This window comes from Oceanobacillus luteolus (assembly GCF_023715655.1).
Taxonomy (GTDB): Bacteria; Bacillota; Bacilli; order Bacillales; family Amphibacillaceae; genus Oceanobacillus; species Oceanobacillus luteolus.
In genome coordinates, this window is sequence record NZ_JAMBON010000008.1 from 1 (window position 1) to 57671 (window position 57671).

At 38.8% G+C, this 57671-nt stretch carries 64 protein-coding genes, 2 tRNA genes, 1 other RNA gene and 1 pseudogene; 16 read left to right on the forward strand and 52 right to left on the reverse strand.

Annotated elements, in window-relative coordinates:
• Nucleotides 1-314: 314 nt before the first annotated feature.
• From spoVT to yabG, 13 genes are all read right to left on the reverse strand, one after another.
• Nucleotides 315-851, reverse strand: coding sequence for a stage V sporulation protein T (spoVT, locus tag M3210_RS07150; RefSeq protein ID WP_251512785.1), 537 nt, complete (start codon nucleotides 849-851; stop codon nucleotides 315-317).
• A 102-nt stretch (nucleotides 852-953) separates the two neighbouring features.
• The gene (mfd, locus tag M3210_RS07155) at nucleotides 954-4478 is read right to left on the reverse strand and encodes a transcription-repair coupling factor (RefSeq protein WP_251512788.1); all 3525 of its coding nucleotides are present in this window, start codon (nucleotides 4476-4478) and stop codon (nucleotides 954-956) included.
• 69 nt (nucleotides 4479-4547) lie between these two features.
• Entirely contained in the window at nucleotides 4548-4778 is a 231-nt protein-coding gene (gene fin / locus M3210_RS07160) for an anti-sigma-F factor Fin (protein WP_251512790.1), read from the reverse strand.
• A gap of 70 nt (nucleotides 4779-4848) precedes the next feature.
• Nucleotides 4849-5412 carry an aminoacyl-tRNA hydrolase gene (pth, locus tag M3210_RS07165; RefSeq protein WP_251512792.1) on the reverse strand — a complete coding sequence of 188 codons (564 nt, stop codon included), beginning with the start codon at nucleotides 5410-5412 and terminating at the stop codon, nucleotides 4849-4851.
• A 171-nt stretch (nucleotides 5413-5583) separates the two neighbouring features.
• Nucleotides 5584-6204 (reverse strand): 50S ribosomal protein L25/general stress protein Ctc, encoded by a 621-nt coding sequence (locus M3210_RS07170; protein WP_251512795.1) that lies wholly within the window; start codon nucleotides 6202-6204, stop codon nucleotides 5584-5586.
• A gap of 172 nt (nucleotides 6205-6376) precedes the next feature.
• Complete coding sequence (locus M3210_RS07175) at nucleotides 6377-7330, reverse strand: ribose-phosphate diphosphokinase (RefSeq protein WP_251512797.1); 954 nt, start codon at nucleotides 7328-7330, stop codon at nucleotides 6377-6379.
• A gap of 15 nt (nucleotides 7331-7345) precedes the next feature.
• Nucleotides 7346-8731 carry a bifunctional UDP-N-acetylglucosamine diphosphorylase/glucosamine-1-phosphate N-acetyltransferase GlmU gene (glmU, locus tag M3210_RS07180; RefSeq protein WP_251512800.1) on the reverse strand — a complete coding sequence of 462 codons (1386 nt, stop codon included), beginning with the start codon at nucleotides 8729-8731 and terminating at the stop codon, nucleotides 7346-7348.
• Nucleotides 8732-8902: 171 nt separating this feature from the next.
• Nucleotides 8903-9193, reverse strand: a complete 291-nt coding sequence (gene spoVG, locus M3210_RS07185) for a septation regulator SpoVG (RefSeq protein ID WP_251512802.1) — start codon at nucleotides 9191-9193, stop codon at nucleotides 8903-8905.
• A 144-nt stretch (nucleotides 9194-9337) separates the two neighbouring features.
• Nucleotides 9338-10147: a pur operon repressor gene (purR, locus tag M3210_RS07190; protein WP_251512804.1), complete on the reverse strand. Its 810-nt coding sequence runs from the start codon at nucleotides 10145-10147 to the stop codon at nucleotides 9338-9340.
• A gap of 66 nt (nucleotides 10148-10213) precedes the next feature.
• Entirely contained in the window at nucleotides 10214-11068 is an 855-nt protein-coding gene (ispE, locus tag M3210_RS07195; RefSeq protein WP_251512806.1) for a 4-(cytidine 5'-diphospho)-2-C-methyl-D-erythritol kinase, read from the reverse strand.
• Nucleotides 11069-11187: 119 nt separating this feature from the next.
• On the reverse strand, nucleotides 11188-11367 hold the full coding sequence (locus M3210_RS07200) for a small, acid-soluble spore protein, alpha/beta type (RefSeq protein ID WP_251512808.1): 180 nt from the start codon (nucleotides 11365-11367) through the stop codon (nucleotides 11188-11190).
• Nucleotides 11368-11596: 229 nt separating this feature from the next.
• Nucleotides 11597-11839: a biofilm formation stimulator Veg gene (gene veg, locus M3210_RS07205; protein ID WP_251512810.1), complete on the reverse strand. Its 243-nt coding sequence runs from the start codon at nucleotides 11837-11839 to the stop codon at nucleotides 11597-11599.
• Nucleotides 11840-12089: 250 nt separating this feature from the next.
• Nucleotides 12090-12995 (reverse strand): sporulation peptidase YabG, encoded by a 906-nt coding sequence (gene yabG, locus M3210_RS07210; RefSeq protein WP_251512812.1) that lies wholly within the window; start codon nucleotides 12993-12995, stop codon nucleotides 12090-12092.
• A gap of 222 nt (nucleotides 12996-13217) precedes the next feature.
• Here yabG and M3210_RS07215 point away from each other — a divergent pair, with 222 nt between their 5' ends.
• Entirely contained in the window at nucleotides 13218-13730 is a 513-nt protein-coding gene (locus tag M3210_RS07215; RefSeq protein ID WP_251512814.1) for a DUF3231 family protein, read from the forward strand.
• Between the two features lie 54 nt (nucleotides 13731-13784).
• Here M3210_RS07215 and rsmA read toward each other — a convergent pair whose 3' ends face one another.
• The 5 genes from rsmA to metG form a co-directional block, all read right to left on the reverse strand.
• Nucleotides 13785-14663: a 16S rRNA (adenine(1518)-N(6)/adenine(1519)-N(6))-dimethyltransferase RsmA gene (gene rsmA, locus M3210_RS07220; RefSeq protein WP_251512816.1), complete on the reverse strand. Its 879-nt coding sequence runs from the start codon at nucleotides 14661-14663 to the stop codon at nucleotides 13785-13787.
• Nucleotides 14653-15222, reverse strand: a complete 570-nt coding sequence (gene rnmV / locus M3210_RS07225) for a ribonuclease M5 (protein WP_251512818.1) — start codon at nucleotides 15220-15222, stop codon at nucleotides 14653-14655. The genes rsmA and rnmV overlap by 11 nt, the downstream gene beginning before the upstream one ends.
• A 185-nt stretch (nucleotides 15223-15407) precedes the next feature.
• Complete coding sequence (locus M3210_RS07230; RefSeq protein WP_251512820.1) at nucleotides 15408-16634, reverse strand: resuscitation-promoting factor; 1227 nt, start codon at nucleotides 16632-16634, stop codon at nucleotides 15408-15410.
• 426 nt (nucleotides 16635-17060) lie between these two features.
• Nucleotides 17061-17831 carry a TatD family hydrolase gene (locus M3210_RS07235; RefSeq protein ID WP_251512823.1) on the reverse strand — a complete coding sequence of 257 codons (771 nt, stop codon included), beginning with the start codon at nucleotides 17829-17831 and terminating at the stop codon, nucleotides 17061-17063.
• 60 nt (nucleotides 17832-17891) lie between these two features.
• Nucleotides 17892-19898: a methionine--tRNA ligase gene (metG, locus tag M3210_RS07240; RefSeq protein ID WP_251512825.1), complete on the reverse strand. Its 2007-nt coding sequence runs from the start codon at nucleotides 19896-19898 to the stop codon at nucleotides 17892-17894.
• 618 nt (nucleotides 19899-20516) lie between these two features.
• On the opposite strand from metG, the gene abrB reads away from it, so the two are divergent.
• The gene (gene abrB / locus M3210_RS07245) at nucleotides 20517-20798 is read left to right on the forward strand and encodes a transition state genes transcriptional regulator AbrB (protein ID WP_251512827.1); all 282 of its coding nucleotides are present in this window, start codon (nucleotides 20517-20519) and stop codon (nucleotides 20796-20798) included.
• Nucleotides 20799-20862: 64 nt separating this feature from the next.
• Here the strand turns inward: abrB and rsmI are convergent, their stop codons facing one another.
• From rsmI to dnaX, 17 genes and pseudogenes are all read right to left on the reverse strand, one after another.
• Nucleotides 20863-21738 carry a 16S rRNA (cytidine(1402)-2'-O)-methyltransferase gene (rsmI, locus tag M3210_RS07250; RefSeq protein ID WP_251512829.1) on the reverse strand — a complete coding sequence of 292 codons (876 nt, stop codon included), beginning with the start codon at nucleotides 21736-21738 and terminating at the stop codon, nucleotides 20863-20865.
• Complete coding sequence (locus M3210_RS07255) at nucleotides 21735-22007, reverse strand: GIY-YIG nuclease family protein (protein ID WP_251512831.1); 273 nt, start codon at nucleotides 22005-22007, stop codon at nucleotides 21735-21737. Before M3210_RS07255 ends, rsmI begins: the two co-directional genes overlap by 4 nt.
• Nucleotides 22000-22740, reverse strand: coding sequence for a tRNA1(Val) (adenine(37)-N6)-methyltransferase (locus M3210_RS07260; protein WP_251512833.1), 741 nt, complete (start codon nucleotides 22738-22740; stop codon nucleotides 22000-22002). The genes M3210_RS07255 and M3210_RS07260 overlap by 8 nt, the downstream gene beginning before the upstream one ends.
• A 217-nt stretch (nucleotides 22741-22957) precedes the next feature.
• Entirely contained in the window at nucleotides 22958-23311 is a 354-nt protein-coding gene (yabA, locus tag M3210_RS07265) for a DNA replication initiation control protein YabA (protein WP_251512835.1), read from the reverse strand.
• A 204-nt stretch (nucleotides 23312-23515) separates the two neighbouring features.
• Complete coding sequence (locus M3210_RS07270; RefSeq protein WP_251512837.1) at nucleotides 23516-24340, reverse strand: PSP1 domain-containing protein; 825 nt, start codon at nucleotides 24338-24340, stop codon at nucleotides 23516-23518.
• A gap of 10 nt (nucleotides 24341-24350) precedes the next feature.
• Nucleotides 24351-25340, reverse strand: a complete 990-nt coding sequence (gene holB, locus M3210_RS07275; protein WP_251512839.1) for a DNA polymerase III subunit delta' — start codon at nucleotides 25338-25340, stop codon at nucleotides 24351-24353.
• Nucleotides 25341-25487: 147 nt separating this feature from the next.
• A complete protein-coding gene (locus tag M3210_RS07280; RefSeq protein ID WP_251512841.1) occupies nucleotides 25488-25922 on the reverse strand; it encodes a YaaR family protein in 435 nt (144 codons plus the stop codon).
• Between the two features lie 36 nt (nucleotides 25923-25958).
• Entirely contained in the window at nucleotides 25959-26288 is a 330-nt protein-coding gene (gene darA, locus M3210_RS07285) for a cyclic di-AMP receptor DarA (RefSeq protein WP_251512843.1), read from the reverse strand.
• A pseudogene (tmk, locus tag M3210_RS07290) lies at nucleotides 26257-26932 on the reverse strand (dTMP kinase). Before tmk ends, darA begins: the two are co-directional and overlap by 32 nt.
• Entirely contained in the window at nucleotides 26929-28362 is a 1434-nt protein-coding gene (locus tag M3210_RS07295; RefSeq protein WP_251512848.1) for an aminotransferase class I/II-fold pyridoxal phosphate-dependent enzyme, read from the reverse strand. The pseudogene tmk and the gene M3210_RS07295 overlap by 4 nt, the downstream one beginning before the upstream one ends.
• A 199-nt stretch (nucleotides 28363-28561) precedes the next feature.
• A complete protein-coding gene (locus M3210_RS07300) occupies nucleotides 28562-29557 on the reverse strand; it encodes a nuclease-related domain-containing protein (protein ID WP_251512851.1) in 996 nt (331 codons plus the stop codon).
• Between the two features lie 129 nt (nucleotides 29558-29686).
• Entirely contained in the window at nucleotides 29687-29875 is a 189-nt protein-coding gene (locus tag M3210_RS07305; RefSeq protein ID WP_251512853.1) for a sigma factor G inhibitor Gin, read from the reverse strand.
• A 160-nt stretch (nucleotides 29876-30035) separates the two neighbouring features.
• On the reverse strand, nucleotides 30036-30299 hold the full coding sequence (locus M3210_RS07310; RefSeq protein WP_251512855.1) for a pro-sigmaK processing inhibitor BofA family protein: 264 nt from the start codon (nucleotides 30297-30299) through the stop codon (nucleotides 30036-30038).
• A gap of 118 nt (nucleotides 30300-30417) precedes the next feature.
• Complete coding sequence (locus M3210_RS07315; protein ID WP_251512857.1) at nucleotides 30418-30630, reverse strand: YaaL family protein; 213 nt, start codon at nucleotides 30628-30630, stop codon at nucleotides 30418-30420.
• Between the two features lie 16 nt (nucleotides 30631-30646).
• Nucleotides 30647-31243, reverse strand: coding sequence for a recombination mediator RecR (recR, locus tag M3210_RS07320; RefSeq protein WP_251512858.1), 597 nt, complete (start codon nucleotides 31241-31243; stop codon nucleotides 30647-30649).
• 76 nt (nucleotides 31244-31319) lie between these two features.
• Nucleotides 31320-31634, reverse strand: coding sequence for a YbaB/EbfC family nucleoid-associated protein (locus M3210_RS07325; RefSeq protein WP_251512859.1), 315 nt, complete (start codon nucleotides 31632-31634; stop codon nucleotides 31320-31322).
• Between the two features lie 46 nt (nucleotides 31635-31680).
• The gene (gene dnaX / locus M3210_RS07330) at nucleotides 31681-33378 is read right to left on the reverse strand and encodes a DNA polymerase III subunit gamma/tau (RefSeq protein WP_251512860.1); all 1698 of its coding nucleotides are present in this window, start codon (nucleotides 33376-33378) and stop codon (nucleotides 31681-31683) included.
• A 240-nt stretch (nucleotides 33379-33618) separates the two neighbouring features.
• Between dnaX and M3210_RS07335 the strand changes: the two genes are divergently transcribed.
• From M3210_RS07335 to M3210_RS07390, 11 genes are all read left to right on the forward strand, one after another.
• The gene (locus M3210_RS07335) at nucleotides 33619-33834 is read left to right on the forward strand and encodes a hypothetical protein (protein ID WP_251512861.1); all 216 of its coding nucleotides are present in this window, start codon (nucleotides 33619-33621) and stop codon (nucleotides 33832-33834) included.
• A 10-nt stretch (nucleotides 33835-33844) separates the two neighbouring features.
• Nucleotides 33845-34027, forward strand: a complete 183-nt coding sequence (locus M3210_RS07340; RefSeq protein ID WP_251512862.1) for a hypothetical protein — start codon at nucleotides 33845-33847, stop codon at nucleotides 34025-34027.
• 62 nt (nucleotides 34028-34089) lie between these two features.
• Nucleotides 34090-34278 (forward strand): hypothetical protein, encoded by a 189-nt coding sequence (locus M3210_RS07345; protein ID WP_251512863.1) that lies wholly within the window; start codon nucleotides 34090-34092, stop codon nucleotides 34276-34278.
• A gap of 19 nt (nucleotides 34279-34297) precedes the next feature.
• On the forward strand, nucleotides 34298-35041 hold the full coding sequence (locus M3210_RS07350) for an amidohydrolase family protein (RefSeq protein WP_251512864.1): 744 nt from the start codon (nucleotides 34298-34300) through the stop codon (nucleotides 35039-35041).
• 50 nt (nucleotides 35042-35091) lie between these two features.
• Nucleotides 35092-35976: a hypothetical protein gene (locus tag M3210_RS07355; RefSeq protein ID WP_251512865.1), complete on the forward strand. Its 885-nt coding sequence runs from the start codon at nucleotides 35092-35094 to the stop codon at nucleotides 35974-35976.
• 29 nt (nucleotides 35977-36005) lie between these two features.
• On the forward strand, nucleotides 36006-36245 hold the full coding sequence (locus tag M3210_RS07360) for a hypothetical protein (RefSeq protein WP_251512866.1): 240 nt from the start codon (nucleotides 36006-36008) through the stop codon (nucleotides 36243-36245).
• A 93-nt stretch (nucleotides 36246-36338) separates the two neighbouring features.
• Nucleotides 36339-36965, forward strand: a complete 627-nt coding sequence (locus tag M3210_RS07365; RefSeq protein WP_251512867.1) for a class I SAM-dependent methyltransferase — start codon at nucleotides 36339-36341, stop codon at nucleotides 36963-36965.
• A gap of 163 nt (nucleotides 36966-37128) precedes the next feature.
• A complete protein-coding gene (locus M3210_RS07370; protein WP_251512868.1) occupies nucleotides 37129-37530 on the forward strand; it encodes a hypothetical protein in 402 nt (133 codons plus the stop codon).
• A 217-nt stretch (nucleotides 37531-37747) separates the two neighbouring features.
• On the forward strand, nucleotides 37748-38983 hold the full coding sequence (locus M3210_RS07375) for an MFS transporter (RefSeq protein ID WP_251512869.1): 1236 nt from the start codon (nucleotides 37748-37750) through the stop codon (nucleotides 38981-38983).
• Nucleotides 38984-38994: 11 nt separating this feature from the next.
• Nucleotides 38995-39333 carry a DnaJ family domain-containing protein gene (locus M3210_RS07380; RefSeq protein WP_251512870.1) on the forward strand — a complete coding sequence of 113 codons (339 nt, stop codon included), beginning with the start codon at nucleotides 38995-38997 and terminating at the stop codon, nucleotides 39331-39333.
• 452 nt (nucleotides 39334-39785) lie between these two features.
• Complete coding sequence (locus M3210_RS07390) at nucleotides 39786-40796, forward strand: phosphotransferase family protein (protein WP_251512872.1); 1011 nt, start codon at nucleotides 39786-39788, stop codon at nucleotides 40794-40796.
• An 82-nt stretch (nucleotides 40797-40878) separates the two neighbouring features.
• On the opposite strand, the gene M3210_RS07395 is transcribed toward M3210_RS07390, so the two are convergent.
• The 4 genes from M3210_RS07395 to M3210_RS07410 all read right to left on the reverse strand — a co-directional run bounded on the left by M3210_RS07395 (nucleotide 40879) and on the right by M3210_RS07410 (nucleotide 45956).
• Nucleotides 40879-43464, reverse strand: a complete 2586-nt coding sequence (locus M3210_RS07395; RefSeq protein WP_251512873.1) for an ABC transporter permease — start codon at nucleotides 43462-43464, stop codon at nucleotides 40879-40881.
• Nucleotides 43461-44144, reverse strand: a complete 684-nt coding sequence (locus tag M3210_RS07400; RefSeq protein WP_251512874.1) for an ABC transporter ATP-binding protein — start codon at nucleotides 44142-44144, stop codon at nucleotides 43461-43463. Before M3210_RS07400 ends, M3210_RS07395 begins: the two co-directional genes overlap by 4 nt.
• Before the next feature lie 122 nt (nucleotides 44145-44266).
• On the reverse strand, nucleotides 44267-45271 hold the full coding sequence (locus M3210_RS07405) for a sensor histidine kinase (protein ID WP_251512961.1): 1005 nt from the start codon (nucleotides 45269-45271) through the stop codon (nucleotides 44267-44269).
• A gap of 1 nt (nucleotide 45272) precedes the next feature.
• On the reverse strand, nucleotides 45273-45956 hold the full coding sequence (locus M3210_RS07410) for a response regulator transcription factor (protein ID WP_251512875.1): 684 nt from the start codon (nucleotides 45954-45956) through the stop codon (nucleotides 45273-45275).
• A gap of 161 nt (nucleotides 45957-46117) precedes the next feature.
• Between M3210_RS07410 and M3210_RS07415 the strand changes: the two genes are divergently transcribed.
• Nucleotides 46118-46867, forward strand: a complete 750-nt coding sequence (locus tag M3210_RS07415; RefSeq protein WP_251512876.1) for a PdaC/SigV domain-containing protein — start codon at nucleotides 46118-46120, stop codon at nucleotides 46865-46867.
• 60 nt (nucleotides 46868-46927) lie between these two features.
• On the opposite strand, the gene M3210_RS07420 is transcribed toward M3210_RS07415, so the two are convergent.
• The 3 genes from M3210_RS07420 to tadA form a co-directional block, all read right to left on the reverse strand.
• Nucleotides 46928-47737 (reverse strand): alpha/beta fold hydrolase, encoded by an 810-nt coding sequence (locus M3210_RS07420; protein WP_251512877.1) that lies wholly within the window; start codon nucleotides 47735-47737, stop codon nucleotides 46928-46930.
• A 144-nt stretch (nucleotides 47738-47881) separates the two neighbouring features.
• Nucleotides 47882-48147, reverse strand: an RNA gene (ffs, locus tag M3210_RS07425) — signal recognition particle sRNA large type.
• Nucleotides 48148-48226: 79 nt separating this feature from the next.
• A complete protein-coding gene (gene tadA, locus M3210_RS07430; protein ID WP_251512878.1) occupies nucleotides 48227-48688 on the reverse strand; it encodes a tRNA adenosine(34) deaminase TadA in 462 nt (153 codons plus the stop codon).
• Nucleotides 48689-48811: 123 nt separating this feature from the next.
• Between tadA and M3210_RS07435 the strand changes: the two genes are divergently transcribed.
• Nucleotides 48812-49342: a cysteine hydrolase family protein gene (locus M3210_RS07435; RefSeq protein WP_251512879.1), complete on the forward strand. Its 531-nt coding sequence runs from the start codon at nucleotides 48812-48814 to the stop codon at nucleotides 49340-49342.
• Nucleotides 49343-49379: 37 nt separating this feature from the next.
• Here the strand turns inward: M3210_RS07435 and M3210_RS07440 are convergent, their stop codons facing one another.
• The 7 genes from M3210_RS07440 to acsA all read right to left on the reverse strand — a co-directional run bounded on the left by M3210_RS07440 (nucleotide 49380) and on the right by acsA (nucleotide 55390).
• Nucleotides 49380-49895, reverse strand: a complete 516-nt coding sequence (locus M3210_RS07440) for a type 1 glutamine amidotransferase domain-containing protein (protein ID WP_251512880.1) — start codon at nucleotides 49893-49895, stop codon at nucleotides 49380-49382.
• 83 nt (nucleotides 49896-49978) lie between these two features.
• Nucleotides 49979-50497, reverse strand: a complete 519-nt coding sequence (locus M3210_RS07445) for a hypothetical protein (protein WP_251512881.1) — start codon at nucleotides 50495-50497, stop codon at nucleotides 49979-49981.
• A 61-nt stretch (nucleotides 50498-50558) separates the two neighbouring features.
• Nucleotides 50559-51413: a metallophosphoesterase gene (locus tag M3210_RS07450; RefSeq protein WP_251512882.1), complete on the reverse strand. Its 855-nt coding sequence runs from the start codon at nucleotides 51411-51413 to the stop codon at nucleotides 50559-50561.
• A 44-nt stretch (nucleotides 51414-51457) separates the two neighbouring features.
• On the reverse strand, nucleotides 51458-52084 hold the full coding sequence (locus tag M3210_RS07455) for a kinase (RefSeq protein ID WP_251512883.1): 627 nt from the start codon (nucleotides 52082-52084) through the stop codon (nucleotides 51458-51460).
• 152 nt (nucleotides 52085-52236) lie between these two features.
• The gene (locus tag M3210_RS07460) at nucleotides 52237-52800 is read right to left on the reverse strand and encodes a GNAT family N-acetyltransferase (RefSeq protein WP_251512884.1); all 564 of its coding nucleotides are present in this window, start codon (nucleotides 52798-52800) and stop codon (nucleotides 52237-52239) included.
• A gap of 39 nt (nucleotides 52801-52839) precedes the next feature.
• Nucleotides 52840-53601 (reverse strand): class I SAM-dependent methyltransferase, encoded by a 762-nt coding sequence (locus M3210_RS07465; protein WP_251512885.1) that lies wholly within the window; start codon nucleotides 53599-53601, stop codon nucleotides 52840-52842.
• Between the two features lie 85 nt (nucleotides 53602-53686).
• The gene (gene acsA, locus M3210_RS07470) at nucleotides 53687-55390 is read right to left on the reverse strand and encodes an acetate--CoA ligase (RefSeq protein WP_251512886.1); all 1704 of its coding nucleotides are present in this window, start codon (nucleotides 55388-55390) and stop codon (nucleotides 53687-53689) included.
• A gap of 482 nt (nucleotides 55391-55872) precedes the next feature.
• On the opposite strand from acsA, the gene M3210_RS07475 reads away from it, so the two are divergent.
• Nucleotides 55873-56079: a hypothetical protein gene (locus M3210_RS07475; RefSeq protein ID WP_251512887.1), complete on the forward strand. Its 207-nt coding sequence runs from the start codon at nucleotides 55873-55875 to the stop codon at nucleotides 56077-56079.
• A gap of 61 nt (nucleotides 56080-56140) precedes the next feature.
• On the opposite strand, the gene M3210_RS07480 is transcribed toward M3210_RS07475, so the two are convergent.
• From M3210_RS07480 to M3210_RS07490, 3 genes are all read right to left on the reverse strand, one after another.
• Nucleotides 56141-56213, reverse strand: a tRNA-Arg gene (locus M3210_RS07480).
• A gap of 73 nt (nucleotides 56214-56286) precedes the next feature.
• On the reverse strand, nucleotides 56287-57108 hold the full coding sequence (gene proC, locus M3210_RS07485; protein ID WP_251512888.1) for a pyrroline-5-carboxylate reductase: 822 nt from the start codon (nucleotides 57106-57108) through the stop codon (nucleotides 56287-56289).
• Between the two features lie 451 nt (nucleotides 57109-57559).
• Nucleotides 57560-57652, reverse strand: a tRNA-Ser gene (locus M3210_RS07490).
• Nucleotides 57653-57671 lie beyond the last annotated feature (19 nt).

Sequence of the window (57671 nt, forward strand, 5' to 3'; positions counted from 1 at the left end):
TATAGTTGTTGTTTTGGTAGACTCTAACTATATAAAATTGGGTCCTCTTTTTCACGTAAAACGCCCTTTATACTACCGCGCTTCGCTTGCTTGCCCTGTCTTTGGTGTTGAAGTCTTGCGACTTCAAAACCAAAGACAGGGTATATGTTCTCCCACAAACATTTTACTCTAACGCGTCAAAGAGCTTCCTTGTAATGGGAACATCAGACAATCTAAACGGTCTTGTTCTCATTAATGGTGACTATTTTGTTTTACATCAGACATTTTTAACTAGAAAAAGGTCAACCAGGACTGCCCTGATTGACCCAATGAAGTTATTCCATCTGTTTTCCTAAAAATATGGATGCTGTTTCTGAAACCTTCGCTTCGACATCTGTTAACTTTTGACCTTCTGTTGAGAATAATAATACACAGCCAATCGGATCGCCGTTCGCTACTATTGGGCTAAGACAATAAGATTCAAGCTCTGTTTCCTTACCGTCCAGTAATTCAAACGTCCCTTTATCCGTTTTAAGTATTTGGTTACGACCCTCAATAGCTTTTGTTACATCGGAACCAATCATTTTATTTAAATAGTCCTTTTTCGATTCACCAGCAACCGCAATTACATCATCACGATCACATATCAACACTGGTATTTTTAATGAATCAAATAGAGACTCTGCATATTCCTGCGCGAAATGTCCTAGTTCACTAATAGGCGAATATTTCTTTAGAATAACTTCCCCATCCCGATCGACGAATATTTCAAGAGGGTCGCCTTCTCGGATACGTAACGTTCGTCTGATTTCTTTAGGAATAACAACCCTGCCTAAATCATCAATCCTTCGTACAATTCCTGTCGCTTTCATACCATTCTGCCTCACTTTCAAGTAGAAAATACATTTACTAAATATCACCAGTGTTGGTGTTAGTATGAAGCAACATGGGATAATTATACATTATCAATAAATTTAGGTATCACGGTTTACATTCGCTAATTTTTTGATTAGTTCTTCCGCCACTTCATAGCGCTTCCGTTCGGTTTCTCTCGTCCATGTAATAACAATCTTCAATCTGTTATTCTCCGTTCCAAGCTGGACATTACGACCAAAACTGTTGGCCAATTCAAAGAGCTTGGCACCGTCTACCATTTGACTCCGATTTTCTTCCAACAACATTTCCAGTTGCTTTTTCTTCTCGGTGATAAATTCTACCCTCTCTTTGCGGCCATGCAATCGCAGTTTCGATACCGTAAATAGATGTTCCACTTCTTCTGGATAATCACCGAAACGGTCAATGAGTTCGTCCTGTAGTTCGGAAATATCCGCTTCTGATTCGATCGTTTGAAACAGTTTATAAATATCAATCTTCTGCTTGCCGTCCGGGATATAATCTTCTGGGATATAGGCATCGATTTTTAATGAGATCTCCGGATCAAACGGTGTGATATCTTCTATTTCCTTGCCCTGCTTTCGAGCATCGATTGCATCTTTCAACATCTTCGAATAGAGGTCATATCCAACAGAATCAATGAATCCGTGCTGCTGCGAACCAAGCAAGTTACCTGCCCCACGAATGGATAAGTCTCGCATAGCAATTTTAAAACCGGAACCGAGCTCTGTGAATTCTTTGATGGCCTGTAAACGCTTCTCCGCCACTTCACTAAGGATTTTGTCCTTCTTGTAAGTGAAATACGCATAAGCTACCCGATTCGAACGACCGACCCGGCCCCTCAATTGATAGAGCTGGCTTAATCCCATTCGATCCGCGTCGTTTACAATCAACGTGTTCACATTGGGAATGTCTACTCCAGTCTCAATAATCGTCGTACTTACCAAAACATCAAATTCCCCTTCAAGGAAGTTTAAAATTACATTTTCCAATTCTGATTCGCTCATTTGTCCATGTGCAATCCCAACTCGGACACCATCGACGAGCATACCGACATCCCTAGCTACTTTATCGATATTTTCAACTCGGTTATATAGGAAAAATACTTGTCCTCCTCTGGCCATTTCACGTTCAATGGCTTCCCGAACCAAGATGGGATTATATTCCATGACATAAGTTTGGATCGGAAATCGATTTTCTGGTGGCGTCTCAATGACCGATAAATCACGTACACCTAACATGGACATATGCAATGTTCTCGGAATCGGTGTCGCCGTCAGTGTAAGCACATCGACATTGATCTTTATCTGTTTAATTTTCTCTTTATGTTTTACACCAAATCGTTGCTCTTCGTCGACGATAAGTAAACCTAAATCAAAATACTCCACATCTTTAGATAACAAACGATGTGTCCCGACTACAATATCAACTGTTCCTTTTTTAAGTCCTTTTAATGTCTCCGTCTGCTGTTTTCTTGTTCGGAAGCGGCTCAGTAACCCAATGTTGATCGGGTAATCCTGGAATCGCTCTCGAACCGTCTCATAATGCTGTTGAGCCAGTATGGTTGTAGGCACAAGGAAAGCCACTTGTTTTCCATCCATAATGGCTTTGAATGCTGCACGGATAGCAACTTCTGTCTTTCCATATCCAACATCCCCACAAAGCAAGCGATCCATTGGTCGAGCCTTCTCCATATCAGCTTTAATTTCTTCAATACATCGGAGTTGGTCTTCTGTTTCCTGATAAGGGAAGGAAGCTTCAAACTCCCGCTGCATTTCCGTATCTGGAGAAAAAGCATAACCTTTCTTCGCTTCCCGTTCGGCATAGAGCTTAATAAGTTCATCCGCAATATCCTCTACATTCGATTGCACACGGCGTTTTACCTTCGTCCATTCTGTTCCACCAAGTTTATAAAGCTTTGGTTCTTTCCCTTCTGAACCGACAAACTTCTGGACTTGGTCAATTTGATCAATAGGGACAAAGAGCTTATCGTCTCCAGAATATTTAATAAGCATATAATCATTATGCATGCCGTTCATTTCTAATGTTTCAATACCTAAATATTTCCCGACTCCATGGTTCGTATGAACGACGTAATCGCCGATATTCAGCTCTTGATAGCTTTTAATCCGCTCAGCATTGGAAATTTTTTGTGTTTTACGTTTTCGTTTCGTCTGCTTTTTAAATAACTCGTTTTCGGTGATGATGACCAATTTATGCATCGGCAATTCAACTCCGCTCGATAAGTTCCCAACAACAATTGTAGGCTTGGAAACCGGGAGCTGTAATTGTTCAGCCACTACCGCCTCAATTTGATAATCCTCTAAAATGGCATGGACTTTCTCTCTCCGCTGTTCATTAGGCACCAATATGAGTACCGATGAAGCTGATTTTTCCCAACGCTGCAATTCGCTTTTGAATAAATGCATCTGACCGTGAAATTCTTGCATGGCCCGTGATGAGAGATTAATGATATTTTCGGGTTGGGTATTCGGAATATGACGTAGAAAAACAGACATGTAAATACGCTGTTGTTTCATTTTCTCCAGAACAATCTGCCAATCAAAAGAAAAACGGCTGTCTTTAACCATGCGATTGGCCTCTAAGAGACTGCTATACCATTCAGCTTCTTCTGTATCCAAGTTTGTTGCGGTCTCCTGAATTCTGCCCATTTCTTCCAAAACAATCAGACCATCATCTGGTAAGTAATCTAGTAAACTCTTAGGACTTTCATAGAAAAATCCGATATATTTATACATTTCCTGAAAGCGTTCCATATTTTTCAAACGACTAATATCATGTTCAATCGTTTCTACAAGTTCCTCTTTTCCTGACTTTGATGTTTTGTTCTTCAAAGTTTCTGCCAACGCCTTTTCAATCCGCTCTGCTGCAGACAGCAGATCTTCCTGTGTAAGGAGAAGTTCTGTCGCTGGGCCGATATTAATTTCCGTAATTCTTTCTAATGAACGCTGTGTATCCGCATCAAAGAAACGAATAGAATCGATTTCTATATCAAACAACTCAATACGAACAGGGTGCTCTTCTGTAAGTGGATAAATATCAATAATTCCGCCTCTTTGACTGAATTCCCCAGGGGCCGTGACCATTTGTGTACGCTCATAACCCATTTCTACTAAAAAGGAAAAATAGGCGTCTACATCGATTTCTTCTCCCTCTTTAAACTTCAGTTGATATTTCAACCAGTCACTCGGACTTGGAAGTATCCTTTTTAAAGCAGCAATAGGGGCAATCAGAATGCCCGACTTTCCTTTCGACCAGGCAGTAAGCGCCTCAATCCGCTGACTTCTTAACTCAGGACTCGCTGTAGCAATTTCAGATGCTATCAACTCATTTACCGGATAAAGGTGTACCCGGTCTTCCCCGACTAAATCTGTGATGTCATCATAAAGCTGCTCAGCTTGCAATAGTTGATGAGTCACTAACAGTACCGGCCGTTTAGTTGATTCATTAATGGCAGAAACGAGCATGCTTCTAGCAGGACCAGCTAATCCCGCTACAAGCTGCTCCTTCATGCCATTGGATATCCCGTCCAGAATCGTCTGGATATCCTCTTTTTCCTGTAAAAATTGATGTATTTCCCTCATGTATACCACTCTACCTATTTCAAAATAAATGCAAAAAACGCTTTGGTCCAACCACCAAAGCTGTATATCCTAATGTATAAAATAATCGAGTTCATGATAATGCGGATGTTCTTGCAGGGTATCCTCACATGCATCACAAATCGCAAAAATTTTTATATTACCGTCTTCTTGATACTTCAACATTTCTTGTTTTTCCTTTGCTGTAAGTTGATCAATACCGAGTAGGGCGGCATCCAGTACTTGTTCCTCTAGTCTGCCAATCTCTTCCTTACAATGTCTGCATTGATAGATAATCGCCACGTATATCGCCTCCTCAGAGTCTATAAATAAAGTTTATCCGATTCAGCATCGTTTATACGTGAGCGTTCACTTAACTGTTGTAATCATTCATCACTTCAAGGAAACTTTTGCCCTTTATCCATTCTTCACAAGCATCAGCTGCTTTTCCAATACTATCTTGGATTACATCTTGCTCTGATTTCGCAAAATTAGCGAGCACATAATCGACGATAGGCATCGCATTTGTCGGTCTGCCAACTCCAAATCTGACCCGCTTAAACTCTTTTGAACCGAGATGTTCAATGAGGGAGCGCATTCCATTATGTCCTCCATGCCCACCTTTAGCCCGAAGTCTAATCTTCCCAGTCGGCAAATCAAGATCATCATAAATTACAAGAAGATCCTCCGAATCGACACCATAATAGTCCATTAACGGGCGAACAGCATTTCCTGATAAATTCATGAAGGTTTGCGGTTGCAAAAAGATAACCTTCTCCCCATGAACCATTTCCATGGCATAATCTCCGTTGAATTTACTTTTATCCAATTTTAAATCATGACGTGCAAGCAGTTCGTCAATCACCAAAAACCCAATATTATGTCTGGTTTTATGATATTTTCTTCCCGGGTTGCCTAACCCAACTATTAATTTCATGTTATACTTCCTCATTTACTATTTTGTCGGCTCTCCGCGTAACTGAATTTTCTAAATTCTATCGAGTCACGTTTTCGGGATAAAAAAAGACTAAACAAGCCCTCCTAACACAACATCTGATATGTTCTTGATAGGAGGGTTGTTCTCTAGTATATATGCAACTCTTGGTAATTATTCGTTCTCTTTTTCACCATCAACAAGTTCAGGCTCTGCATCTTCATCAACTTCCGCAGGCTCTCCTGAAGAAGGCGCTACAATTGTAACAACTGTAGTATCCGGCTCATCGACATATTCGAATTTATCGGATTTTGGCAGATCTGCAACGGAGATCACATCACCGATTGCCAATTCTGTCACATCGACTTCAATTTCCTCCGGAATATCAGCAGGCTTCACTTTAATTAACAATTCGTACTGTGCAAGCTGTAACACACCACCATCTTTAACGCCTACAGCTTCCCCTTCAACACGGACAGGTACGGAAACTTCCATTTCCTCACTCATATCAACCACATAAAAATCTGCATGGATTAATGAATTTTTAATCGCATCCATTTGATATTCATGAAGCATAACATCTGCCTTCGTGTCATTTTCGATTTCCAGTGTGATGATTGCGTTTCTTCCTTCATCACGTACAGTTTTTAGTAGTTCAACACTATCAACCGCCACCGTTTTCGGCTGTTTATCCTTTCCGTAAACAACTGCTGGGACTTGTCCCTCGTTTCGAAGTTGTTTCGTTACTGATTTACTTAAATCATCTCTCTTAACTGCCTTAAGTTTTACTGCCATCTTCATCATCCTCCAAAAATTTACTATTAACCACACCAACGTATGCTTACTAACCTTTGGTAGCTGAATCTTACACATGTATCTTAAGTCGAGCTAAAAAAACGTTTTGTACTATCTAGTAATCATGGAAAAACAACCATAGATATATACCTTACTGCAAAACCTCCGAAATTTAATCAAACAATATACTTACGGATTGTTCTTCATGAACGCGGACAATCGCCTCTCCAATCAATGGAGCAACGGATAATACACTGATTTTATCCACTCGTTTTTCTTCTGGGAGTGGAATACTATTCGTCACAACCAACTCCTTGATTTGGGATTTTGAAATCCGTTCAATAGCTGGTCCTGATAATACTGGGTGTGTACAACAAGCATACACTTCTGTAGCTCCATTTTCAATTAAAGCGTCTGCTGCGAGCGTAATCGTACCACCAGTATCGATGATATCATCAATTAGAATGGCAGTCTTGCCTTCTACATTCCCGATAATATTCATAATTTCTGCGACATTTGGTTTTGGTCTTCGCTTATCAATGATACCAATAGGTGTTTTTAAACGATCGGCAAGTTTTCTTGCACGTGTTACCCCACCATGATCAGGAGATACAACAATAACATCTTGGAGATTCTTCTCTTCGAAGTAATCAGAGAGGATTGGTACCCCTTGTAGGTGATCGATTGGTACATTGAAGAACCCTTGAATTTGTGGCGCGTGTAGATCAAGTGTAATGACCCTGGTAGCTCCTGCTGTTTCTAGCAAGTCAGCAACCAATTTCGCTGCGATCGGCTCTCTTGAACGTGCTTTTCTATCCTGTCTTGCATAACCGTAATAAGGCATAACAATATTGATTGATTTAGCGGATGCACGCTTCAAAGCGTCAATCATAATTAGTAATTCCATTACGTGGTCATTGACCGGTGCAGAAGTGGATTGCAACACGTATACTTCACTTCCACGTATACTTTCTTCAATATTAATCTGTACCTCACCGTCACTAAACCTTGATACAGTACATTTTCCTAAGGAGATCCCGATATGATCTGCGATTTCTTGTGCCAATTTAGGATTTGAATTAAGTGTAAATAACTTTAGCGATCCGTCCTCATATTTCGATGCCATTAAAATAACCCTCCGTTAATCTTTTTTTCCTTTGTTTCCCTTGAGTCGCTCTGCATAATTCTCTTTATTCGTCTGTCTTGCTCTGGCGATGGATAATGCATTGTCAGGCACATCTTTATTAATGGTAGAACCTGCAGCAACATATGCCCCTTCACCGATGGTAACCGGTGCAATCAAGTTCGAGTTGCAACCTACGAATGCATTGTCTGCTATTTTGGTTAAATGTTTATTCTGTCCATCATAATTAACTGTTATCGTACCACAGCCTACATTTACATTTTTCCCTATTTCTGCGTCACCTATATAGCTTAAATGGGAAACTTTACTTTCATCACCGAGGGTAGCTTTTTTAAGTTCAACAAAGTTGCCGACTTTTGTGTGATTTCCTACTATTGAATCTGGGCGGATATGTGCAAATGGGCCAACTGACGTTTCACTTCCAATTTTACTATCATGTACCACACTCTGTTTGACGACAGTATTTTGACCGATATGCGCGTTAATAAGTTCACTATTCGGTCCAACCACAGCGTCTGATTCAATTGTTGTTTTTCCTTGGATTGTAGTTCCCGGGTGAATCGTCACATCTTGTTCGATAACGACATCCGGACCGATATATGTCTGTTCAGGATCAAGAATGGAAACGCCATTACGCATATGCTTTTCGTTGATCCGTTTCTTCATAATACGTTCTGCTTCTGAAAGCGCAACCCGATCATTTACCCCGAGTGTCTCTTCAAAGTCAGAAGTCAAGTAAGCTGTAACAAGCTTGTTATCATCTTTCATAATTTCAATGACATCCGGTAAATAATATTCACCTTGGACGTTGTCATTAGATACTTTTTGAAGTGCTTCAAACAGATGTGCATTATTAAAACAATATGTACCTGTATTTATTTCATTGACGAGTAGCTCTTCTTCGCTTGCATCTTTATGTTCGACAATCCGCTCTACTTGCTGTTCCGCATTCCGAATAACCCTCCCGTATCCAGCAGGGTCAGGAGTATCAGCTGTTAGAATTGTTGCACTTGCTCCTGATTGTTCATGGTGTTCAACTAATTTACGGAAGGTTTCTCCTGTAATGAGTGGTGTATCCCCACAAGCAACAATAGTTGTCCCTTCGGCATCTTTCAGTAAATCCTTCGCTTGTAGAACGGCATGGGCTGTACCCAATTGTTCTTCTTGAATCACAAATTCCGTTTGTGCTCCAATCTCTTCTTTTACTTTCTCAGCACCAAAGCCGACAACAGTAATCGTTTTATCTAAGTTAACGGCATTCAAATGATCTATAACATGCTGAACCATTGGTTTTCCGACTACAGGGTGCAGCACTTTATAAAGCTTTGATTTCATCCGAGTACCTTGCCCTGCAGCAAGAATGACAGCATAGCGTTTCGTCATAAAGAAACCTCCAATATTCTTCTAATTGTCCACTTTAAAATATATCGTAAACGTATAAGGATTTCAAGGGATTGCGGGAATATGCAGGTGTTTTTTTATGGAAAGGAAAGGAGGACAAAAAAAGAGGCTAACCTATGTAAGATTAGTCCCCCCTGTTTATTTATGGCCGATTTAGGAAGCGCCTGCTTCTTCGAATTCGACTTCACTTTCTCCTGATTGTCGGTACGCCTCAAGTACTGCGTCCTGAATTTTATTTCTCGTATTAGAATTGATTGGATGGGCAATATCTCTAAATTCTCCATCCGGTGTACGTTTGGACGGCATCGCTACAAAAAGCCCATTATTCCCATCAATTACACGGATATCATGGACTACAAATTCCTGGTCCAAAGTAATAGATGCGATCGCTCTCATTCTGCCCTCAGTATTTACGCGGCGCAATCTTACGTCAGTAACTTCCACGATGTTTCACCACCTTTTCCCATTTGAACTCTATTTCTATAGTTCAACAAAAGTCTTAAAATTCCTGCTTTTATTTTAAAAAAGTTTCTTTTTGGTTAAAACAACTTTCAAAAAAGGGAAAAGGCAACTATTTTAGGGGAATTATTATCTATAATTCCCCGGAATGATCTCCATTTTCTTTTCTTCAGGATCAACATGTGAAATTTTAATAAGCGATGTATAGTTGGTAACCTTTCTTTCTTCTTCTTCATCGTCGGCTTCCGCAAATACACCAATCGCTTTTACCTCTGCATCAAACTCAGCAAGCAAATTCATAATACCAGTTATCGTTCCGCCTGCTTTCATGAAATCATCGATGATACAAACCTTAGACCCTTCTTTAAGGCTGCGTTTTGCAAGCACCATCGTTTGAATCTTTCTGGAGGAACCTGAAACATAATTAATACTTACTGAAGAACCTTCAGTCACTTGCGGATCTCTTCTGGCAATGACGACGGGGACATTCAAAAATGAAGCTACTGCATAAGCAAGGGGAATTCCTTTCGTCGCTACGGTGACAACGGCATCAATCTCTAGAGAAGCAAAACTGGAAGCAAAGATACGGCCAATTTCCCGGACTGTCTTCGGGTCGCCTAGCAAATCACTCATATATAAATATCCACCCGGTAAAATACGATCAGGATCCTTCAATATTTCACAAAGGCCTTGAATGAATTTCTCATTTTTTCCCTCTGTGTTTTTAGGAATGAATCGTACTCCCCCACTAGCTCCTGTCGTCCGATGGAGATATCCTATACCTTGCTGTTCAAATACATCATGTATAATATCTAGATCTTCACTGATGGAAGATTTGGTTGTATTACATAAATCCACAAAATAAGGTAATTGGGTATGTGTATGGGGATTTTCTAGAAAATATTGGGTTAACACGATCAAACGGTTACTTCTTTTCATTTCTACACCTCAAAACCCGTATATTTTTATCTAAATATACCATTTTCATACGTATTTAGGCAATAATTATCCTAAAAGACGGACTAAATAAACTTCATCACAAAATCCCCGCATCCCATTATAAATCCGCTTTGCTTTCTGATGTTGCTGGACTAAACCATAAACTGTAGGGCCTGTTCCACTCATCAGTACACCAGGAGCCCCTAAATTCTTCATAGAATCTTTGATTCGTTTCACTTCTGGATGCAATCCCATCGTAATCGATTCTAAAGAGTTTTCGATATGCTTGCATATCCCTGAGAAATCCCTCTTATAAAGCGCTTCAATAAGGGCGTCGTTATCCGGATGGACCAATTCATCCACATTCACATGCTGAAAGATCGTTCGAGTGGAAACACCAATATTTGGTTTTGCCAGAACGACCCAACACGGTGGTGGAGAAGGTAATTTTTCAATGATCTCTCCGTATCCTTTAGCAATTGCCGTCTCCCCGTAAAGACTAAAAGTGGCATCTGAACCACATTTCGCTGCAACAGGAGCAAGCTCAGAAAGCTCCAAGTCTAGATTCCATAAGCGGTTAAGACCACGCACGACAGCCGCAGCATTCGTACTTCCTCCCCCTAAACCTGCAGAGACTGGAATGTGTTTATCAATTTTAATGTGAACGCCTTTTTTAATACCAAATTTATCTTTAAATACTTTCGCTGCTTTATATGCCAAATTCCGTTCATCGTTTGGTACGTAACGGCTTTCTAATGAGATTTCTATCCGATCGTCATCAAGAGAGGTGAATTCCAGGCGATCTGCTAAATCAATTGTTGTCATAACCATTTCCACATCATGATATTCATCCGTTTCCCGTTTACGCAATACATCAAGGGATAGGTTTATTTTTGCTGGTGCTTTCTCTATGATTGTCATGATCTTCACCTGCTTCAATAAAAAGTTAAACAAATTGTACCATAATCGATAAATAGTGGCGACTTCTATGGTAATCACCCAATAGCTAGTATATCTATAAAGAAAAAAAGACAAACCACCTATGGTTTGTCTTTTCCGATACTTTCCTCCGCCATTTGAATGGCTCGCTTCACCATATTACCGGCGTCTCTGGCCTTAATCCCGCCCCAGCCTTCTTGTTTCACCGTGTCGTAAAATCCTAACTCTTTGGCAATTTCTTCTTTCAACTGGTCTGACATAACTCCTCTACGCCTTCCCATGAAAAAACAGCTCCTTTTTGTTATGGCATTTACGACACCCTTAGTTTAACCGATTGTGCATCAGCAACTCCCGGAAGCTTACGGGAACAAAGGGAAAGTTTAGCACAAAAGCGAAAGCGCCTGTTTTAACCGATAAGTTTTATATCTAGGCACGATATTTATGTGAATAACAAATAGAAACACCAAAAAATAAAGCAGTAGGTATTCTACTGCCTTCATGTATATTTCTCTATTTCTGATCTAAAAATTTAAGTTCAACAGTCTCTGTAAGTACGTCTGCATAGCTATAAGAAACACGTTCGAATGCATTTTCGTCTTGATCGAGCTCAACGATGAACACAGAAGGATAAGTTTCCGCCAAAACACCGGATCTAACAATTGTTTTCTTTCTGCCGCCGTTTGCTTTCAATTTCAAACGCCTTCCAATTCGGCAATCAAGACCTTGCTTAATTTCGTTCAATGTTTTCGCCAATAGACTCCACCTCACTGTAATTTATTATAACACAGGCTTGTTCGGTAGTCAAATGAAACTAAATATTATAACAGCATACCAATTTACCTGTCAACAATAATATTTTGGCTATTACACGTATTATTTCTAGTTGTTAACTTTTTATGTATGATTTGACAATATTTATTCTGTATCCTACTTTCATACTATAGTATGGACTAAATATATAAATACTATGTAACGGGACAAGGCTTACCCAGTCCCTAAATCGTCAAAATTCCTTGATATTTTCATCATCAGGTTGATCTGTATGCTTTTCTGCCTCTTCAATGAACGGTAGTCCTGTCCGCAAAAGACCGCGGGTCTCAATTCCTCCCATGCCCTTCTCACCTGTTAGTGTATTCCGGACGGCATCGGAGACATTAACACTCTCCATAAACGGTGTATAAGCTATTTTTGCAGCAATATAAACTGGATCTAGAGCGTGGATATTAATCCGATAAGGAGAGCTGGCAAAGTTAGCCCCAGCTCGAATCATTGACTCAAAATGAGATTGACAAGCACCAGCAAAAATGACTAATTGATCTAGATGTGGATTGACCCTTCTTGCTTCTCGGACCGTTTCCACAAAGTATTTGGAATTACGATAAGCACGTAAATCTTTCTTTTCCCCTTTGTTTTTAGAATAGGAGTCATGACCTGTAATGACAATGATATCAGGTTGGATTCTTTCAATAAGCGGACCAACGGCCTGTGGCATTTCTTTTTCCGACAAATGCACTCCATGGACATGTAAGCCTATGCGCTGATATAGGCTGATACATTTTCTTAAATATATTAGGTCACCATCTAAATGCAACACCTTCGCAGGCAGTTGAAAATAAGATAAATTCCGTTTGTATCCACCACTGATCTGGTGCGTCTTTTTCTCTCGCATCAACTGATAATCTTGACGGAACAACCGATATGAAAACTCTTCTTTTTCCTTTGACTTCTTTTGTATTTTTTCCAAGTCTGTTCGAACTGCAATGGTTAAATCATCGAGCGGAGCATCCGCTTCAAGACGTAATTCGACTCCAAGGAGCTGTACAATCTGTTTATCTACATTTGAGACTCGAAATACAATATCATGGTTATATGACTTCCTTGTAACGATATCTCCAATTTTTATATCCATCTACACACCTCAATCGCCCAGGATTACTTCTATAGGCTATGTCAAAAGGATTGAATTTGTGCTTATACCCAAAATATATCTAACCTGCCTCACCATATCGGTTGGTTCTGAACCAATTTCCCAGTCTTTTTAAAAGCGGTGACTCCGTAATGTATGAAAATAATTGAACGGAACACACTATGGCTAGTGCTTGTTGGCATGAATATACTTAGGAGGTTTAATATGGGGATATTTAGTGGGAATCCAAAAGAACAACCGCTGCATTATGGTGAGGTATTTGGAATATGGTCGTATTTAATGACAGCTAAAGGTACAGTCGCCGCCAATCAAACGCAATATAATCACGCAGGAGATGAAGATCTTAAGAAGATGTTAGAGGAAGCCATTCGTTGCAGCCAGGAGGAAATTAAGCAGATTGAAGCTCTTTTAAAGGTAAACGGCGTAGGACTGCCTCCAACGCCTCCAGAAAGGCCACACGCCCACGCAGAGGATATTCCTGTTGGAGCAAGATTTGCAGATCAGGAAATGGCAACAATGCTCGGAGCACAGAATTCAGCTGGTTTAGTGGCGTGCAGCACCATCATGGGAGAATCTATTCGTGAAGATATTGCTATGATGTTCGGTCAATTCCACATGCAAAAAGCATCCTTTGGCGGTAAACTCTTACGTATGATGAAGGAGAAAGGTTGGATTGTACCACCACCACTTCATAATTATCGGTTAGAAGATCATTAACATATGTTAAATCGAAAAACGGCAGTACGCTAAAAGCGTACTGCCGTTTTTCGTTTATCCATTTATTTCCTCATATAGCCCGTCCGCTAACCTTGCAAACTCCTCGATCGTTAGAGATTCGCCTCTGCGACCACCGTCAATCTCCACACGGTCCAACACTTTTTGCAATGTTTCCTTATCCATCTCTTGCAAATGATTTGCTAAATTATTTCTTAACGTCTTCCTTCTCTGTGCGAAACTCGCTTTCATCACACCAAAAAAGAAATCCTCATCTTTCACAAGAACAGCCGGTTCATCCCGTAATTCAAGTTTAAGTATGCTGGATTCAACGTTCGGCTGCGGATTAAATACCGTCTTAGGCACATTCATCACAACTTTGGCATTCGTATAGTATTGAATGGCAATGGTTAATGAACCATAACTTTTTGTATTCGGTTTAGCAGCCATACGTTCAGCTACTTCTTTTTGGATCATAACCGTAATACTCTCCAGCGGCAACCGATCGCGAAGCAGTTTCATCAAGATTGGGGTAGTAATGTAGTAAGGCAAATTAGCCACGATATGAATCGGCTGATTTTCTTCAAATTGTTCTTTGATCACTTGGTGCACATCAGCTTTTAATATATCTTGATGGAGTACTTCAATATTGGAATAATTCTTCAACGTATCCTGTAATATCGGGAGCAAGCGCTGGTCTATTTCGAAAGCAACAACCTTATCTGCATGGATAGCCAATTGTTCAGTCAAAGCACCTATTCCTGGTCCAATTTCAATGACACCAGCAGACTTATCTACACCTGCATGCTTTAATATATTCTCTAAAATATTTGGATCAATAATAAAATTTTGCCCAAGACTCTTTTTAAATGCAAAACTATATTTTTTTAAGATTTCTTTCGTCCTGGATGGGGTTGCGATAAATTTAGTTGACATCTTCATCCTCCTGTTGGATGGCTTGCACCGCCGCTTCAAACTCTTCTTTCGTTATCTGAAACTGATTCAGTCGTTTCAGTAGTTGTTTACCATTAGTATGTCCGATTTGTAAATATTCACCAAGCCTACGTCTTCGTTCATGAGCCTCATTCACACCAATTAAACGATATTTGATCAAGTCACTTTTTGTAATATCACCTTGTTGCTGTTCCGTCAGTTCATATACCTGACTGAGAGCTTGACGAATCCCTTCTGGACTAGCATGTTCGATACCTAAGCTATTGTTATGGGGATTCTTTGCTCTAGCCTCATTTTGGGTAAGGAAAGCATGTTTGCAACCAGGAACCGCTTGATCTACGATATGCCGGATACGTTCACCAGGATAATCAGGGTCTGTAAAAATAATTACTCCCCGCTTTTCTTTAGCATGACGTATCCGATTGATAATTTCCTTATTGATTGCAGATCCATTTGTTTCAATTGTATCTGCTTCAATCGCCTGATTAATTTTTGCCGTGTCGTCTTTTCCTTCAACGACGATGATTTCTTTAATCTTCAAGTTCTTTCCTCCTACCACAAAAGCGTAAGCACCCTCGCAGGCTAAATTCGCGACATATGCTCAGCACCTGCGGCTATTCCACGAACAGCTTTAAAGAGTAGTAATAATATTTTCCCGCACTGCACAAAAATAAAAGCTCTTCCCCTGATTTTAACACGAGAAGAGCATATTGCCTAAGTATTCTATTAGTCAAGAATTTTAATCGTTACTGTACGGACTCCCCAATCATTCGCTGCATCTTTATTTGGAACATGTACATCAATGCGATTACCACGTATTGCTCCGCCAGTGTCTCCAGCTACCGCTTCACCATAGCCTTCCACCCACACTCTAGTCCCAAGTGGAATGACAGTGGAATCTACTGCAATCACTTTTTGATTTGGGTTTGATTTCAAATCAATTCCCGTTGATGTTACTCCAGAACACCCATTACAATCGGCGGTGAAAGCACTTGCTGTAACAGTCATCGACTTACCACCACTAGATTCTGAGGATTTGCTTGATAATGTAACAAGCTTTCCACCAGAGTTTGTCGATGCTGTTTGCTGCATAGGTTCCTTCGTACCAACTGCAACAACACGGTTTTTACTTTCCTTTATGATTTCTTCCTCAATCAGCTCACGGGAGACTTCTTCACCATTTTCCTTTGTGATTTTATACCTTCTGACCACTTCACCATTCTCTCCCTGAGTGATCACTTGTTCTTTCCCTTTCAGAAGGGTATCATCTTCTTGTTTTTCTGTCTTAAATTCAATATCTTCGGAGATTTCTTTCATTTCAGATGTAACACGGACAATATTAACCTCTGTATCCTTTGTTACTGCTTTATCTAATGCTGGTTTGATTCGATCTTCTCCATTCAACTCAATGCCATTAGCTTGCAGGAGCTCATCCACGGTTCCACCAGTTGTATATACCTCAAGCTCTTTCCCACCATCATTTACTGCAACGTTGAACGCCTGCTTTACAATAATCTCCAAGCCATCAAATAACGCTTCGGCAGTGGAATGGGAAATTTCGTCATGCTCAGAAAAAGATAAATCATTCTCCTCGAAGAAACTCTGTACTGTTTCTTCTGTTGTATAGTAAGTTTCAGGGTTTCCATCGATGTCAACGGTAACCTGCTTTGCTGTCTTATAATCGATTGTCATTCCATCTTCAATTGGTGTTTCTTGATCATGAGATAACTCATCATAGGCACCAACTGCAATTCCCATTTCTGAAAATAGTTCTCCCACCGTCTTCTTGTGGGTATTTACGATTTGTTCTTCTCCGTTGTCTATGATAGTAACTTCTGCTTTAGAAGCTTCGACTACTATCAAACTCGTAAATAATACGAGAGCTAAGACACCAAATCCAGAAAGAACCATTTTCGTTCTGGATCCTAGCATTAGCTTATGAATTAATTTCATGCTCCTGCCTCCTTGTTCGAATCGATTATAGTAATTGATTGTATGTGAAGTCAAAGCCATTCCGTTTACAATCAAGTTACATTTCTATTACACTTCGATTCGATTTATATTTCAAAGCTACCAAACCCTTGAACCACAAGGGTTTGAAGTTTTGCGTAATATTCTATCAATTATCGATTAGGCTTAATATAAAGCTTCAAGGAGTTTAGGTTTTTCTGCTAATAAGACAATTATTACTTATATATTGCAATATTATAGGGAATTCGACATAGTTATCCCAAATGGTTTTCTCCAATGAGGAAACTTTAAGATAATAAGCTGATTCATCTTATTTAATGGCATATTTAGCGACATACATCCATTTTTAATCTCATCAAATAAAAAGAGGGCTCATTAGAGAAAAAGCTCTAGTTCGCCCACTTCGCTTTATGCTTTAATATTAAAAATCTGAAATGCATTTTCCGTTGTCTGCCTTTCCACTTCCTCTAAGGGGATACCTCGCAGTTCGGCAATTTGTTCTGCAACAAGTTTTACATAAGCAGGTTCATTCCGCTTCCCACGCTTTGGATGCGGCGCGAGGTATGGTGCATCGGTTTCAATCAGTAAACGCTCTAACGGAACTTCTTTGGCCACCTCTTTTGGAAGGGGGGCATTTTTGAATGTCACCGGCCCACCGAGAGATATATAAAAATTCATATCGAGAACTCGCTGGACATATTTTACCGAGTCATTGTAACAATGCATAATCCCGCCAACCATATGCGCTTCCTCTTCTTCGAGAATTTGGATAATATCTTCTGTAGCCTCCCGATTATGGATAATAATCGGCATATCCAGTTTCTTTGCAAGCCGGATTTGTTTACGGAATACATTAGCTTGTACATCTTTCGGAGATTTATCCCAGTGGTAGTCCAATCCCATTTCTCCAATGGCGACAACTTTGGGATGCTCGGATAATTCTTCTATCCAGGCCAGTTCTTTATCTGTCATATCAATCGCATCAACGGGATGCCAACCGACTGCAGCATAAATCGTTTCGTACCTTTCTGCAATTTCTATCGCAAGTGGGATTGTTTCGTGGTCAAAACCTACAACAACCATGTATTTAACACCTGTGTCAAACGCACGCTGAATCGTCTCTTCCCTATCTTCTTTAAATTGCCAAGCATTTAAATGTACATGTGTATCAAATAACAACTTCCCTACCTCCTATCTTTAAAAAGAAAACCCTGCTGAACGTAGCAGGGTATATAACAATTATGAAATCAGTGAACCATTTGGTACTCCTAGCGGTGCTTCAATCACCGTCAGCTTGCCATCGGCTTCTGCGGAGAGGATCATTCCTTGACTCACTTCTCCACGCATTTTACGCGGTTTCAGATTAGCAACAATGACCACTTTTTTGCCGACTAATTCTTCCGGGTTTGGATAATGCTCAGCAATCCCAGAAAGAATCTGACGATGTGCTTTATCTCCAGCATCAAGGCGGAATTTAAGTAATTTATCCGCACCTTCCACTTTTGAGCATTCAATAACTTCTGCAACTTTAAGCTCTACCCGATCAAACTGGTCAATTTTAATTTGTTTCTCTTTTGCAGAAATAAGTTCAGTTTCTTCCGGATTCCACTCTTCTTCCTTTGCAGATCCTCCAGCCATTTGAGCACGGATATAATCAGCTTCTTCCTCAGCATCAAGACGCGGGAAGATCGGAGTACCTTTTTTGATGACCGTTGCACCCTCTGGGAAATTGCCGAATTGTGCACGCTCCCAACTTCCTTCCGTTTCTACATCCAGGCCAAGTTGTTCAAAGATTCTCTTTGGTGCATTGGTGAGGAACGGCTGCAGCAGAGTAGCGGAAATTCGTAAGCTTTCAGCAAGATGAATCATGACACTTGCTAACTCGTCTCGCTTGTCCTCTTCTTTCGCAAGTTTCCACGGCTCTGTTTCGTCAATATATTTATTGGCACGTGAGATTAGACGCCATACATGCGACAAGGCACCACTGAACTGCATTTTCTCCATTTCTTCTTGATAATCCTCAATTACATCAGCAGCTGTTTGCTTCAGGTCTTCATCAAACTCCGTTACTACCCCCTGATAATTAGGTACGTGACCATCGAAATACTTATTAATCATAGCTACCGTACGGTTAAGCAAATTACCCAGGTCATTCGCCAAATCATAGTTGACACGTGATACAAAATCTTCCGGCGTAAATACACCATCACTTCCAAAGGCAACTTCACGCATGAGGTAGTAGCGAAGAGCATCGAGTCCATAACGCTCGACAAGCATCTCAGGATAGACAACATTTCCTTTTGATTTGGACATTTTTCCATCCTTCATTAATAACCAGCCGTGACCGAATACTTTCTTCGGTAAAGGTATATCAAGGGCCATAAGCATAATTGGCCAGTAAATCGTATGGAAGCGGACAATTTCCTTACCAACCATATGAACATCTGCAGGCCAGTATTTTTTAAACTTACTATCGTCTTCCGTACCATATCCGAGGGCTGTAATATAGTTCGCCAATGCGTCAATCCACACGTACACAACATGCTTAGGATTGCTCGGAACCGGAATACCCCAAGAAAATACCGTACGAGATACAGCCAAATCTTCCAAACCTGGTTTAATAAAATTATTAATCATTTCATTTTTTCTGGATTCCGGCTGAATGAATTCCGGATGTGTTTCATAGTATTCTAATAGTCGATCTGCATATTTACTCATTCTAAAGAAATAGGATTCTTCCTTGATAAGTTCACATGGATGGCCGCTATCCGGAGACTTACCTCCGACTACATTTCCATCCTCATCATATTCAACATCTACCAGCTGAGTTTCTGTGTAGAAGGTTTCATCAGGAATCGAATACCAGCCCTCATATTCATCAAGGTAGATATCACCCTGTTCAAGGAAGCGTTCAAAGATATCCTGCACCACTTTTTTATGCATCGGATCGGTTGTACGAATGAACTTGTCGTTACTAATATCCAACAGCTTCCAAAGCTTCTGCATTCCTTCGGCCATGTCATCAACATATTCTTTAGGAGAAACATTTAATTCCTTTGCCTTCTGTTCAATCTTCTGTCCATGTTCATCACTGCCCGTCAGATAGAACACATCGTATCCGGTCATCCGTTTATACCTAGCCATTACGTCACAAGCAATAGTGGAATAAGCATTACCGATATGTAGTTTCCCACTTGGATAATAAATTGGGGTTGTTATATAAAAGGTATTTTTTGAGTTACCCATAAGTGAACCTCCTCATTCTAGTATCATTAACTTATAAAATCTATTGTATCGATTATATAAGAATTTGCCAAATAATGTTTTAGCAAAACCGATGTATCTTCTTATATTTGACGCTTTAGGGATTTTTCAAATGCATTATAAACATTTCTTCAATAAAAGGGATAAAATGTCGTTAATTGGATATTGTGTTAATTATATAAAGTGTTGATTTAACTGTATTTAATGGCTACATCTGTATTAGATACATTATATATTCAAATATTAAATTATGTTATTATGTCGCTAATTGATTAATTCTTTATTGATAATGACTAAAAATTTATACAGATTCTTAACATTCATTATCCATTTTATATAATAATTTAACAGGCGAATTATCTGACTAGTGTATATTTTTGGAAATAAAATTGACATTATTTTCAGGTGTTGGTATTCTATTGCTTAGAAAGATTTTACTATTAGCTCTTTTGTATCATTTATTTTTATCAGTAGTTGCAGAAAAGAGAGATTAAAAAATCCACTGCAACTTATTTTGGTAAAGATAAAGATAAAAAAAGAAAAGGAAGCGTTTTCTATCAACAGTGAAACGATTCCGACATTTATTGGGGAGGATAAAATATGAAATCTACTGGCATTGTTCGCAAGGTCGATGAGCTTGGAAGGGTGGTCATCCCTATTGAGCTGAGACGTACACTGGACATCCATGAGAAAGATCCAATTGAAATCTACGTGGATGACGACAAAATTATTTTGAAAAAGTATGAATCTCGGATGAGTTGCCAAATTACTGGTGAAGTCTCAGATGATAACTTGCTTTTAGCAGGGGGTAAACTGATTCTAAGTAAGGAAGGCGCAGCAGCATTAGTTAAAGAAATCGAATCCCGTCTTGTTGCTGAATAAATATTAAAGATAAAATAGAATAAACTGGGTGAAATATCCTACCCAGTTTTATTTTTGTGTATCCCTATTCTTCAATATGGTAAGTTTGATAAACCGTCCGCTTTGGAACCCCTCGATCCTTCGCTACCTGTTTAATTGCTTCTTTACTCGAAATCCCTTCTGTTTCGATATAGTGGTCCACATGTTCCTTTACACCAAGATTAGACCACCAGTTATCTTCAGCATCTTCTGCTCCTGCTTCTGCTCCTTCCACAACAATAACAAATTCACCTTTCAGTTCATTTGTCTTAACCCAGGCCAATAAGTCATCCACCGTTCCGCGAATATATTCCTCGAAACGTTTTGTGAGCTCCCGTGCTAATGCTACTTTTCTATTCCCTAGGGTGTCTCGAATATTCTCAAGTGTATCTTTCACACGAAATGGTGATTCATAAAAAAGCAGTGTTGCAGATATTTTTTTTAAATCTGTAAGTGCTTCTATTTTTTCTTTCTTCTTACGTGGTAAAAATCCATAAAAATAAAATTCATTGGTAGACATACCAGAACCTACGAGAGCGGCGAGTGCAGCATTTGCTCCAGGCAAGACAATCACTTTGACATTTCGCTTCAACGCTTCTTCCACTAAACCAGAACCTGGGTCAGAAATAGCCGGCATACCCGCATCACTGACAACAGCAATCTTCGCCCCCTCTTCCGCTTGGCGGATTAGATCTTCTATTTTCCCTAAATTAGAATGCTCGTGATAGCTTGTTAGCGGTGTGTTTATTTCGAAATAATTAAGGAGTTTTTTCGTATTCCTCGTATCCTCTGCCGCTATAACATTTGCTGTTTTCAATGTATTTAACGCACGATATGTAATATCCTCCAAATTGCCGATTGGGGTTGGTACAAGAAATATTGCACCTTCTGCTTCATTATCAAAACTTTTTTGGATCATCATGTCAGCAAGCACTTCTTTCCATTGCTCTCGATTAATTTCTCCTTTTCCGGACGGGAGAGCTGTTTAATTTGATATTCACGCCGCATAGCCTCTTCCTTTGTTGGAAATTCCTCCATGTAAGCGACTTTAAAAGGACCCCGGCCACGCGTATATTTGGCACCTTTCCCCATTTCATGCATTTTTAATCGATGAGGCAGGTTGTTTGTATAACCTGTATAGAGTGTATCATCCTTACATTTCAATATATATACGAGATGTACTTCATCCATAAATGATACTCCTAGCTTCCTCTGTATACGTCCCGTCATCATTGTAAATGTAGAGCGGGGGGAGGATTTTTATATCGGGTTTCCCATCACGGATTCCCTCGAATAAAAGCATATTCGCTTCTTTACCTCGCTTTGGATAAACAAACTGGATACGTTTAGGCTCCAATTTGTATTTCCGGAATAAATCAATGATATCCACCAGCCTCCCTGGGCGATGAACCATTGCAACTTTACCGCCTGGGCGGACATGCAGCTTGCACGCTTTCACTACATCTTCCAGTGTACAATATACCTCATGACGTGCAATCGTCAAATAATCATTGTCATTATGCTCCGTCGACTTCGGTGAGCGGAAGTACGGGGGATTACAAGTTACAACATCAAACGTACTGTGGCCCAGCACCGGTTGCATTTCCTTCAGGTCACCAAGAAGGACTGAGATTTGATCCTCAAGCTCGTTCACTTCAATACTTCTTTCCGCCATGCTGAAAATACGTTCTTGTATCTCCACACCGGTAATTTTCGCTTGTGTACGTCTTGATAACAACAAAGGAACCACTGCATTCCCCGTACATAAATCAAGTATTGACCCACGCTTGATTGGAATATGTGCAAAATGAGAGAGCAGCACAGCATCCAGTGAAAATGCAAAACTGCTCGGGCTCTGTATTATTTTCATTGATTCATCGGCCAATAAATAGTCGAGCCGTTCATCGTCGTATAGTTTTACCATGATGGTGTCCTTTCTATTCCAATATTAAATTTTACAAAGACTGAGTGACCTTTCAGGAGAGCGCCGTAGTGTACTTCGGATTAAGTCACACATAGTCTTACGAGAATATATGAAGCTTCTGTAGACTATTAATAAACAACCTGTAATTCGGTTGATTTTCCTATACATTGAAGAAAACTGCCCTACTTTAAGAATAGGACAGTTCAAGTTTAAAGCATTATTTTCTCTTTGCAAAGAAATCCAAACAAAAAATACAATCTTCATTCTGTCGTGGACTTCCAAATTCTAAGTTACAGATATGGAATCCTTCATCATAAAGCCTTGCGAGGTTGTCACGTCCTTCTCCCGGGAGATATTCCTTCGTTTCCTCGCCACTCTCTTTCGCTTGTTTTTCTTTTTCCTGATTCGTTTGCTCCAAATGATTGCGCAAATTATGATTTTCAACTTGCAGGCGATGATTTTCTTCAAGGACACTACTTAGTTTTCCCTTCAATTCGCCAAGTCGTTCATACAACTCACCAATTTGCTTTTCCATATCGGCAACTTGGTCAAATATTTCTCTGTTATTCACGCCCACTCACCTCTTTATCACGCATTAACCGGCTGAAACCTTCCATTTTTATAACAAAATTGGAGAATGGAATGCAGCCCGCAAATTCCTGACTCGTTCGACTGACATTCAATGAGGATAGAAGCCGATTAACGTGAGTATCTATTAAAGTAAGTCCATTAGCACGTTCAGCGCCTTAAATAACCCATTGAATGCAGCGTCATCTTATTTTGTGGTCTGCGCTAAGATTCCTTCTTCAATCATTTCATCTAATGTATATTCAATCGTGCGTTCATGTTCTGTTAATTCAATTTGCACGAGTTTTTCCAATATGTTTAGTCCAACGACTTTTCCTTTTCCATGTGGAGTCTTAACGGATTCACCAAAGTCTGGCATCTCCCGTTTAGCTTCTTCATAATGGTCATTTTCATACTTTAAGCAACACATTAATCTTCCACATAATCCTGAGATTTTTGCTGGATTGAGAGAGAGATTTTGATCTTTCGCCATTTTAATGGAGACCGGCTCAAAGTCCCCTAAAAACGTTGAACAACAAAGCATTCTACCGCACGGTCCAATACCACCCAGCATTTTTGCTTCATCGCGTACACCAATTTGGCGTAACTCAATTCTTGTCTTGAACATAGCTGCAAGATCTTTAACAAGATTTCGGAAATCAATCCGACCATCTGCTGTAAAGTAAAAAATAATTTTATTTCTATCAAATGTATATTCAACATCGACTAGATTCATTTCCAAGTCATGTTCTTTCACCTTTACGGAACAAGCTTCCAATGCTTCTTTTGCTTGTCGCTTATTCTCAACGACAGTTCGTTTATCTTCTTCCGTTGCTACACGGATAACCTTCTTCAAAGGAAGTACAACATCTTCTTCATCGACCTTCTTACTGGCAATGACAACTTTCCCGAACTCAATACCACGAATTGTTTCTACGATCACATAACTATCAAGTGTGATATCTTCTTCCCCCGGGTCAAAATAATATATTTTACCCGCTTTTTTAAAGCGGACACCTATAACTTCTATCATTCTAATTTTTTCACCTCTTCATTTGCAGTACAAGCTGCTCCATTACTAATGTAGGCTGTACATTTTGCGAGAGTTTCCGTTTGGCCTGGATAATTAAATCGAGTAGTTTCGATAAATGGTTTTGCGAAAATCTCATCGAGGTCTTCTCTAGTAATGTATCATTTGGTTTGAAAACGGTCATCTTCCCCTCATTACCAATATGGTAGTAAAGAACATCACGTAAAGATAGGAGCAGCAGATCAAGCCCCCGTTCGTGATCTTTTCTCTCTTTAAAATGCGTAAGCCACTTACTATGGAGATAGAGATAGATATTCTCAGGCCTTGTGGTTAGCATTTCTATTAATTGTAACACTAGCGTTCTCGCTTCCACAAACCATTCGTCTTCAGAGAGCTGAAACGCATCATCTAAATTATTCGTAAGCGCACTCATCAGGAATGCATCCTGTTCTTTCATCCCTTCACTGATCAACTGTTTTTGGAACTGGAGAGGATTAAGTGGTTTTAAGTCTATCACCTGACAACGGGAGCGAATCGTTGGAAGAATCGACCCACTATTTTCAGTGAGCATCATCGCAGTCGTCTGTTTACTTGGTTCCTCTAAAAATTTAAGGAGGCTGTTTGCCGCGTTTACCGTCATCCTATCAGCATGTTTAATAACATAAACCTTCTGATTGGACTCCATACCTGAAAACGCGAATTCCTTTTGCAGGTGCCTCACTTGCTCTTTTGATATAGATAAACCCTCTGGCTCGATCCAATGGACGTCCGGATGGTTGCCAGATAGGATACGTTTGCAATTATTACATGTGTTGCACGGTTCTATTCCTTGCTTGTTTTCACAAAAAAGACTCATTGCCATTACAAGGGCGATCCGTTCTTTTCCCGTGCCTCGTTCACCTTGCAGGAGGTACGCATGAGAAATTCGGCCTTTTTCCAAACTGTTGGTGAGAATAGTCGTTGCAAGTGGCTGTATTTCTGCAATTTTAGACCAAGTGTTCATGAGTATCCGTCCCTTTTCGTCCAACACTAACGCTCAGGCAGCCATGAAACTTATTTGAAAAGACCTGGAAGTTCGACGCGAGAAACACGCCAAACTTCCCGTCATTCACAGTCCATCTGCTGCTAAATGAGCGTGTGCAATTTGTTGTTACGTATATATGTTAATCAGCAGACCTTTGATTTCACCGATGTGACCAAGTATGTCCACTGTCTTCTTTTCCTGATTCATAACATCTTCCGTTAATTCCAATAACTTCTCGTCGATTTTCTTTAAAATCGTAAGTTTACGGCTACTTCCATCAAAACCGATGGAATGGCCTTGTTTTAATTGATAACTGTTTGATACAGTTTCTTCTAAAAAACCTTTAATCAATCGTTTGAACTTTGTAAGCTCACGTAATGTGCGATAATGTGCAAGTTTTTCACCTTGACTTGCAATATTTTTAACCAATTCTTCAAGCTCTTGTTGTTTTACCTTTAGAGACTCAGACTGTACGAGTTTTTGGAAGGATTGGGTTTCAGCTGGTGCAGTTCTTGTTACCTTAACTTCTGTCTGAGATTTAAATTCTTGGCTGATTTTCATTCATGCTCCGCTCCTTCCAAGTTCACTTTTTCCTTTTTAAAACTGGACAAATTGTTCAATTGGCAGAATAAATACAGTTGCACCGCCAACTTCTACTTTAACTGGCTTCGGAATATAAGAGTCTGCACTGCCACCCATTGGCGAAATCGGTGCAACCATCTGTTCACGCTGCGAACAGTTATCTCTAATTACCTTTAGAGCTAAGTCTACTTGGTCATCGTTACAACCAATCATCAAGGTTGTATTTCCTTCTTTTAGAAATCCACCAGTAGATGCAAGTTTTGTTGTTTTGAAATCCTCATCACCTAGTGCATTAACAAGTCTGTTGGAATCCTTATCCTGAATAACCGCCATAATTAATTTCATTTGCCAGCTCCCCCTTGTTTTTTAAAGTAAGCTAAAATACAATCCAATGCACTTTTTTCCACAGCTGCAAGAGCTTGGTCGGCATTGATTTTTTGAATTCGGTTTGGAAATCGATCATGAAGAATGTTATAGCCTTCATAAACTCTCTGATGAAAGTCCAGTCTCTCCAAATCTAACCGGTTTCTTTCTCTATCTTTATTCGCCGCAATTCGCTCTAATCCCTTTTTTGGATCAATATCAAATAAAAGAGTTAAGTTTGGCATGATATCTTTGATGGCAAATTGATTGATTTCATAAACCTCTTCGATTCCAAGACCCCGTGCATGCCCTTGGTAAGCAAGGCTAGAGTCAATAAAACGATCGCAAAGAACGATTTTTCCTTGCTGTAATGCTGGGAGAACTTTTTCCACAAGATGTTGTCTGCGGGCTGCAGCATAAAGGAGTGCTTCCGTACGCTCCTCCATTTTCGTATTGACCGGGTCAAGAATGATGTTCCGGATTTGCTCAGCAATATCAATGCCACCTGGTTCTCTCGTTGTAAGGACCTCGTAACCCATTTCTGTCAAAGTATTGGTTAATGCTTGAAGTACGGATGTCTTTCCCGCACCCTCCACACCTTCAAATGTAATAAAATATCCACTCACGTCTGCTTCTCCTTCAGGTTGCTCATAAATATACGTATGCCTTCTTCCCGTTGCTGGATTCTCACCCCTTGCTCGATAAGCTGGTTGATTGCTGTATAGTGCTCCAGTGTAACGATTTCTCCTTTTGAAATTAGAGGAATCCCCGGTGGATACGGAATCACCGGCTCTGCTGCAATTTCACCTATTGCTTTTTCAAAAGGGATAAGCTTTTGTTTCAATCCTTCCATTTCCCGGTAAGTTAAGGCTAATTCTTGAATCGTACTGGTAAAATAGTTTACCACTTCTATTGTAGCATGATTTCCATTGTTTTTTAATGCTTCCATCACGTATTTCAGGACTTTTTTCAGACGTGCCCATTCACTGAAAGGGCCTAAACCAAAAATAAAAAGTATTTGCCTGTCTGTAGTCAGTTCCGGATAAATTCCTTGTTCCTCAAACAACCTCGCAGCCTCTTTTGCAGTATACCCATCTTTAAGCTGAATCGTTAATTTTAACGGATCGTCAGATGGAATGATGTCCCAGTGACTGACTGCCTCCCGAAATAATGCTTTTATTTTGTCGATGTCTTCTAAGATTTGTTGGATCCTCTCCTGATTCAGCATGGCGAGATAATATCTTGCAATATCTAAAGAAGCCATTAATGGATATGACGGGCTGCTCGATTGCAGCATCTGCAATCGATATGCCAGACTTTCCTTTGTGATCAGCTTCGATTTTATATGTAGATAAGAAGCCATCGTCATTGCCGGAGCCGTCTTATGAGCCGAATGGACGACGACATCCGCGCCAAGCTCGAGGGCAGACTTTGGAAATGGTTCCCCTAAAGCGAAATGCACTCCATGGGCCTCATCTACAAGAACGGGAATATTCCGGTCATGAGCGAGCTCAATCATCGTTTTGATATCATAAGTACGACCAAAATAGTCGGGATAAGTAAGGATGACAGCTTTAGCATCCGGATGTTCATCTAGTGCTTTTTCAAGTGTATTAATCGCTGGACTGGTGAATCTCTCCACTTTGGCATCATACTCCGGTGCAAGAAAGACCGGTCTCACACCAGCAAGTTCCAGCCCATTCAAAATCGACTTATGACTATTTCGCTGAACAATCACTTTATCATTTTGCTTACACGCAGCAAGAATCATCGCTAAATTTCCTACCGTGCTGCCATTGATAAGGAAGAAGGTATGATCAGATTGGAAAAACGCACTCGCCAATTTTTCTGCTTCAGCAATTGCTCCATGGGGAGCGTGAAGGTCGTCTAAGCCCGGTAGTTCGGTCATATCCAGTTTTAAAATATGTTCATAATATGACTTCGCCTGCTCCGGAAAGATAACCCCACTTTTATGGCCAGGAACGTGAAATGATATGGATTTGGTAGTGGAAAATTCTTCTAGCATTTGTAAAATCGGGATGTTTTTCTGGTTCATTGGAGACTCCTCCGTGATTTTTGGTTATATTCTTTAGTTTATCATAGAGTGAGCAGGGCTGGGGGTGCGAGGAACTGGCTTGATACAGCGGATATTTGTGAATTTGAGCATTATTATCTTGGACTTGAGCATCTTTACTGCCAACTTGAGCATTTTTAATGGGTATTTGAGCATTTATCTGGTAGATTTGAGCATTTACCTATACATCTAATAGATGATAAGGTTCGAGCTTATATTCTAGTCCGCTTTTTATCCCATAGCTTTCTAACTTCTCCTTTTGTAATAATTGCTTAACAATATGTCTAGACTCCAACTGCAAAAACTCCCTCGCTTCTCGATTTTTTATATATTCATTAACTAATAGTCCGTATTCCGCCAATGCACGTCTATGAGCTTTTTTCGAGGCTGCTCTACAATAATAACAAAGCCATTTTCCTCCTTTACGTATCATTGGTGCTTGCAAGCATTCTGGACAGATAACTCCTTTTATTAATTCCCCATAAGAAATTTTGTATTTGGCCAGAAGATCTTCTTTTTTCTCGGAGTGTGCAGCAAGTAACCGATTGGAAATCTCCATCAATTGGTCTCCTGATAGTCTTGCTACCGGGTACATCTTTTCAAATTCCTCAATTTTATCAAGCAGCTTATCCTTATGCATAACCATTTTGGGCAATTCATTATTATTGGTATGATTTTTAAGGATGGTATTCGAGTTACTATAGACTACAATTTTTTCAATTGGAAGGGAGGGGAAATCGTACTGCCTTAGCCAGCGGAGTAGTCGGAGGTGTTGCAGTTTCACTTGAAATACCGGATTGGTAAATGCTTGTTCTTTATCAACTTCTTTTCGTATTACCTGTCCCATTTCATCAAATATGACATGGTCACGAATATTTTTTACTTCTATGATCAGTAAGTATTGTGCAGACAATAGTAGAATATCAATTTGGAAATAACTCTGATTATCCTTGATGCGTAGATATTGGAAGATAAGATATTTTTCTGGAGGAAGGAAGTTCAGCATATACTGAAGGTCTTGTTCTCCGTTATATCCGGCGCGTATGTTTCTTGCTCTTGAATCAATGATTTCTTTTTGAGGATGATTTTGAGGAACCCTTTCGTTTAAAGCTTCATGCTGCAGCAATTCGATCGGAGGTTTAAGAGGTTTAATAATCAACGATACACTACCTTTCATATGTATTTTCTCGTTGCTTTATATTCGGCAAAAGGGAGAAAAATCCTGCATGAAGGGCGAGTTTAATTTCTACGACAATAACCTACATTACAAAAACAAATAAAAAAGCCTTTGCTTTATACAAAGACTCTAGGAAAATAGTTGCTGTTGATTTACACTTTTTAATTTCTGTACATAGTAGCGGTATTTTTCTTCACGTGGTTCAGTATGGATGATATTATACTCACACTCTTGGCAAATAAACATTGTATAAAGATGAATACCATGTTGCTTTTCTTCTTCACATATACCACAAGTTTTAAGCGTCTTTGCTTCCATTTCCCCACCTCCATGAAAGTAGTATCTCCTAATCTTATGATTTCTATTCATGGAATGTGAATATTACTATTTTCATAATAAAAAAATGGACCGTATACGTAGGGTCCAATTTTTGATCTCATGTTGAAACGGATATATACCCTGACATTCTGGCCCATTTTTATAATATGAAAATATGGATTGCGACCAAGGATGCCACTCCGAAAAGGCCCAATATCCCGGAAACAAGTGCAGTGAAGAGGTTAATCGGGACATGAATACCAAAATTGGCTCCGAAAACGTTGACGAAAAATAATAATAATACCCCGATTACTAGTTTCACAGACCCTTGTCCGAGCAGTTTCATTGGTTTCACCGGTGCTCCAACGGTAAGCAACAAAATAATAATGGAAATCATTATGATAATTACCATGGTTGAGCTCATTCTTTAACAATCCTCCTACAACTCAAGTCTAACGAGAACAAGATTCGAACTCCATGTCCCACTTAGTCTATGTATATGTATTTACATATAAAAAAAGACTAAGGTTCAACTTAGTCTTTTAAATATCCAATGCATTAACATTTCGGCGTCGCGCTTCCCGGAGCAAATATAAATATTTGGCCTCAGCAAGTTTCTCGGCAGCTCTGCTTTCAAGGGTGCGTTCAATACTCCTTGAGCCTAATTCGCGAATTTGTTTCCACTCTTTTTCTACTACAAATATCGCATGCAGCAGCTCCGCATCCACCTGTTTTTTATTCAATTTCCTTGCCATGTTCTTCACCCGAATTCTATAATTCTCTTCTTCCCTCTAACGCTCTTGATAGTGTCACTTCATCCGCATATTCTAAGTCACCGCCAACCGGTAGTCCGTGGGCGATTCTAGTTGTGCGGATACCAGATGGTTTCACAAGTCGAGAAATATACATCGCTGTTGCTTCCCCTTCAATATTGGCATTGGTCGCAAGGATGATTTCTTTTACTTCTTCATCCTTCAGGCGATTAAGTAAATCAGGGACATTGATATCTTCTGGGCCAATTCCATCCATCGGTGAAATCGCACCATGAAGAACATGGTATTTACCATTAAATTCTTTCATTTTTTCCATAGCGATAACGTCTTTCGGATCCTCGACTACACAAATAATCGATTCATCCCGATGCGGATCGGAACAAACTGCACAAACTTCCTTATCCGTAATGTGGCCACAGATCGAGCAATGAGTAAGCTCTCTCTTCGCATTGACCAACGCGTTTGCAAAGTTCAAGACATCATCGTCCTTCATATTCAAAACGTAAAAGGCCAGACGAACAGCGGTTTTGGGACCGATTCCTGGCAATTTCATAAAGCTATCAATAAGCTTTGAAATCGGTTCTGGGTAATACATGAACTTTTCCTCCTAAACAATAAGGGAAAAAAGCACCTGCTAAAAACAGGTACTTTTTCAATCCATTAGAATGTGTTTAAAACATTCCTGGCATATTTAAGCCTTTAGTAAATTGTCCCATCGTTTCATTTGATTTTTCGTCAACCTGATTTAAAACATCGTTTGTTGCAGCAATGATCAAATCTTGCAGCATTTCGATATCATCTGGATCGACAACTTCTTCTTTAATCTGAACGTCTGTGATCTCTTTTTTACCGTTGGCAATCACAGTTACCATACCGCCACCAGCAGAAGCTTCAAATGTCATCTCATGAAGTTCTTCTTGTGCCTTCATCATTTTCTTTTGCATTTTTTGCATTTGTTTCATCATATTGTTCATATTTCCTCTCATGGAAATACCTCCCTCAAATTTGAAATGGTTATTTTAATAAGAGCACTTACTCTTGAATTTCCAATAGGTCATCGCCCACGAGCTTCCTTGCCTCTTCAATGAGCGGATCACTCTTTTTTTCTTTTTCGTCTTCCTTCTCAACTGGCTTATCCTGAGAATCGATGAACGATTGTCTCAAATCCAGCCAATTCGCATCTGGAAGTGGGATAATTCGCAATTGCTTACCTAAAACACTTGCGAGTACGGATTCAACAAGCTCCCGATTATCTAAGAAAAGGGAACAATGAATTTCATATTTAAACGCAACGACAAGAGACTCTGGAGATGCAGCGACCGGTTTACTATCCTGAATCGTCGCATGTGCAGGGGCATTCGTGCTTTTGAGCCGTTCTAAGAAGCTCGCCCAGTTGCCCTGAACATTTCTTAATTCCTGTTTTTCTGCTTCTCTCAGCACACCATATATCTGTTCAGTCGGAACTTTGAAACTGCTCTTTGCGCCACGGGATTGTGGACGTCTTTGTTCCCGTTGTGGTGTTGGTTGACTAGCTGCGGCTGGTGCCTGTTCCTTGAAGCGGGTAAGCTCTTTCTCCAATTGAGCCAACTTATCGGTTAAACGCATAACCTCGTCACTTGCTACTGCATTCTGACTACCAGCATTGTTAGGGCCATTTGTAATCGTAAGTATAGCAATTTCAATATATACTTTCGGACTGTTACTCCATTTGATTTCCTGTTGGCATATGTTCAGACGGGTGATTGCTTCCTGAATCCAATTGACTGTAACCTCTTCTGCCAGCCCGCGAAAAGCATCGTCTACCCGTGCACGTTCAAGCATTCCTTCTAAAGTTGGATTACTCTTAAATAGTAATAGGTCACGCAAGTAATAGATAAGGTCATATACAAAGCGCCCGGGGTCTTTTCCTTCTTGAATGATCGTATCCAACAGCTTGATCGCATGCTGGACATCACGGTCAAACATCGCCTTTGTGATTTCGGTTAAAATTCCTTGAGATACACCGCCTGTTACGGCAAGCACATCTTCTAACGTCACCTCATCACTGCTGTATGAAATGGCCTGATCCAAGATACTTAAAGCATCACGCATTCCACCTTCTGCCGTCCGCGCGATTGCATCCAGCGCTTCCTCCGTAACCTTCTGTCCATCTGTCTGAACGATTGTTTTCATACGTCCTACAATGGCTTCATTGGATATCGGCTTAAAGTCAAATCGCTGACACCGGGAAATGATTGTCAGTGGAATTTTATGTGGTTCTGTCGTAGCTAAAATAAACACGACATGTTTTGGTGGCTCCTCTAATGTTTTTAACAAGGCGTTAAACGCATTAACAGAGATCATGTGGACCTCATCGATAATATAGACTTTATAAGGAACAACGCTCGGTGCATATTTTACTTTATCACGGATTTCACGAATATCATCGACACTCGTGTTCGAAGCTGCGTCAATCTCAATAATATCCGAAATGGAACCATCCTGGATTCCTAGGCAGGCAGCACATTCATTACATGGCTCTTCCACCGGATTTCTTTCACAGTTGATGGTTTTTGCAAAGATCTTCGCCGCACTCGTTTTCCCTGTTCCACGTGGACCAGTGAATAAATAAGCATGCGAAAATTTCTCATGCAAAATCGCATTCTTCAATGTCCTTGTAATATGTTGTTGTCCAACGACGTCCTCGAAGGTTCTTGGACGCCAAACACGATATAAAGCTTGATAGCTCATGATATAGATTCTCCTCTACAGTCTATTTCTAATTATACCCGATATGAGGGGTGAATGTGAACCGATGAAGGTAAACATTTGCGAAAATGTAATTTGGAAATATTGTTACAGACTATTTATTTACCGCTGCGTTTGATGTAGACTGAACTTATAGAAATAATTGAAAAATATGGGATTTTAAGTGCTGGGATTTTTTTTTGGTTACATCTTGGAAAACATTTACTTATAGGAGGGTTTAACATGGCTAAAGGATTAAAAATCATGTTTTACTGGTCATTTGTTTTCCCTATTTTAGTTACCTTTTTCAGAATCTCCTTCGACGTATTGTTAGGTAACGAAATCGTATGGATGTCACATATCGCCTTTTTCTTAGCAACTATTTTTGCCGGGTTGATATTTGGCGGGCCATTAAATTTCCTTATTTTTAAGTATTACGCTAAAAAAAGAGTAAGTTAGGAGGATAACGGTGGAAGTGATATTTATGTTTGCAGCGGCAATTGTTGTGGTCTTCGTTGCTGTGATTGGAATCATTGGCGGTTTATCACAAAGATTTACAAAACCCACAGCCGAACTAAAAGAGCGAGTCACCTTATTAGAGACAAGATTACAGGAGTTGGAGGAAAAAATAAACGATAATAACCAACTATAATTATATTTACGGAAGAATTATTAATGCACTTCGATTATGTAAGCGATTAAGAGGTGGGAATCATGTATTCTTTATTAACAATAAATCAATTTCAAATAGGTGACTTCATCGTACAATTATTATTCATTTTTATCCTGTTGACATTGATTGTGAGCATCGTTTCTATTATAAGAAAATCGAGAAGGAACAACGAGAGATTGAAGCGTATAGAAGAAAAAGTAGAAGAGTTATTATCAAAAAAAGATACATAAGTGAGAAGGGGGAAATTGTTTGAGGGTATTCGACGCCCATTTTCATATTATTGATTACCGCTATCCAATCTATGAAAATCAGGGATATTTACCACCAAATTATGTCGTAGAAAACTATCGAGAAATAACAAAAGACTTGCATATACTTGGTGGAGCAGTGGTATCTGGTTCCTTCCAAGGTTTTGATCAGAGTTATTTGATCGACGCTCTAAATAAACTGGGACCATCATTTTGCGGCGTAACACAATTGCCGTTTACGGTTTCAGATGAGGAAATCATTAAGCTCAATCAAGCAGGTGTAAAAGCACTACGTTTTAACATTAGACGTGGGGGATCAGAAGATTTATCAAACCTTGATTACTTAGCAAGAAGAGTATATGACTTAGTGGGCTGGCATAGCGAACTATATATCGATGCCAAGGATTTACCTGATATAACTGCAACCATTGAAAGCTTGCCCGCTATATCGATAGACCATTTGGGATTATCCGAGGAAGGTCTACCACATCTACTGAGATTGGCGGATCAAGGGGTTCGAGTAAAAGCTACCGGGTTCGGCCGTGTCGAGCTCAACGTAACCAGTACTTTAAAATCGATCTATGATGTAAATCCAGATGCACTGATGTTTGGTACAGATTTGCCTTCCACGAGAGCAAAGAGGCCTTTTGAGTATGCAGATATTGAAATGATTATGGAGTTGTTTGATAAAATAGCAATAGATAAAATAATGTATTTCAACGCATGGAATTGGTACTTTGGATAAGAAAATAGCCAGTATACATCTATTAATGTCCTAATTATTCGGGGGAAAAAATGCAAATTACAATAAACGCCTATGAAAGTGAAGATAAAGAACAATTGAAGCATTTATTTCAAGTTAATTTTGAAGATGAAAACTTGCTTACAATAGTGTATGGAGATAGAAAGCTTTTTGCATATTCTGCCCTCCTAAATCATAAGCTAGTCGGAATTTTATTCGCTTGGAAGAACACCATTCATCCAAATTGCATTTACTTTCGTATTTTAGTAAATCCACTCTATCATTCCTTACCAATTGCCGAATTGCTTTTAGAAAAACTAGAGACTCTTACATTAGTAAATTTACCATTGCAAACATCACTCTGGGAAACTTCAGATTCCCTATTAAGAATATACAGAGAGAATGGATTTTCTATAATCAGAAAAACTTACACACCGACTTTAACTCTTACAAAAGATATAGATCTTACTGAATGCAAACAAATAAATTATAAAAAGATAAATCTTGAAGAGGCATCAGCAAACAACTTATTGATGAAAAAACTTACGTCCCTTGTAAGAAGGAATTATGAACAGTCACATCTGGTAAATCCTGTAGCAAGATTAGATTATGAGCAATGGCAGGAGTTTATTTTAGCTGATGATGTATTAAAGAAACACAGTTATATGTTTTTGGACCATAGTGAAATATTAGCCTATTCATTCCTTCACAAGTCTGATTTGAAAGGCAATCTTGAATTAGGGTGGTGTGGAGCAAATAATGTGGAACATTCATATCTAATTCCTCAATTAGTTATACATCAGGCACGGGATGCGATAAAACTAGATTACCAAACATTTTCTGGAGAATTCGATACAACAGACAAATATGCTTTAGAAACGTTGAACCATTTTCCGTTCGCTCCAGCTCCTACCTTGGTTACATTGCAAAAAAAGTAATACCCATTCATATAAAGGACAGTGAACAAATGAAAACCTTCTATCTAGCCGTCACGTATGATGTATGTGCACATAATCAATTGTTCGAGGACATGAACAGGTACGCTCTGGACTTGTCTATCAATCTAGATGAGCAAATAAGAGAATTTGCTAAACAAGATATTGCACCGGTAGTGAGATTATTTACATCAGACAATCAAGACTTTGAGAACCTAAAATTTATTAAAGAATATACCTTTATAGAGTACGAGTGTAATTGTCAGGAATAACTTCCTTTACTTCAAGTCCTACCAATTTTATAGCGTCTCTCACTGATACAAGTATCACTAGTTAGTTAAATAATATTTATTGGAGGAAGATACATGTTAGACAAACAAGGTTTTAATCTATGGTCAGATAATTATGATCAAACAGTAAAGGTTAGTGAAGATAATCATGAATATCCCTTTGCCGGATACAAACAAATTTTGAACCATATCTATAATGAAGTCATGCAAAAATCCAGTTCAAACGTACTTGATATCGGTTTTGGAACAGCAGTATTAACGAGTCAATTATATGAACGCGGCCACTATATAGATGGTTTGGATTTTTCGGATGAAATGATCACCATTGCAAAAGAAAAAATGCCCAACGCTCGTTTATTGGAATGGGATATCACACAAGGATTGCCTTCTCAGATTTCAGAAAATAGATACGATTCCATCGTCAGTACATACACATTACATCATTTAAATGATAAAGAAAAAATTGAGTTTATAAATAGACTGTTGCCACTCTTAAAAGAAGAAGGAAAAATATATATCGGTGACGTTGTGTTTCAAAACAGAGAAGATCTGAATCGCTGCCGCCAAGAAAATCTTCATCATTGGGATGATGATGAGTTTTATTTTGTCTTTAATGAATTCGAATCAGATTTAGGAAATTCATGTCATGTTCTTTTTCAACCATTCTCACATTGCGGTGGGGTTATTACCATTTCGAGATAATAGATCGGGGCTTTGCTATTTCTTGAAGTATGCTTTTTTATTTTCTTATCATTAAATTTTTTGCAAGAAAAAGTATAATAAAACAAAATAGATTGAATTTTCTAACAATTAGTTGCGGTGAATAATAAACAGTATCCCTTTCATTGTTAAAAGGGGAAATGAAGTGAGTAAAAGAAAAGTATTTTCTTACACTTATCCAAGCTTCGGCGTTATGAAACAACACATTAAAAATGAAGAAGGTTCTAATGTTTTAACCATCCAGCCAGAGTTTAAGTTCCAGCCCATATTTAATTTTTTTCAAGGAACTCATCTTATTTACAAAGGAAAAGTGAAAAAGTTAAGTCTTACAAGATTTAGCTTCATACTAGAAAATGTAGAAGGGCATCCTATCGCTAACATTAATCAAGTTCCTGTACATAAGAAAAAATCTATATTTAAGGAATACCACATCAATATAGATGATGAAGTGTTTAAAGTATCCTTTAAGCTTGCCGATCATTCCTTTTCTATTTCATATAGGGTAGGGAACTTGGCATCCAAGCAGACCGAGTATCTTCATTTTTGAAAAAAATAGTAGATTATAAAACATATCGTTTTGAAGTGAATGAGGGTAGATTTCCTTTGGAACTTTGGATGGCAATTGGAGCAGGGGTTATTATACTAGACTAATTTATAAAAAATATATTGCCCTGGAAATAATTAGTCTTATGAAAGAGTACAAAATCACACTTCAATAATAACTTATTACAAAACACCAATGGAGGTAGAGCACAATTAGGAGCATGAATAACTGGAAAGACCCAGCAATTTTATTATCCTCGATTGGATTTTCAAGTATCGGTGACTTTATCTATCTAGTGGCAATCAATATTATGGTGTATCAGCTTACAGGTTCAGCAGCCGCTGTCGCAGGTCTTTGGATTATAGGACCTATCACGAACATCGTTATGAAACTTTGGACTGGAAGCTTTATCGACTATCGAAGCAAACGTAAAGTAATGATGGTTACCTATTTAATCCGAGCTCTTTTTATTTTCCTTATTCCGTTCGCACCGAATACGGTAGTTATTTACGGAATATTAGTAATTTTAAGTGGGGCTAAGGCATTTTTTAATCCTTCTTCTATTACATATATTACTATCCTTATTCCAAAAGATAAAAGAAAGCGTTTTAATTCCATTCGATCATTTACGAGCTCAGGGGCTTTCATTGTAGGTCCTGCAGTTGGTGGTTCTCTGCTATTAATCACATCAATCGAAGTGACTTTATGGATAAATTCAATATTCTTTTTGATATCAGCAGTTTTATTATCATTTCTTCCTGAAAAAGAATATATAGATAAAGGAAGCATTCCTACTTTAACTCTGAATCAGATAATACGTGACTTTACGGTTGTTCAGAAATTTATGGCAAATAATAAATATGTAGCTTATGTGTATCTCAGCTTTGTTGTGATCATCGTCTTTTCATTTGCAATGGATGCACAGGAAGTTGTTTTTACCCAACAGGTGATTGGTCTCTCTGAATTTGATTATAGTCTACTTGTAAGTATAACCGGCATCGGTTCGGTCACAGGCGCTTTCCTATTATCGGTTTTTTCTAATAAAATCCCGCTTCGATTCATGATTTCTATTGGATTAATCATGATGACGGCCGGCTATATCATTTATGCCTTTTCATGGTCTTTTACTTCTATTGTTGTTGGTTTTGTCATTTTGGGATTCTTTAACGTGTTTTTGAATGCTGGAATGATGACATTTTATCAAAATAACGTCCCGGTGGAAATGATGGGTAGAGTAACGAGCATATATGATCTCATCCAGAGCGGCATTCAAGTCTTTGCTGTTTTAGGAATAGGGGTTGTAGCGGATATTATTTCAATGCGAAGTACTATTGTCACCCTCGCACTTTCCATGCTGCTCGCGTCCTTTATTTTTTCATTTTATATATGGAAACCTGAGAAAAGGAACTTCTTCCAGGATGAAAATCAGCTGGAAATCAGTGTGAGAGAAAGCTAGGAGGAATCAATATGGAAAAGAAGTACAATGATTTAATTGGGGAAATACTAGAAGCTTCAGGGGAAAAAGATAATTTTAACTACGAAGGAAAAGGAAAACCTCTTTCGAAAGATTATTTGAAGATGGACACGTTTCAACACTTTCAAAAGATAGCAAAGGATGCAGGGTATTTGCCTCCTTGGTTAGAGTTGCAAAAAGAAATCTCTCAATTAGTCCATAGTTGTGAAACAGAAAAGCATGTAAAAGCAATCAATAAAAAAATCAATAAATATAATAAATCATGTCCGCCTTCCATGCAGAAAAACTTAATCAGCCTAGATGAATTAGATGCGGCTAAAAATATCTGGTAGATTGTACTTGAATTTATTATAAGAAGTCTACAAAAGCTAGAATACATCTTACTTTGTAGGCTTCAGGTTGTCCTGAGAAAAATACACCGTTCTTTAAAGCGGGAAGAATCAAGAAGGAAAATGACACTGTTTTGTTGAACATATGGATTAGGAAATAGAAGGATTACATTGGAGTAGACATGATATTTATTGAAGGGAATGACACTTTGGTTAGTTTATTGGAAAACATCTTTCAAATATCAGCAGCAATACTAATCCTTTGTTCCTTCTATTACTACAGACAGTTTAAGAAAATGAAGAAAGAAAGGAAACTGACGAGTAGTGAACTTTCTATTTATATTGTCACCCAAATCGCCATTTATCTCTGTGCAGGCAGTTTTCTACTTTTATTTCTAGATAGGAATTTTGGATAAAAACTTGTTTTCTATTATAAAACTAATTAGGAGACATATATGACAACAAAAATAATCTTTGGTTCAAATAAACTAGGTAACATTCGAAATGAACAGCTGCAAGCAACGCTCGTCAAGTTTAAATTAGGTACGCTGTTAAGTGCAAAGAAAACGGAACAAGGAGCAATGGGACAAACTATGTTCATCATTTCCACTAAAGGAGAGTTTGTATTTAAGGGGAATCCGCTATATAAAGGACAATTAGAAGAAGAAAAATACTTTATCGAACAACTACGACAGAGAACCGAAGTACCCGTCCCAATTCCTTATCTTATTGATGATTCTACGGATATTTTTGGATGGAAGTATGCTTTGATGCCACTACTAAAAGGGAAACATTTAACTGATTCTACGTTGCAACATACCATGAATACCAAAGATAAATGCAGTATTGCCCAATCCATTGCCGATGCATTATTCGCTTTTCATCAATGGAAAGTGGAAGACTTCGGTGAACTTGACACCCATACATTAAAAATCACACCGTTTAAAACGGGTTATTATCAATGGCTCTTTGATAGAATTCTATTTTGGTTAGAGGATGCGAGGAAATATTCTAAAGTCACTCACGATGATTTACAATGGACAAAAAATCTGTTGGAAGATTCCAAGGAAGCTTTCCAACGTATTACCTCTCCAACGTTTGTAATGGGGGATTTTAAGCCGGGTAATTTCCTCGTTCAACAGAAAGAAAGCAGCTGGAGCATCAGCGGTGTTTTTGACTTTACCAATTCCTTTTTTGGAGATCCAGTTTCCGACTTGGTCAAAATGCTGACGTATTATCTTGATAACAATGAAAAAGTTGTAGCAAAACATTTAGTTGATGCGTATTTTGATAAGCTGACTAATAAAGTGGATAGCATAACACGGTTGAAGGTGCATATGCTTCATCAAAAAGTTTTGGATTGGGGTAATGCTAAAGCAACGAAGACAGTCACTTGGTATGATGAGCTTCCTTTTTATCATTGGGCTGGAGAGTATACGCAAGCGATGGAAGACCTATTCAGATAACATCCGTTCCAACATTCTCGAAAGGCTATCCAGACCGTATTATTAAAGAAATGCGATTAACTTCAGGTTAATCGCATTTTCTTTATATATTCTCTTGTTTTAATCCTTCGATAATATTTTCCTTTTTTATTTTCGCAATGGAGTAGAGCATCGCAGATCCTACAATCAAGAAAATGGCGATAATCACAAAGCCGATACTCATCCACGGGAGACGAAATGCATATTCGAATGTATAATTCGTGGAACGATGAATGCCGTACATGATCAACATGCTGATAGGCAATCCATAGCCTAATGCTTTCATTCCATAAAACATACTTTCATAACGGATCATTTTATTAAATCCTTTTGGTGTCATACCAACAGATCGAAGCATGGCAAACTCTCTAGTCCTTAAAGAAATACTTGTTGTAATGGTATTAAAGATATTAGCAATGGAGATAAGCGAAATCAACGTAATAAATCCATAAGTGAATATAGACAAGAGCAAAATCATTTGTTCTTCACGCTGACGGCTTTGATAGACGTTATACACATGAACATTAGGTTCGTTTCTTTCTTCAATTGCTGCTTGTGTTGCTAAAGGATCCGAGCTATTCATATATAGATAGGTGCTCACTCTCTCGTCAGATATGGAAAGCTGCTTCAGTGATGACTCAGGGATAATAAGATTAATCCCCCCAAGCATGACAGTATTAACACCCACCGGAACCAGGTCAGTAAGGGCACCGATTTCTACACTAGTAAGAAATTCCGGCTCGTTTTGCTCTGACTCGATTTCACTATAAGACGGTAAATATACATCAATTTTATTTCCTACTTCCGACTCAATCGACTTTGTTTCAATAATTTTACCTTTTGTTCCACCTTCATAGGAAATTTGTTCAATGACGATGGCAGTCAGTTGAGACGGGTCAGTAAATTTTTCAGTATCTACTCCGACTTCCTCCGCATAAGCTTGGAAATTTTCATCGTCCAAACTATATAAGGTGACATAATAAGGATATTTCCCATCTTCCAAAGTCATGTCATATTCTTCTATTTGCATTTTCAATTCAGTTGGTAATTCATCCTTATCGATGAACGCATCAAGTAATACCTCAGAGACTAGAAATGATTCTGTGACATGGTCCATTGATGCAAAGCTTTTCAACTCATTTTTTTCCAACGTGTCACCGTATAGCTGAATATCGAACTGAATGTTATCTTGAGACATCTCCAACGATTTTTTCAACCCATCCGTAAAGTATGAAACGGATAAAAATAGAACAATACTGATGACTAATGAAAATACAGTCGCTAAATATCTCTTCTTATTGCGCTTCACATTCTTTAATCCAATTTCAGCTTCCAACCCAAATATTTTTCTTACAATTTTTGAAGTCTTCACAGTTCTCCCCGACAATTTGATGTCTTGGGTTTGACGGATGGCATCTATCGCTGAAATCTTTGACGCCCTTTGTGCAGGTATATATGTGGAAATGAAGATCGTCAAAATAGAAATAGCACATGCGACCAATATAGAAGCAGGGGTGACTACCAACTCCAGCTTTTCAGAAATTCCTAGTGCATTTTGAATAAATGTATTGATAAAAATAAAGGTGACACCAATTCCCCCAAGGCCTGCTATAATTCCAATCGGTATACTAATTGCCCCAATTATCGTCCCTTCAAAAAAGACAGAGTTTCTTTTCTGCTTCTTTGTAGCTCCGACACTCGACAACATCCCTAAATGTCTAGAGCGTTCAGATACACTAATGGCAAATGCATTATAAATGAGAGCGACAGATCCAATAATGATGACTGTCATAATTATACCGGCCAATGAGTATAACGTTTGGCGTAGATTATCATTAGCCGTAACTCCATAGTAACGAAGCAGATCAGAGTTAAAATTAACCGTTTCGATTCCCTGTTCCTTTGCCAGACTTTTTGCGTTTTCATAGATAGAACTATTGACGTCTTCTACAACTACATACGCATCGATGGAGCTTGTTTCACTCCATAACTTTTCATCGACATAGCCAAGCACCGTATAACCTGGTGCCCACGGAACTTCCCAGGTTGGACGTTTCATTACCCCAACAATCACCATTTCTTTAGATTCTTGGTTACGTAATTCTTCATGGAGAGTTTCTCCATCACGCTCAAGGAAGTGATGTTGTTTAAGCTTCATCCCTTCTAAATCCACACGTTCACCAATTTCAAGATGAAGTTCATCACCTATTTTATAATCTACCTTTGACTGACTTAACATCTCTTCAGAAACGACTATTTCATTAGGTTTATACGGTAGTCTTCCATCTATAATCTCCACAGGGAATTGTTGCATCCCTGGGCCATTATAGCTTTGTATATAAATATATGGTTTATTGTCGTTGTTCGTCTCTTCAAAAAAAGCATATCCATCACTTGAAATAACTAATTTCTTAGTTTCACTATGTTGCTCGATTGCCTCGATTTGATCTGGAGTGACATCACTATATTGAACATGCCACTCCCCATTACTCGTAATATGTTGTCTAATCATTAAATCCAGGAAAGAAACACCAAGGGTTGCGACGGCAGTAATCATTGCTACAGAGATGATTACTCCAATAATGGTCACCAAGGTCCTGCGTTTATTCTCCTTTAAATGTCTAATCGTGACTTTATTGACGATGTTCACGGACGGATCACCTCGTCTTTAGCAATCTTTCCATCTTCAATCGAGATGATACGGTCCGCTTGCAAGGCAATGCGTTCATCATGGGTAATGACAATGAGTGTTTGATTATATGTTTTATTAAACATTTTCAGCAATTCCATAATATCCTCGCTATTTTTGCTGTCCAAATTCCCTGTTGGTTCATCAGCCAGCATTAATGCGGGGTTACTAATCAAAGCTCGGCCAATCGATACACGTTGCTGCTGTCCACCTGAGAGCTGATTCGGCAAATGGGAGAGCCGTTTTTCTAATCCGAGGATGTCAACAATGTTATTAAACTGTTTGGTATCCACTCGCTGTTCATCCAAAAGCATTGGCAACTGCATATTTTCTTCCACTGTCAAAATCGGAATCAGATTATAAAACTGATAGATTAAACCAATTTGTCTTCTTCGGAAAATTGCCAGCTGTGTTTCGTTCAGGTCATATATATCCGTTCGGTCAATGAATACCTTGCCACTTGTCGGTTGGTCCACTCCACCGAGTAAATGGAGCAACGTGGATTTCCCTGAACCGGAAGGACCGATAATACAGACAAATTCTCCCTTTTTAACTGTAAAGGAAACATCATCAAGCGCTCTTACTGCTGTTTCACCTTCGCCATACACCTTGGACAGATTCTTTACTTCTAATATATTCATAAAAATAACCTCCATTGATTAACTTCATGAGGTCAGTATACTTCGTCGGTATGACTTTAAAGTGACTCTTAAGTGACAATTTATTCACTTTGAAAGAAAAAAAGAAACAGATGATGAATCGATCAAATCACCTGCTTGTAAAATTTTATATGAAAAGTCGTTCCCTCGTCAGGATTACTTTTAACTTCCAAATCACCATTCTGGCTCGTAATGATGCTATGTGCCATAGCAAGTCCGATTCCTACACTTTCATCGCTGGCATTTTTTCCTTTATAAAATCGTTTAAAAATGTATGGAAGGTCTTCCCTAGGAATACCTGATCCATTATCCGAAATCTGAATTTCAGTGTATAACGGATTCTCCAAAAAATGAATGCTAATCTTGCCGCCTTCAGGAGTATGCTCTACACAATTTTTCAGGATATTGACAAGCGCCTCCACCGTCCAGTTGAAGTCACCTGTAAAAGTTGCCTGGTCTTCTCCTCGAATGGATAATTGTTGCATTTTAATATCCATTGGAATGTGCAGCGGCTCGACTGCGGTTTGAACTAGCAAATCAACATAATGATTTTCCTGCTTGAAGGCGATGGTACCTGCATCAATCTTAGATAGCTTTAACAAAGAGGATACTAGCCATTCCATGCGTTTCAACTGTACTTGCAGATTCCTTGTGAATTTTTCCCGCTGGTCATCTCCCAGTCCTTTATCACTTAATAATTCCACCATGACTGTCATGGAAGTGAGAGGAGTCTTTAGTTGGTGAGAGATATCTGATATGGCATCCGTTAGTTTTGCTTTATCTTCACGCAAAACGGTTCCATGCTCTGCAAGCATTTTCGTTACTTTATAGATTTGACTCTTTAATATGCTCAATTCTCCTTCATAGTTATCCCGTACATCGAGATGATAATCACCACTGCCTATTCTTTGTAAATAATGGGATAGCTTTTCTATTTCCCGGTAACGCCATTTAGTGAAGACCATCATACAGATGATCAGTAAAGTGGCCAAACCAAGAATCATACCTGCTGCAGCATAGGAAATAAACAGCATCGTAGAAATAGTGAATAATACACTAATCAAAAGAAGTACAGTAAGCAGAATTTTAATTTCCCGATTTCTCAGCAACTCATTCACCAACCTTGTAGCCCATTCCGCGAATCGTTTGAATCAGCGTTGGATTCTGTGGGTCATCCTCTAACTTTTCCCTTAACCTTTTGATATAGACAGTTAGTGTATTGTCATTTACAAAATCCCCGCCAACATCCCAAATCCGATCTAAAAGCTGCGCCCGTGTAAGCACTTGTCCAATATGATTGGCAAAAATAAGGAAAAGCCGATATTCTAGAGCTGTCAACAAGATTTCCTTGTTGTTTTTATACACTTTGCCTTCCGTAATATTAACTTTTATATTTTTAAGTTCAATTATATTTTTTTGTGGAGCACTGCGATGATAGCGACGATGTACAGATTTGATTCTAGAGATAAGTTCACGGATACGGAAAGGTTTGGTGATATAATCATCAGCTCCCATATCCAACCCCATGACTACATTGACTTCATCATCATAAGCCGTTAAAAAGATGACAGGTTTATCTTCTTGTTCCTTCACTAACTTACATAAGTCATAGCCACTTCCATCTGGCAAGTTCAAGTCAAAGATGTATAAATCAATTTCTTTCATCTGTTGCTTAATTGTATTCCTCGCTTTAGAGGCATTGTAACAAACTACTGTCTCATAACCCTCTTGTTTTAAGGAATACTCCAATCCCGATGCAATCGTTCGATCGTCTTCCACCAATAGGATCTTCATCCGACTCACCTTACATTCGTTTTTCTTTTTATGTTACTGGAAGAATATATCGTCGTCAAAATATAGACGATGAATATTTGCTATGTAGAGTCATCATCATAAAAATACAGCAAGCAGTCCATAATAATGTTATGATGATAGCTTAAAAAGGGCGTGTTGTTTTGACAACAAAAGTGTTTCTGTTAGTTACTGTTTCTTTCGCTTTATTCACATGTGGAAAAGTGGGGGCGACAGAAACTGCTGAAGTTAATAACATGTGGATAAATAGTTCACCTATTATAGAGAATGGTACGAAAGAGAAATATGAAATAATACCTGAAAAGTATGAGGATAAAAATGTAGTAATAGAGTATCCCCAAATTACGGGAATTTCTGATAAAGAAAAGGAAGACGATATCAATCAGTTAGTCAAAAAAGAAGCAATAAAGCCTTATTTGGAAACCATCATGCAATTAGAACCGGATCAACATTATGAAGCGGATGGTGATTATGAAATAAAGATGTTCAATGAAAATATTTTAAGTATCGCATATAAGAGTTACAATAACATCACTCCATCTGCTCATCCGTTCAACCGCTTCTTTACAACGAATATTGACCTCCATACTGGAGAATTATTATTTTTACCCGACTTCGTTGAGAATATAGATGAAGCATTTATCCAGAAACTAAAAAACGCAACTTATATTGGAGATTTAGAAGATAAATACGTGGATCAAGTAAAAGAAATGGCGTTCAGCTCGTATGAAAATGATCAGGTATTGATGGAAGCACTTGCTGATAGTGAAGACAGGAAACATGGTATTTTTATCTATGTAACTGAAGATTCACTAGGCATCAGTTTACCGGTTCCACATGTAGCAGGGGACCACGTAGAATTAGAAATTCCTCTACACGAAATAGAGAATTAACGATCATTCAGCACTTCAAGTGAAAGATGCCATTCCCACCTGAAGCGGAAATGGCACTTTTTAATTTTTGATAAAATCTTCTAAAATCTGATTAAACTTCTCATGATGCTCCCAAAACATCATATGTCCACCTAACACTTCCAATTGTGTTTTTGGAGATAGCTCTTTTGTAAATCGGGCAGCTGTCTCTGCCCAATGCTCGGCTACAACAGTCAAGGTAGGAAGCTGTTCACTTGCTTGTTTTGCTGCTTCTCTATAATCAGAGAACATACCTGATGCGAAAAGATTTCCAGCAATATAATATGGAGTATTCATTGACTGCTCTACTAAAATGGTTAGTTCATCCTCACTTAATTCTCTCTGAATCATTACACCAGTAATATAAGCAGTAATAAATTCACGCTGTCCTTGTGGTGAACGGAGGGAATTATTATAGATGCCAGCAATATCATCGAGTGCGCCTTCCACCCAGTCATCTACATGAACAGAAAGTGATTTTGGCGGCATATCAATTAATACCATCGATTTCAATCGTTCTGTACCATTTTGTTTAAAATATTCCCAGGCAGTTAAACATCCGAAAGACCAGCCGACAAGATTTACATCTTGAACATCCAATTCCTTTAGTACTTTAGCCAGATCTGTACCGTGAGTAACATAATCATTGCCATGAATAGTTTTTGTGGACTTTCCATGGCTTCTTGGATCAATAACAATCACTCGATTCGTTTTTGAAAAATAGGAGACTTGTTTCTCGAAAGATTCTGTTGTAAAAGTAAAACCAGGTATGAAAACGATGGGGTCACCTTTCCCAGTATCTTCAAAAAAAAGCTCAATTCCAGGGTCGACCTCGATATATTTTCCAGCCAAAATAAACCCTCCCTTTATTTAGTTAGATAATTTAGTTAATTACATACTAGCATATCTGTTTAAAACTTTATATAAGAAAAATAAAAAACGACTCTAAACATCACCATACATGATGTTCAGAGTCGTTGATCATAAGCTATGTAACCGTGCACCCAACGTCGATACGACGACCATATGCGCTTCTTAGCTTCATGGCTCGGCCTAGGCTTCCCTACGGCACACAAGAATGACCACTTACTGCTGCTTCCTTCCGGACCTGACAGGGTTCGTGGGTTCCTGTTGCGCAGGACCCGGGCGTCAACACCAATCCACTAAGGCTGACCATACAGTTGCCGTACCTTGGCTGGGAATTCGGCCTCGCTATAGCGGATTGCGAGTACAGGGCACCGCTACCTCCCCGCTTAGCACGGTATTTATCATTATAACGGTTTTTGTGTCGCTTTGCAATGGAAAATAATTCATCTGCACTTAAAATGCTAGATAATCATTTCATTTTTTCTTCTTGTTACGAAGTGCTTTAAAGAAATCAGTTAATAAGCTGGCACATTCATCCTGCATTACACCTGATTCAAGTTCGGTTTGATGATTAAACCGTGGCTCCTCCAACAAATTGAATAATGTGCCGGCACATCCAGCCTTCGGGTCCGGTGCACCATATACGACTCGTTTTATCCGGGATTGAACGATGGCGCCAGCACACATGGGACAAGGCTCTAATGTGACATATAATGTACAATCTTCAAGACGCCAGCTGCCAATTTTTTCATTGGCTTCTGCAATGGCGATGAGTTCTGCATGAGATAGGGTTTCTTGGGATGTTTCACGGAGGTTATGACCTCTTGCGATAATTTCGCCTTCATGCACAATCACTGCACCGATTGGTACTTCTGCCATCTCTCGTGCTTTCTTGGCTTCTTTGATTGCTTCTAGCATAAATTTTTCGTCAGTCATCTAACACACACATTTCATAATTAGTTTGAAAAAAATGAGATTAGGAAATAATTAATTAGAAACATATTATTCTTAAACAATCTATCTATATACTAGGTATCTTACCACAAAGGAGAGGATGCTATGAGGAATTTGGATGATACAGCAGTTCTATTTGTAGATTTGATTAATGATTTTAACTTCGTCGGAGGAGAGAAGTTACTAAGTAATACAATGGAAATTTTACCTAATCTAATCAAATTAAAAAGCTTTGCCATAGAAAATGATTTACCTGTCATCTATGTTAATGATCATTATGGATTATGGCAAGCAGATTTCAATAAAATAATTGAGTACTGTACCAATGAAAACAGCAAAGAATTGATAGAGTCCATGAAACCAGATGATAGTGACTATTTCTTGATTAAACCACAGCACTCTGCTTTTTTCCAGACTCCGCTGCAATCATTACTGACTGACCTCAATCGAAACACATTAATCATTGCGGGTATTGCCGGTGATATTTGTATTCTTTTCACCGCTAAAGATGCGTATATGTACCAAATGGATTTGTATATTCCTAAAAACTGTATGGCTTCTGAGGAAAAAGAAAATAATGATTATGCGCTATACTTGATGCGTTCCGTAATGAAAGCAGATATTGACCCCATATAGAAAACACTCTCCCTGGTAATCCAAGGAGAGTGTTTTTTTATTTCAATATATTCAACGACTCACGGGTAAAGGCTGGAATATCGTCTGGCTGACGGCTTGTTACGAGTTGGTCTTGGCAAACGACTACTTCTTTATCAGCATATTTTGCGCCGGCATATTCCATATCTACTTTGATGGATTTATAACCTGTTGCATCGCGGCCTTCCAATGTTTTTGCAGTAATTAATAGCTGTGGCCCATGACATATCGCCAGGACTGGCTTTTTCTCGTCCATGAAGTGCTTGGCAAATTCTACAAAGCGATCATCCGCACGTAACTGGTCTGGTGAGAAGCCACCTGGGATAAAGAGAGCATCATACTCATTGGGATCAACTTCATCGATTCCATAGTCAATTGGAACTTTGGATTCTTCCTGTTTACCAATAACGGTATCACCTTTTTGATTTCCAATAGTTACAATTTCATGACCTGCTTCTTCAAATGCTTTTGCCGGCTCTGTGTACTCTGAATCCTCAAATAGGTTCGTAATGACAGTAGCTATTTTCTTACCCATAATTCCCAACTCCTTTATATTGATATTACATAAAAGAGTTTTCCCATTTCATAGTTAATAAAACATAGCTACTTTGTTTGATATCAATTATTATCAAACCGTACAACCTTCTTGAGGCGACGGTAAATGGAGCCTGGTAAGACAAAAGCAGTGAGGGATTTTCGTTTTTTGCTCTGCAATAAATCTACACTTCCATTCGTGCCAAAGTAAAAGGACTGCCAAGTGAACTTGGAGCAATAATTATCCTCCAGTTTACGAAGGTCGGGGACGTAGACATACCGCCTGATTTGGTCATAATGCTGCATAGCCCATTGTGCCGCTTGCTTCGCTTCCCGTTCATTGGAATGACGTAAAACGGTAATTTTTTCACCCTTTTTGTGACGGGAAAGATAAAGTGGCATACTGTCGGAGTGACCAAACCTTTTCCAGCGGTTAACATGGTAGATGCGGAAATTTGTACCGACAATTCCAGTATGGCCGACTAAAATTGAGGATAAAGCATACTTATGCGAATAAAGGACATCCCCTGGTTGCATACGAATAGAGGTGCCTGGGTAATAATGCGTCATTGCTGCTTCTTCGATGTCGTTCTTCTCATTCACAATGTTTCACCTTTCCACATGAAGTATATTCTAGCAAATCTAGGATTAACGATAAGCTAATTTATGCTGAACGTAATGTCACTACAACAATTTCTGGACGGTTAAATATCCTGAATGGAACAATACTATTTCCAAGCCCACGATTAACAATCATTGTAGTGCCTTCTGAATGATGTTCCCCAGATGTAAACTCCGGAAATAATCCTTGATCAGGAGCAATCAACCCACCAACAAAAGGAATTCGAAATTGTCCACCATGTGCATGCCCTGAAAATACAAGCTCAAATCCATAATCACTATAAAGAGAAAACAGTTCCGGTCGATGTGATAATAGAAATCGAAAATGGTCTTCGCCTTCAAAACCTGTGATCGCTTCTTTGATATTTTCTTCTGTCTTTGCTTTTTCTGCATGAGAGCTTCCCTCGATAGCCGGGTCGTCTAATCCAATGATCTGAATCTTATCCTCTCCAATGGTAATGTACTCACTTGTATTGCGCATGACTTGAACGCCGATAGATTCTAAATCTTCCTCTAATTCATTGAATTTTCCTGACCACCATTCATGGTTTCCCGTCACATAAAAAACCGGCGCAATCTCAATTAATTTCTCCATCAGAAGAATACCAGTTTGCTCATCGGATCTATTCGAATCAATTAAATCACCGGTAAAGACGATTAAATCCGGTTCTGTCCTGTTCACCCGTTTAAGCAGGTCTTCTTGATCCTCGCCAAATAACTTACTATGCAAATCAGATAGTTGAACAATTTTATAGTTATGAAAGCTTTTAGGCAGATTATTGGATGGAATGGTATATTCACTAGTCACTAAAGAATTGTTTTGATAGTAAAGGAAATATATTAGTAGAACCATCCCGATCAAATAATACAACCATTTCTTTTTCGTTTTTTCCTTCAATCTTCTAACCTCAATCTATTACAAACTTAGGACATCCACCAGTGTCATGAGTTCACTCTATAAATTTTATCTGCAGTCATTTCCGGCTTCACTACTTCCAAATAATGCTCTTCAGCTAACCAATATCGCTTTCTATACTTATCTAATATTTTTTCTCTACTCCCTATATATGTATCTCGCTGCAAGACTCTTTCGTACCGTATATCTCTTGGACAATCAACAAACACTGTAAAATCATAATATCCTATCCATTCAATCCTTTGATTAAATACACCTTCAATTATAACAATAAAATTTGTTGGAGTCGGAATGTCTTTCATCGTATATGTATCATTTGATTTATCATAGAAGGGGAGAGTCAGGCAGGAACAATTTTCATGGATCTTCATAAATAGTTCCTCTGTCAACATACTAATATCCCATTGTAAATAGTAGTATTCATACCATTCTTCTCTTCCAGTTCCATAGCGTTTGTTTCTTTCAACGATATGGTCGTCCAGACGGATGATTACAACGGGGCAATATTTTTGTAAACGAGACATCAATTGATGAACCAACGTTGTTTTACCTGCTCCACCCAAGCCATCGATTCCAACAAGATATGGTCTTTTCATGCTTTTATTTCTAAAATTAGTACGGATGTCATTTATTAGTTCGTCGCATTCGACCAACTCCATATACCTCCTATGCAATGAAGTTATTTTGAATTCAAAACCATAGTAAATCATGAGAGGGAACATGGCCTACCTCACCATGCTTCATTGCTGACTGGCTTTATGGTACCATTTGGCAAATGTTTCTGTCATGTTTAGTAGCAGGATGATTAAACTTCTAGAGTATTTCCTCTGTCTATCCATTCTGGCTTCAATAGAGAAAAAACAAGCGCATCATGTGACTGCTTGCGTTGATAGAGGTATCCTCTCAGTAATCCTTCCTGTGAAAATCCTAGTTTCCTTAATAATTGAATAGATGGTTCATTTTGCGGATAGGTTACCGCGCCGATCCGAAATAAATCCAAGTCCTCAAACGAGTATTGCAGTACTTTCGTAACTGCTTCCGTTGTAATGCCCTTACCCCAATAAGAAGGATGCAATTCATAACCTATCTCTGCCTTTTTCCCCTTAATATTAAGGTTGTTTAAACCTAATGTTCCAATAAATCCTCCAGTATCCTTCGATAGGATTCCCCATCTTATTCCTCTTTTCATTTCGAATGTGGAATGAAACGAATCGATCATTTCTACAGCCTGTTTTTCACTTTCCAAACTATCCATCCCATAATAAACCGTGACGTCATCTCTTGACATGATGTCATAATAAGCATTAGCATGCTCTTGTACGACTTGCACTAATTTTATCCGTTTTGTTTCCAACTCTGGAAAGTCCATTTTATTTGCTCCTTTAAATTTATAAACTGACCGTTAAAATTATTTCTTATGAACAATTGCCTCAAATGTAATGGTTTGCTCTAAATTTGTCGGATACTCTCCGTAATAATAATTGGCTGATATAACAATATCTTTAAACCCGACTGATTCCAGGAGCAACTTAAATTCCTCAATCCCATACCAACGAATCGGAAACCGCTCCAATTCCGTTTGAACCAATATTCCATCCCGCCATTTTTCGTAGCGGTTATGTGACACGGTATACTGATTGATATAATCGACTTCAACAATTTTTGTTTCTAATGTAATCCAGTCACCATTTTCTGTTTCCCAAGTCCTCGTACTTACTTGATCAATTGTTAAATCGGACTGCATAAATATATCAATGATTAGCTTACCTCCATCAACAAGATGACGATGGAAGTTTTTCAATGCCTGGATGGATTCTTCCCTCTTATGCAACAGTAGAAATGTTCCAGTTGGTACAATAATAGCTTCGTAGGCTTTATTTAGATTTAAGTCTTCCATTTTCCCTTGGTATAATATTGGTTTTAAGCCTCTCTGTTCACAGTTATCCTGACATATTTCCAGCATTTCAGTTGATACGTCAAATCCCTCCACATCCAATCCGTACTCAAGAAGGGGGACGAGAATACGACCTGTACCAACGCCCGGCTCAAGAATCGGACCTTTACAACCTTCTAATCTTGCTTGATAAAATTCTACATCACCAAAAGAGCGGCCAATATATTTGTCCAGATTATAGACTTCCGAGGAAAGCTTGCTGTAGTAGCCTAACATATGATCTACACCCCCTTTTGTTACAATTCAGTACTTTCTATAAGCTAAAATAAAAACCCTGTATCAAACAGGATTTTTATTTTAGCTAAATCTCTAATCCCTCATCTACACCTTGCTCCCAAGACTTCAACAGATGACGCATGATCTTTCCGCTTCTTGTTTTTGGAATTTCTTCTTTTACTACGATTTCATCTGGTGCAGCATTGGCACTTAACGTGTTGCTTATAAATCCACGTATTTCCTCCAGTAATTCCACCGATTCTTCATAGCCCGGATTTAACGTTATAAACGCCTTGATCACTTCACCATGTTTCGGATCAGGCTTTCCGATTACTCCCGCTTCAAGGACAGCAGGATGTTCAATCAATTTAGATTCTACTTCAAAGGGGCCGACACGCTCTCCTGAAGTATGAATGACATCATCCAGACGACCTTGGAACCAGAAATAACCATCTTCATCCACATAAGCACTGTCCCCGGTAATATACCAACCATCCATGAAATAACTTTCATATTGTCCAGGGTTATTCCAGATTTTCCGCATCATTGCTGGCCAATCTGCTTTGATGGCGAGATTACCCATCTGTTTCGGCGGCAGTTCATTTCCTGCGTTATCTATAATTGCTGCTTCTATGCCCGGAATTGCTTTCCCCATCGAACCTGGTTTAATTTCATTACATGGAAGATTGGCAATAAGTTGTGCCCCTGTTTCAGTCATGAGCCAAGTATCATGGATCCTCAAATTCAACTCTTTCAAGCCCCACGTAATAAGTTCCGGATTTAGTTGCTGCCCGCCACTTACGATATGTCTCAATGCGAGGAGATTATAATTTTTAGTTACTTTTTCTCCTTGGCTTATAAGCAGTCGGAGCACTGTTGGGGAAGTATACCATACAGATACATTGTATTTTTCCAATGTTTCATAGTAATTTTCCGGTGTTCGTTCTCCATCAACTACAACGTTCGTTATCCCATGGAGCCAAGGTGCAAATATTCCGTAGCTCGTGCCAGCCACCCAACCTGGGTTAGCAGTAGAAAAGTATATATCATATGGTTTTAAATCAAGCACCCATTCAGCCGTTGCGTAATGCTGCACCATCGCATGATGGACATGGTAGACTCCTTTAGATTTTCCTGTAGATCCAGGAGTATAATGAATCAACATTCCATCTTCCAAATCGACCCACTCGATCGGAAATACATCAGTTGCAGCTGCCATTTCCTCATCATAGCTAATAAAGATACTCTCTTTATTCGGAGTATCTCCAACTACAATGATTTTCTTTAAATGAGGAAGCTCCTGATAAGGCACACGCTCCAGTAACTCTTCTGTCGTGACAAGTACCGTTGCTTCGCTATCTTCTAACCTATCATATACTGCTTGCTCCATAAACTCATCAAATAGCGGACCGGCAATTGCTCCAATTTTTAATATCCCAAAAAAGACAGTATAGAATTCTGGCCTCTGCGGCATAAAAAGGAAAACGCGATCCCCTTTATTCACTTCATATTTCCGAAGCACATTTGCAAATTTATTACTCAGCTTGCTTAACTCAAGAAATGTAAGTGTTTCTTCTCGAGTGGATGACGAATAAATTAAAGCCAGCTTGTCTTTTCTCTCCGGATTTTCTGCATGACGGTCTAATGCTTCATAAGCCATATTCACTTTTCCAGTTGTATGCCAGCTGAATTTCCTCTTAACATCTTCCCACGTAAAGTTCTCTCTGAACGAATCGTAATCCTGTAAGTTATAATCTCCGACTCTAGCAGGAATTGGCTGCATGTCCATCGTTTATCTCTCCTTTATTGTAAACGTTAACATTTCATATAACATTAAATTGTTGAATTTTTTAGTAAGTTGAATCTATTTTAGAACATTTTGTGACATATATAAAGTATTTGAGTATAAGATTTTTTATTTTTTCAGGTAGAATGCAGAGGGAAGGTTCTAATCTAATAGGCATTTAAACCCTCCAGAAGGCTAATTTTTTATTGTATACTAAGTTAGGTAAATGAATCACGGAAAGGATGCTGTATATTGGTATTATTAGTTTTTCCCTTCATTGCACTCATGATTTACTTTCCATTTGCGGCAGGGTCAATAACTATTTATTACAGAGATATTAAAAATAGTAAGTCGGAAGAAAAACAAAAGAAAGCTAGAAGAAAGATTCTCCTACTTAATATAGTTGGTATTTTGTTGGCAATCATTGCCTTTAAATACATGTGGCATAGTCTTATGGTTAATTTTTAAAAGAGAGAGTTGATAGGATGTTAGCTGTTATAGCAGTAGGTGCTGCGATGCTTGCCTATGTGCCTTTTGGCCTCGCAGTGTTATTTATTGATAAGAAATTATTTCAACGTGCAGATACAAAAAGGAAAAGAAGAATGGCTGGGGGACTAATTATAACCATCAGTATCATTGGCATTATTGTTGGCATTTTAACCTTTAGAGGAATTATGGCAGATTATCTCTAATATGAAAAGAACCCAGGTTTAAATAAAACCTGGGTTCTACTATTTATCTTTGTTCATGAAACGGCCCCGGCAGGATTCGAACCTGCGACGCACAGTTTAGGAAACTGACGCTCTATCCCCTGAGCTACGGAGCCATACAGTAATGTTTTTATTATACAAAATCTGATGAAAAAAACAAGGCAGGATTTTTGCACCTGCCTTAACTTCTTAAACTTTTATAGCTTTTGCTAAATCCAAGGAGCGGTTCCTTGCACTGTGAATGCAAGCCATGATAATCTTTTCAAATTCATTTGCTTGCAGAGATTGAAGTCCCGCTTCGGTTGTTCCACCTTGGCTCGTAATATTTTTCCTTAGTGTATCAGCTGACTGCCCGGATTGCTCCAGCATTTTTCCGGCACCGATGATAGTCTGGGTGATCAGTGCATCGGCTGTCTGTGCATCCATACCTGCCTCTAAAGCAGCCTTCTTCATCGCTTCTACAAAGTAATAGATAAAAGCTGGACCACTTCCAGAAACAGCTGTCACGGTATGCATATCATCTTCAGATACAATCTTGGTCATACCGATCGTTTGAAATAATTTTTCTGCATATTCAAGTTGTTGTTCAGTTACATATTTTCCACCCGTAATAGCAGTAGCGGAATGCCCAATTTGGGCAGATGTATTAGGCATCGTCCGAATAACAGCTACTTTCTTGTTGAGCGTTTCTTCAATCGTTTCCGTCATTACACCGGCCAACACGGAAATGATGAGCTGATTTTCCTTTATATAAGGATTAATCGTCAATAAAGAATCCTTTAAGTCTTTTGGCTTCATTGCTAAAACAACGACATCGGCACGGCTAAACAATGCTTCCTTATCATAGGAAGTCTTTACTCCATACGTATCCTTCATATAAGCTAAACGCGCTGTATCTTGTTTATTGGTAACAAAAATTTGGCTTTTGTCGACTGTCTTTGTCTGCAACAAACCAGCAATGATTGCCTCTGCCATTGAACCACAACCAACAAATAAAATCCGTCTATCCATAAAAATACACTCCTTCTTTAAATTTCCAATAAAAAAAGCTGATTCCGTCCTAAAAAAGGACGGAAATCAGCTTCCGCGGTACCACCTAATTTGGCAATCTGCCCACTCTTCATTGATAACACAGTTTCCTGTGGTTAGTTTATAAGCTAACGACTCCCAGGTAGGTTCATACAAGCTTATCAGCAGGGATCTCTCAGCCGGTGAATCCCATTTTCTGTCAGATAGTTCTTATATTACTGGCCTCATCATCGTCTAAAATGTATTTGATTTCTGTTAATAGTAGGATAAAAAAATCGCTTTGTCAAGGGGCGGATTTTAATGGGTCAGGACACTTTCAATATAAGAGGGACTATAACTAGTAAGCTTTATCTTCATTAGGAATTTCTCCATTAAATGACAAAAAACGCCTAATATTACTTAAGCGTTTTTAAAGGATTTGAATTTATAAAAATGGAGGAGGTAGAGGGATTCGAACCCCCGCGCGGTTTGACCCGCCTGTCGGTTTTCAAGACCGATCCCTTCAGCCAGACTTGGGTATACCTCCGTTTCAAGACAAGATATAA

What these genes read in the sequence shown, in the direction of transcription:
- M3210_RS07200 (WP_251512808.1), bottom strand. Translation starts at nt 11,367, where the DNA reads ATGGGAAGGCGTAGAGGAGTTATGTCAGACCAGTTGAAAGAAGAAATT.
- M3210_RS07270 (WP_251512837.1), bottom strand. Translation starts at nt 24,340, where the DNA reads ATGATAGAAGTTATAGGTGTCCGCTTTAAAAAAGCGGGTAAAATATAT.
- dnaX (WP_251512860.1), bottom strand. Translation starts at nt 33,378, where the DNA reads ATGAGCTATCAAGCTTTATATCGTGTTTGGCGTCCAAGAACCTTCGAG.
- mfd (WP_251512788.1), bottom strand. Translation starts at nt 4,478, where the DNA reads ATGAGGGAAATACATCAATTTTTACAGGAAAAAGAGGATATCCAGACG.
- darA (WP_251512843.1), bottom strand. Translation starts at nt 26,288, where the DNA reads ATGAAATTAATTATGGCGGTTATTCAGGATAAGGATTCCAACAGACTT.
- M3210_RS07175 (WP_251512797.1), bottom strand. Translation starts at nt 7,330, where the DNA reads ATGGCATCGAAATATGAGGACGGATCGCTAAAGTTATTTACACTTAAT.
- M3210_RS07400 (WP_251512874.1), bottom strand. Translation starts at nt 44,144, where the DNA reads ATGAATATATTAGAAGTAAAGAATCTGTCCAAGGTGTATGGCGAAGGT.
- rsmI (WP_251512829.1), bottom strand. Translation starts at nt 21,738, where the DNA reads ATGATGATCCAAAAAAGTTTTGATAATGAAGCAGAAGGTGCAATATTT.
- M3210_RS07355 (WP_251512865.1), top strand. Translation starts at nt 35,092, where the DNA reads ATGCAAATTACAATAAACGCCTATGAAAGTGAAGATAAAGAACAATTG.
- M3210_RS07345 (WP_251512863.1), top strand. Translation starts at nt 34,090, where the DNA reads ATGTATTCTTTATTAACAATAAATCAATTTCAAATAGGTGACTTCATC.
- M3210_RS07215 (WP_251512814.1), top strand. Translation starts at nt 13,218, where the DNA reads ATGGGGATATTTAGTGGGAATCCAAAAGAACAACCGCTGCATTATGGT.
- rsmA (WP_251512816.1), bottom strand. Translation starts at nt 14,663, where the DNA reads ATGTCAACTAAATTTATCGCAACCCCATCCAGGACGAAAGAAATCTTA.
- M3210_RS07305 (WP_251512853.1), bottom strand. Translation starts at nt 29,875, where the DNA reads ATGGAAGCAAAGACGCTTAAAACTTGTGGTATATGTGAAGAAGAAAAG.
- M3210_RS07375 (WP_251512869.1), top strand. Translation starts at nt 37,748, where the DNA reads ATGAATAACTGGAAAGACCCAGCAATTTTATTATCCTCGATTGGATTT.
- M3210_RS07260 (WP_251512833.1), bottom strand. Translation starts at nt 22,740, where the DNA reads ATGGTAAAACTATACGACGATGAACGGCTCGACTATTTATTGGCCGAT.
- M3210_RS07410 (WP_251512875.1), bottom strand. Translation starts at nt 45,956, where the DNA reads ATGAAGATCCTATTGGTGGAAGACGATCGAACGATTGCATCGGGATTG.
- M3210_RS07460 (WP_251512884.1), bottom strand. Translation starts at nt 52,800, where the DNA reads ATGGACTTTCCAGAGTTGGAAACAAAACGGATAAAATTAGTGCAAGTC.
- M3210_RS07475 (WP_251512887.1), top strand. Translation starts at nt 55,873, where the DNA reads ATGTTAGCTGTTATAGCAGTAGGTGCTGCGATGCTTGCCTATGTGCCT.
- M3210_RS07380 (WP_251512870.1), top strand. Translation starts at nt 38,995, where the DNA reads ATGGAAAAGAAGTACAATGATTTAATTGGGGAAATACTAGAAGCTTCA.
- purR (WP_251512804.1), bottom strand. Translation starts at nt 10,147, where the DNA reads ATGAAAAGAAGTAACCGTTTGATCGTGTTAACCCAATATTTTCTAGAA.
- M3210_RS07170 (WP_251512795.1), bottom strand. Translation starts at nt 6,204, where the DNA reads ATGGCAGTAAAACTTAAGGCAGTTAAGAGAGATGATTTAAGTAAATCA.
- M3210_RS07230 (WP_251512820.1), bottom strand. Translation starts at nt 16,634, where the DNA reads ATGAAATTAATTCATAAGCTAATGCTAGGATCCAGAACGAAAATGGTT.
- M3210_RS07280 (WP_251512841.1), bottom strand. Translation starts at nt 25,922, where the DNA reads ATGAAAATCAGCCAAGAATTTAAATCTCAGACAGAAGTTAAGGTAACA.
- abrB (WP_251512827.1), top strand. Translation starts at nt 20,517, where the DNA reads ATGAAATCTACTGGCATTGTTCGCAAGGTCGATGAGCTTGGAAGGGTG.
- M3210_RS07300 (WP_251512851.1), bottom strand. Translation starts at nt 29,557, where the DNA reads ATGAAAGGTAGTGTATCGTTGATTATTAAACCTCTTAAACCTCCGATC.
- M3210_RS07295 (WP_251512848.1), bottom strand. Translation starts at nt 28,362, where the DNA reads ATGAACCAGAAAAACATCCCGATTTTACAAATGCTAGAAGAATTTTCC.
- M3210_RS07325 (WP_251512859.1), bottom strand. Translation starts at nt 31,634, where the DNA reads ATGAGAGGAAATATGAACAATATGATGAAACAAATGCAAAAAATGCAA.
- glmU (WP_251512800.1), bottom strand. Translation starts at nt 8,731, where the DNA reads ATGACGAAACGCTATGCTGTCATTCTTGCTGCAGGGCAAGGTACTCGG.
- tadA (WP_251512878.1), bottom strand. Translation starts at nt 48,688, where the DNA reads ATGACTGACGAAAAATTTATGCTAGAAGCAATCAAAGAAGCCAAGAAA.
- pth (WP_251512792.1), bottom strand. Translation starts at nt 5,412, where the DNA reads ATGAAATTAATAGTTGGGTTAGGCAACCCGGGAAGAAAATATCATAAA.
- M3210_RS07310 (WP_251512855.1), bottom strand. Translation starts at nt 30,299, where the DNA reads ATGAGCTCAACCATGGTAATTATCATAATGATTTCCATTATTATTTTG.
- spoVT (WP_251512785.1), bottom strand. Translation starts at nt 851, where the DNA reads ATGAAAGCGACAGGAATTGTACGAAGGATTGATGATTTAGGCAGGGTT.
- yabG (WP_251512812.1), bottom strand. Translation starts at nt 12,995, where the DNA reads ATGGATATAAAAATTGGAGATATCGTTACAAGGAAGTCATATAACCAT.
- M3210_RS07365 (WP_251512867.1), top strand. Translation starts at nt 36,339, where the DNA reads ATGTTAGACAAACAAGGTTTTAATCTATGGTCAGATAATTATGATCAA.
- M3210_RS07440 (WP_251512880.1), bottom strand. Translation starts at nt 49,895, where the DNA reads ATGGGTAAGAAAATAGCTACTGTCATTACGAACCTATTTGAGGATTCA.
- M3210_RS07360 (WP_251512866.1), top strand. Translation starts at nt 36,006, where the DNA reads ATGAAAACCTTCTATCTAGCCGTCACGTATGATGTATGTGCACATAAT.
- M3210_RS07315 (WP_251512857.1), bottom strand. Translation starts at nt 30,630, where the DNA reads ATGGCAAGGAAATTGAATAAAAAACAGGTGGATGCGGAGCTGCTGCAT.
- metG (WP_251512825.1), bottom strand. Translation starts at nt 19,898, where the DNA reads ATGGGTAACTCAAAAAATACCTTTTATATAACAACCCCAATTTATTAT.
- holB (WP_251512839.1), bottom strand. Translation starts at nt 25,340, where the DNA reads ATGAACACTTGGTCTAAAATTGCAGAAATACAGCCACTTGCAACGACT.
- M3210_RS07390 (WP_251512872.1), top strand. Translation starts at nt 39,786, where the DNA reads ATGACAACAAAAATAATCTTTGGTTCAAATAAACTAGGTAACATTCGA.
- acsA (WP_251512886.1), bottom strand. Translation starts at nt 55,390, where the DNA reads ATGGACATGCAGCCAATTCCTGCTAGAGTCGGAGATTATAACTTACAG.
- M3210_RS07435 (WP_251512879.1), top strand. Translation starts at nt 48,812, where the DNA reads ATGAGGAATTTGGATGATACAGCAGTTCTATTTGTAGATTTGATTAAT.
- M3210_RS07255 (WP_251512831.1), bottom strand. Translation starts at nt 22,007, where the DNA reads ATGGATGAAGTACATCTCGTATATATATTGAAATGTAAGGATGATACA.
- M3210_RS07465 (WP_251512885.1), bottom strand. Translation starts at nt 53,601, where the DNA reads ATGTTAGGCTACTACAGCAAGCTTTCCTCGGAAGTCTATAATCTGGAC.
- recR (WP_251512858.1), bottom strand. Translation starts at nt 31,243, where the DNA reads ATGTATTACCCAGAACCGATTTCAAAGCTTATTGATAGCTTTATGAAA.
- M3210_RS07335 (WP_251512861.1), top strand. Translation starts at nt 33,619, where the DNA reads ATGGCTAAAGGATTAAAAATCATGTTTTACTGGTCATTTGTTTTCCCT.
- proC (WP_251512888.1), bottom strand. Translation starts at nt 57,108, where the DNA reads ATGGATAGACGGATTTTATTTGTTGGTTGTGGTTCAATGGCAGAGGCA.
- ispE (WP_251512806.1), bottom strand. Translation starts at nt 11,068, where the DNA reads ATGACAATCATAGAGAAAGCACCAGCAAAAATAAACCTATCCCTTGAT.